We start from the raw sequence: 55,067 nt of genomic DNA, 5'->3' as shown, positions 1-55,067 counted from the left end.
ATCACGCCGAAGACTAGTCCAGCCTTGACGGCGTCCTTGACGGCGGGTCGATGCGACGCTCCGCGTCCGACGGCGGCTGCAAAGGCGTCCGTGGACATGCTGAGCGAGAGAATGGCGATGGCGCCTGGGGTCATGGGACAGCACTCGACCGGACGCGTGACAGCGGTCCTGCACCGGCCGGTCGCGGCGTCAGGACACGCTGGTCTCGCTAGGCGGTGGTTCCGCTGATCGCGCCACGCGCCGAAGCGCGAGTATGTTGACGCGATCCCGACGACGAACGCCGGAAGCTACTCCCCAACAGGAGGCGGCTCTCTACACGCCGCTTCCTGCGCTTGGCAACCTCACAGGTCGATCAGGTGCCCGACTTGGGCGCCATCGCGGCGGGCGCATCATCGCGCGCCAAGGTCGATGCGCCGGCCGGTTGGCGCTCGACCGTCAGGGCATAGGCGCCCATCTGATTGGGCCCGTAGGCGCGAGCGCGCACGACGTACCAGCCGTCATCCGGCGCGGTCCAATCCAGCTTGGCGTGCGCGTCGGACAGGCTGTCGTCATCGGTGGCCAGGCTGGTGAAATCGCCGTCCTCATCCTGCTTGCCCAGGTCGATGAAGGAGTCGAAGGCGTTCGACACCATCGTCAGACGCAGCTTCTCGTCCTTCTTGGCCTGGAAGCGGTAGGCGTCGAAAAAGGCGCCTTCGTCGCTGAGCGCGGCGCTGTTCGACAGGGTTCCGCGCACGGTCGACCCGATCAGCAGACTGCCGGGCTTGGGCTCTGGCCCGCGATCCAGCAGCTCCAGCGAATAGAGGCCCTTGCCTTCCGCATCCAGCGGCATGGCGCGGACCACATAGTTCCCGTCCGACGGCAGGGTGAAGTTCAGCCGCGAATCCGTGCCCTCGGCCAGGCCGTCGTCATCGCTGGCCAGGGCCTCGAACTCACCGTCGGCCTTGCCGATCTCCAGATAGGCGTCGAAGTCGCCGGACCGCAGGATCGCCTGGACGCGCTGTCCTTCCGTTCCGGCAAAGACATAGGCGTCATAGCGTTTGCCATCGTCGCCCTGGGGGTCCTCGTCGGTGATCTCGCCCTCCACGGTTTGACCCAAAGTCGCCGTGGTCGGCGGCGGCGGCGGCGCGGTTTCGGTCAGCTTCAGCGTATAGTCGCCCTCGGCCTCGTCGCTGAATCCCCGCGCCTCGATGATGTAGTCGCCGTCGGCGTCCAAGGTGCGCGCGATGCGGGCGTCGGTGCCCGAGCCGGCGCCATCATCGTCCTCCGCAAGGACAGTATCGTCCGAAGCACGGCGAAGCGTCAGATAGGCGTCGAAGTCGCTCGACTTCATCTCGATGGCGACGCGCTGGCCGTTCGTCCCGGTGAAGCGATAAGTCTCCGCGCGCTGGCCGCCGTCGTTCGTGGCGCTGTCCGAGCCCAGCTCACCCTTGATCTCGTCACCGATCGCGATGGGCTTTGACGGCGGCGCGGGCGGCGCCTCGGCCAGGCCCAGTTCGTAGCGGCCCAGCCCGTCTTCCAGCGACGTGGCCCGGATCACATATTCGCCGGCCGTCGGCGCCGTAAAGGTCAGGCGTGAATTCAGCCCGCCGCCGGGCGCATCGTCGTTCGAGCTGATCTCGATGAAATCGGGGCCGTTCATCCGCCCTACCCGCACCAGAGGATCGAAGGCCTCGGAGTCCAGCGTCACGACAAACCGATCGCCGGCATTGGCGCGGAAGGCGTAGGCGTCATAGCGGCCGCCGTCTTCCTGCTCAGGATCGCGGGCCGTAAGTTCGCCGCTCTGGGTCGCCCCAACGCGAATGCCGCCGGGCCGCGGCGCACGCGGCGGCGCCGGGCGTTCCTGCAACGACAGACGATAGTCGCCGCCGTCCAGTCCGCTCAACGTCCGGGCCCTCAGAACATAGGTCCCCGCCTGGTCAGGCGTGAACCGCAGCCGCGCATTGGTGCCGTCCCCCAACCCGTCGTCGTCGGACGCCAGCGGCTCGCCCGCTGCGCCGTCGTCGTAGACTTCCAGATAGGCGTCGAAAGCGTCCGATCTCAGCGTGGCTTCCAGCCGCTGCCCCGCCCGCGCCTCGAACCGATAGTCGTCGTAGCGATATTCGTCATCCGCCGCCTTGGCGTCGCCGTCCGTCAGGGCGCCGGTCACATTGGCGCCGATGCGCAGCGACTGCGCGTCCTGGGCCACGGCCGGCGCGACCGCCCACAACAGGGCCAGGGTGCTGACAGCGGCGGCGAGCGACGGACGGTTCATGAATTCCTCCAGCATGGACTGCGGATCATAGACGCCGAACCGTGACGGCTGTAAATCGCCGCCATCTTGATTTCCCGCCAGACGGAGCTGCCATGTCGGCCCAATCCACGCGTGCGACCCTGATCGACGGCAAGGCGTTCTCGGCCGCCCTGGTGGACCGCGTCGGCGCGGCCGTCGCCCGGCTGGAAGCCGCGCACGGCGTAAAACCCGGTCTGGCCGTCGTCATCGTCGGCGAGGATCCGGCCAGCCAGATTTACGTCCGCAACAAGGGTGAGACGACGCTGCGCGCCGGCATGCGCTCCGACACCCACCGCCTGGCCGATTCGACCCGCCAGGATGAACTGCTGGCCCTGATCGCCCAGTTGAATGCGGATGCCGGCATCCACGGCATCTTGGTCCAACTGCCCCTGCCCGCCCACATCGACGCGACGGTGGTTCTGGACGCCATTTCGCCGGACAAGGATGTGGACGGCTTTCACGTCGTGAACGCCGGTCGTCTGGCCGTCGGCCTGCCGGGTCTGGTCCCCTGCACCCCGCTGGGCTGTCTGATGCTGCTGAAGGATCAACTTGGCGATCTGTCGGGCCTGAACGCCGTCATCGTCGGCCGTTCCAACATCGTCGGCAAACCGATGGCGCAACTGCTGCTCGGCGAAAGCTGCACGGTCACCGTCGCCCATTCGCGCACGCGGGACCTGCCCGACGTCTGCCGCCGCGCCGACATTCTGGTCGCCGCTGTCGGTCGGCCCGAGATGATCAAGGGCGACTGGATCAAACCGGGCGCGACCGTCATCGACGTGGGCATCAACCGCGTCCCCTCGGCTGATCCCGTCAAGGCCGCCGAGGGCAAGACCCGCGTCGTCGGCGATGTCGCTTTCAAGGAGGCGGTCGAGGTCGCAGGTCACATCACCCCGGTGCCGGGCGGCGTCGGCCCCATGACCATCGCCTGTTTGTTGGCCAACACCTATTCGGCCGCCTGCCGCCTCAACAATATCCAACCGGAGCCATTGGACGCTTGATGCATTCATTGGGCCGGTGAATAGTCCCGCTCAACGGCGCTATCGCCGAACGGGAGATGTCATGGTCCGCTTAAATGCCCGCGCCGTCGCTCTGAGCGGCGCTCTGATGATCGTCCCCGCCGTGACGGGCTGCGGCTACAACACCATTCCGACCAAGCAGGAACGCGCCGAGGCGGCCTGGGCCGATGTGCAGAGCCAGTATCAGCGCCGCGCCGACCTGATCCCTAATCTGGTCGCGACGGTTCAAGGCGCCGCGATCCAGGAACGCACCACCCTGACGGACGTGATCAACGCCCGCGCCCGCGCCACCTCGGTCAACGTCTCGGCCGACGACCTCGATAATCCGCAGGCCTTCCAGCAGTATCAGGAAGCTCAGGGCCAGCTGTCCGGCGCCCTGTCGCGCCTGCTGGTGACGGTCGAGGCCTATCCGCAACTTCAGGCCAACCAGAACTTCCTGACCCTGCAGTCCCAACTGGAAGGCACCGAGAACCGCATTCAGATCGCGCGCCGCGACTACAATGAGGCCGTGCGCGACTACAACACGACCTTGCGCACCTTCCCGCAGGTGATCTGGGCCAAGACCCTGCACGGCGGTTCGCAGCCGATGCAGCTATTCACCGCCACCGCCGCCGCCCAGTCGGCGCCGCAAGTCAACTTCAACCTGAACGCCGCGCCCACCAACGCCTCGGCGCCCGGCGGCGGCGCACCGGCCGTAACGCCGGGCGCGACCCCGCCCGCCCAGTGACGACCCTTCAAGCGGCGGCGCGGCGTTCGCCGGGCGTCGCCGCCCTCCTCTTCTGCCTGTTTATCGCGCTGCTGCTCGTCCTTCCGGCGGCCGCGCAGAGCAAGATCGACTTTCCGCCGCTGACCGGCCGCGTGGTCGATCAGGCCAATCTGCTCGATCCGGCGACGGAACAGGCCCTGACCGAAAAGCTCGCGGCGCTGGAGGCCAGTTCCACCGACCAGTTGGTCGTCGTGACGGTCAACAGCCTCCAGGATCAGGAGATCGAGGACTACGGCTATCAGCTGGGTCGCGCCTGGGGCATCGGCCAGAAGGAAAACGACAACGGGGCCCTGCTGATCGTCGCGCCGAATGAACGCAAGGTCCGCGTCGAGGTCGGCTATGGGCTGGAGCCCATTCTGACTGACGCCTTCTCGTCTCAAGTCATTCGCAACGACATCCTGCCGTCGTTTCGAGACGGCGATTACCAGGCCGGGGTGATCAAGGGCGTGGATGCCCTCATCGCTCAGTTGTCGCTCGACCCGGCGGAGGCGCGGGCGCGAGCCCAGGCCGCCGCAGCCGAGCAAGCCGACACCAAAGGCGAATCCATCATTCCGCTGGTCATCATCGCCGGGCTTTTCCTGTTCATCTTCTTGATCGCCATGAGGTCCGGGCGCGGACGACGCAGCAATGTCAGCTCGGTCCTGCTGTGGGCGGCGTCCGAGGCGCTGCGGAACTCCGGCAGAGGCGGCGGCGGTTGGGGCGGCGGCGGATTTGGCGGCGGTGGCGGGTTCGGCGGCGGCGGCGGCAGTTTCGGCGGCGGCGGGGCCTCGGGGGGATGGTGATGCAGATCACGGACAACGACCGCACCCGCATCGCCGAGGCCATAGCGGCGGCCGAGCGTCAGACGTCGGGCGAAATCTTCTGCGTCGTCGCACGTCGGGTCTCGACCTATGTGGACGTCAGCCTGGCCTGGGCGGCGGCGATGGCGCTTTTGGCCCCGATCGTCTTCGTTCCGTTCGTGCTGGATCTTCGCTGGCGGGGCGATGGCTGGGAGGCGGCCCACCAGGCCGCGCAGGACGCCACGACGGCGCAGGCCCTGGGCCTCTACGCCCTGTCGCAGGCCGTCGTCTTCGTCGGCGTCTTTCTGCTGACCCGTATCCCAGCCGTGCGTCGTCTGGTGACGCCCGCCGGCATGAGGCGCGGCCGCGTCAGGGAGGCGGCCTTGCAGCAGTTCCTGGCCCAAGGCGTCCATGTCACGCAGGAGCGCACGGGCGTTCTGATCTTCGCGTCCATGGACGAACATCAGGTCGAACTGATCGCCGATGAGGGCATCTACGAAAAGGTCGATGAGGACGCATGGGCTCAGGCCGTCGCCGTCCTGACCCGCGAACTGCGCGCCGACCGCCCCGTCGATGGCTTCGCCGCCGCCGTCGGTCTGTGCGGCGAGGTTCTGGCCCGCCACTTTCCGCCGCGCGCCGACAATCGCAACGAGTTGCCCGATCATCTGATCCTGCTCTGATCGTCGCATCGGGGTCGCATTCGCGCGCCAGAAGGCCTAGCCCACGGTCAACGTTCAACCAGTCGCCAGTTCATGCCTCGCCTTCTCACCTACAACGTCCACCGCTGCGTCGGCACGGATCGTCGCCTGGATGTCGGCCGGATCGTCGCCGTCATCGCCGAGTTCGAGCCGGACATCGTCTGCCTGCAGGAACTGGATGTCGGCCGCGCGCGCACGGGCGGGGTCGATCAGGCCGAGGCGATCGCCGACGGTCTGGCCATGACCTCACGCTTTCACCCGGCGATGCGGGTCGAGGCTGAACAGTACGGCGACGCCATCCTGACCCCGCATCCCGAACGGCTGATCCGCGCCGGCGCCCTGCCGACGGTAAGCGGCATCCCGGGCCTGGAACCGCGCGGGGCGATCTGGTCGGAAATCGAGATCGACGGCACGGGCGTGAACGTCATGAACACCCACCTGGGCCTGGTCCCACGCGAGCAGCGGCTTCAGGCCGCCGCGTTGGCCGGATCCGGCTGGGTCGGCGGATGCGACGGACCGATCCTGCTGGCCGGCGATTTCAACGCCACTTCGATCACACGCCCCTATCAGACCCTATGCCGCAGCCTGCAGGACTGCCAGCGTCAGTTGGGCCAGAAGCCCAGCGTAAAGACCTTCCCGTCGGCCTTCCCCGCCATTCGCATCGACCACTGTTTCGTCAGCCCGCATATCCGCGTCCGCGCGGTGCGATCCGCCTTCTCGCCCCTGGCCCGGGTCGCATCGGATCACCTGCCGCTGATCGTCGATTTCGAGGTCGTTTAACCCGGCGCGTGACCGCCCTCGGACGCCGGTCGCGTGCGTTGCGAGCGGTTCAGACGCTTCCAAGGCCGCCAGGCGTCGCTGGACGACGTCGGGTCGCCCAGCTGCCATTCAGCGAACATCCGTTGAATTCGCGTCGGCGGCTCCGAGCCCAGCGGCTTCAGCCGATCGGTTTCGAAGTTGCAGATCGCCTGCCCCACCGAGCCGAAGACGCCCTCGACCGCCGCATAGTCCTCCGTTGCGACGCCTAGCCAATGGGCGATCGTCCGGTGACGGTGCGCCGTGATGAAGGCCCGACCGGCCGCATCGACAGGCTCGGCGGCGATGTCGCATTCTGTATCCAGGCCCATCGACCGGTTGTTCAGATTGGTGGACCCAATCCGCAGAAGCCGGTCATCGATGATGGTCACCTTGGCGTGGACGATGATCCGGTCGCCGTCGGCGGTCAGCGGGGCGAAGGCGAAAAAGCGGTTGTATTTGTCCGCCTGCTCCAGCCGGTGCAGCACCTCGGCCCGCGCCGTGTCCATGGTCATGCTGTCGAACCAACTCGGGCTCTTGGCGGTCGAGATGACGATGACCTGCGGTCCATCCACTTCGGCCAGTCGTTCGGCTAATGCGGCGGCGATGACCGGCGAGGTGAAATACTGGTTTTCGATATAGATCAACCGCTTGGCGCGCCTGATGGATTCCAGGTGCAAGGCCTCGCTCTCGCGCACCTCCTGACGCCCCGACCATTTCGGCTCTGTGCGGGCGATGCCGACGGGCACGTCGGTCATCTGCACCGGCACGCCGTCAGGCCAGGGATCGTCCTCGACCTCGTCCGCGATGGTGCGCTCCCACGTCGCCTTGAACCAGCGTTCGCGCGCCAGATCGCCCAGCGCACGCGCCGCAGGGCCGTCCATCACGCTCATCACCTCGTGACGCGCCTTGCAGATCAGACCGCTAGGCAGGGCGCGGCGCGGGTCGCCATCCAGATGTTCGTCCGAATCCCAGCGATCGGTCGAGATGTCGCCGCCGCCGCAGAAGGCCACCTTGTCGTCGATGACAACAACCTTCTGGTGATGACAGGCGCCGATAGGGCCAGGGGAATCGAGCCGGAACTCCACCATCCGCTTACGGAACCAGCGCTGCGCCTTGTGCGGATAGAAGCCTTGCGACGCGGCGATCAGCAGCGGCGATTTCCAGATGAGCAGTCGCACATCCAGGTCCGGCTTCTTCTTGACCAGCATCCGCAGCTGGCGACCGATCTCGGCCGATTTGTCGCCGGGCCGCGTCTCCGGGTCCAGATGGGTGCGCGGATCGAACTGCCATCCCAGCAGCACGATGGAGCGTTGCGCCTTGTGGATCGCAGACGACAGGGCGTCGAAATAGGCTTCGTTTTCCATCAGCACCGAAAAACGGTGCGCGACGGCGGACGTCCAAAGGGCGGGCCCCGGCTCCAGCAGACTGCCTTCGTAACTGTCGCCGGCTAAAGTCATGCGACCTATCTGTCTGATTCGCGTGACATGGTGTCGAAGCGCCTGCATCCTCCGTTCCACGCGCGTGTCCTTCGGTCAATCTTTCAGGGCGGGATTGTGACGTTCGCCGATTTGGCGCATAAGGAGCGTAGCCATACAGGCTGCGAGGGAGGGTAGAATGCAGGCGCTTGTCGAACTGATCGCTGGCTTCATCGCCCTGCTGGCCGCCGCCGTCCTGACGCAGTTCGGCGTCGACACTCACAACCCCAACCACGGCGACCGCGAAGTGCGCCGTGTGGTGGAGTGTCGGGACACCGGCTCCAACGCCACTCTGCTGTCCGACTCCAAGCGCGACTGCTGAACGCTGCGGCGCTTTGCGCGCTGCATGACGCGGTTCATCGACAGGTTGCGGGCTTGAGTCGGTTTCGTCCGCATCGATCATGCTCTAGGGTTTCCTCGGCGCTGTCGGACGCCCGCGTAGAGATCGAGTTTTTGAGCTTATGAAGTCTCCCAAACGGCCGCCGCTGAAGCTGACCGACGACGAGGCCGTCGCGCCGGTCGAGCTTTCGACCTCAGACGAAATGCCGGTCGATGAGGCGACACCGTCGCTCGACCCGATCCCCGAGCCTGATTTCGAAATCGTGCAGCCGACGTTCGAGCCGCCAATGTCCGAGCGCCGCCGCCGTCGCCTGGTGGAAGAGCAGCGGCAGGCCGAGGAACGCGCCCTTGCCGCCGAACGGGGCGCCGCCCCCGTCAATGCGAAACCGACGCCAGAGACTCCTGTCGATATGGCCGTCGCCGTCGGTCAGCCGCCCGCGCCGTTCGAGCTGTCCAAACCGCCCGCTGTGAAAACCGTTCAAGCCAAGGCCCAGGCCGAGCCGTCAGGACGCCACGCCTATGTGATCGCAGGCGTCGCCTCCGCCCTGTGGATCGGCGGCGTCGCATCCTGGGCTGCTTACGAGTTCGGCGCCGGCGGGGCGGAACTGGATCCGCTGCGGATCGCCATCTACGCCCTTATCGCCCTTGCCCCTGCGGGCTTGGCCATCATGCTGGCCCATGCCGTCCGACAGGGCGCCGGTCTGGCCGCAGAGACCCGTCGCGCCCGGCAACTGGCGGAGGCCTTGGTCGCCCCGACCGCCCTGGCCGCCCAGCAGACCGGCGAGGTGCTTCAGTCGCTGCGTTCCGACATCGATCACGCCACCCTGGCGGCGGAACGCGCACGCAACGACATGGCCCTGCTTCGAGAGGCGCTGGCCCAGGAGACAACGCGCCTGAACGAGGCGGCCGAGAACGCCGGCCGCACTGCGCGTCGTCTCACGGAAAACCTAGGCCGCGAGCGCGACCAGATGCAGACCCTGGGCATCCATCTGGATACGCAGGCGTCGGGCGTCATCGACGCCGTCGAGCGTCAGTCGCGAATGGTCGCTGACGCCTCTGATTTGGCTCAGGCGCAACTGCGTGAAGCCGAGGCCGCCCTCGCCGCGCGCGCCGCCGACCTCGCCGCCGCCGCTGGTGAAGCCCAAGACGCCGCCCGCGTGGCCTCCGACGATCTGGCGCGCCAGACCATTCGACTTGAGAACGCCGGTTCGGGCGTCGCCGAGCAGATCCAGTCCGTCGAAGAAGGCCTCAGCCAGCAGCGCGCCGCCCTGGTCACCGCCGCCTACGCCCTGCGCACCGATCAGGAGGACTTCTCCGCCCAGGTCGAAAGCCAGCGCGCTCAACTGATCGAACATCTTTCCGCCACGCGCAGCGCCGCGGGCGATCTGGATCGCACCACCCAGACCTCGGTCGAGTCCATGCGCGATCTGGTCGAGGCGGCTACCGACCAGTTCCGCGCTCTCGTCGACATGTCGCAACGCGAGGCCGACGGCTTCGATTCCGCCACCAAGCTCGCCCTGGATCGTTTCGAAGCCTTGGCGGCCGAGGCGCGCGACGCCCTTATGGAAGAGACGCGCCGCGCCCTGGAGCAGATGCGCGCCACGGCCGAGGATTCTCGCGCCGCCGCCGCCGACGCCGCCGAACAGGCGCGTCTGCGCACCGACCGCCTGGGCGAATCCTTGTTCGACGCGGCCCAAAAGGCCGACACCGCCGCCGACGCCCGCATCGCCGACGCCCGCCGCATCGTCACCGAAACGTCCGGCCTGGTCGAAGAGACCGGCGAGCGGATGGTCAGCCGCCTGGAAACCCTGGTCGCACGTCTCAACAACGCCTTGTCGGAAATCGACACCGCCGTCGCCGACATCGACGAACGCGCTGCGCGCCTGCCTCAGGAAGCTCGCGCCCGCGCCGACGCCGTGCGCGCCACGGTCGAGGAAGGCCTGGCCTCCCTTTCCGCCGCCTCGCGCAAGGCGGCCGAGGACACCGAGGCGCTGGATGTCGGCTTCCAGGATCGCGTGCGCCGAAACTACGACATGCTGACCGAGGCCGTGCGTCTGATGGGCGTGGTGTCGGGCGATACGACGCCGGCGCGTCGTCGCGAGCCGGCCGCAGAGATCGAAGCCCGGCCAGAACCTCGTCCCGAGCGCCGGACCGATCGCCCAACGCCTCCCGCCTCGCCGCCCGCCGAGGAGCGCAGGTTTGGTCTGCGCAGTCGCCTGCGGCTCGAGCCCGCAGAGACGCCCCCGCCGGCGACGGACAAGGGCCTGGATTGGAGCGATCTGATCGACGGCGACGACGACAACGAGGCGCCGCTGGAACTGGACACGCCCTCCCCTTCGCCTGCCGAGGCCGAGGCGCTGTCCGACCGGGTCGCCGCCGCCATCCGGCGCATGGGCGTCGATCCCAACGCCCTTCTGCCCCGCTCCCGCGTCGAAGAGGCCGCCCGCGCCTTCAGCAATGGCGACCCCGACGCCGCGCGTCAGATCGTGCGTCGCGTCGCGCCGGCCGCTGTCCGCAGCGTGTCTCGCCGTGTCCTCAGCGACGCCGAACTGCGCGCCGACGCCGAACGCTATGTCCGCAACTTCGCAGTCATGCTGAACGCTTCCGCCCGCGCTGGAGACAGCGCAGCGGTTCAGTCCAGCCTGGCGTCGGACAGCGGTCGCGCCTTCATGTTGCTGGATGCGGCGGTCGGCGACCTGGGCTAAGACTTTTGCGGACTTGACGGCGTCGGGAAGTTACAGCCTCTTGCACGTCACCGAACTGTCATGGATGGGGCTATGGCTGGCACGATGAACGAAATCGACAGTCGTGCCAGTGGTGATCGCCGCCCTGGCATCATCATCTGCGCCTATGATGGCGATGATGACGGATGGGACCTGGTCGAGGATCTGTCGGGCGAAATCTGGAGCCCCAGCGGGGCCCGCGCTGTGCCTATCGCCGCCGCCGATCCCGACGAACTCGCCTCGACCTTGGCCGCCCGTCTCGGCAGCGGGGAATGCCGGGCTGTCCTCTTGGTCGGACGCACGCAAAAGGGCGCAGGCTTCCGGGTCCAGATGCGCGCGGAAAACCGCACCCTCGACTACAAACACCGCCTGTCCAGCACCGGGCCGGGCGTGGCCCGCACCACGGCGCCCGTCGCCGACATGGTTCGCGCCCTGACCGCTGCCGGGCTGCAGGCCGACGCGTCGTCCGACATCGAAGAGGACGCCGGCTCCTACCTTCTTTACCGCGTGCTCTCGGACCTGCCGGATGGGCCGCTGACGCCGTCGATCGGCCTGCTGCGCGCGCCCGCCCCCGCCAATGAGGCGGCCGTGCGAAAGGGCGTCAAGGCCGCCGCCTCGGCCATGGCCAGCCACCTGACGCCGCTGCCGCGTGTCGGTTAACCTTCCTGCGTCGCAGACATCGACGACCTGGCGGTCTAGGGTTTTGAAATGACAGTGAGTCGCAACCTGATCGTCTTCGCCGCCCTGAATGGCGCCCTGGCCGTGGCGCTGGGCGCCTTCGCCGCGCATGGCGCCGGGCCGCAGATCAAGACCCTGCTGACCACCGGCGCCCAGTATCAGATCGTCCACGCCGTCTTCGCCTTCGCCTGCGCCCAATGGACAGGGGGCGGCGGGCTGGCGCGCCTTGCGGGCTGGCTCGGATCGATCGGCGGCCTGATCTTCTGCCTCGCCCTGGCGGCGATCGCCTTTCTTGGCGTGCCCGCGTTCGGCGCCGTGGCCCCGATCGGCGGCCTGTTGATGATCGCCGGCTGGCTCTGCCTGGCGTTTGCGGCCTTGCGTTCTCGCCCCTGATTTCCTCGTAGAAAGACCAAGCATCCATGGCCTTCCCCACGCCCGCCGAGCCGCGTCGTGTGCTCCACCCCGAGATCGAGGCCTATGCCTCGGGTTGGATGCCGACTGGAGGCGTGCATGAAATCTATTACGAGGAATCCGGCAATCCGCACGGCCTGCCGGTCCTGGTTCTGCACGGCGGGCCTGGCGGCGCGGTCAATCCGGGCATGCGCCGCTTCTTCGATCCGGCCGTCTATCGCATCATCATGTTCGACCAGCGCGGCTGCGGTCAGTCGCGGCCCCACGCCTCGCTGGAAGACAACACGACCTGGACCCTGATCGACGATATCGAGCGTCTGCGCGTCCTGTGCGGCGTCGACAAATGGGTCGTGTTCGGCGGGTCTTGGGGGTCGACCCTGTCGATGGCCTACGCCATCACCCATCCCGGACGGGTCATCGCGCTGCTGCTGCGTGGCATCTTCCTGCTGACGAAGAAGGAGTTGCACTGGTTCTATCAGGACGGCGCCTCGATGATCTTCCCGGACGCTTGGGAACGCTTCATCGCCCCCATCCCCGAGGCCGAGCGCGGCGACCTGATGGCCGCCTATTACAAGCGGCTGATCGGCGATGATGTCGCCGAGCGCGAACGCTGCGCCGTCGCCTGGTCCAGTTGGGAGGGCGAGACCGTCAGTGTCGAGGGCCCCAACGCCCGGCCGGACAAGTTCGCCGAGCCCGACTTCGCCGTCGCCTTCGCCCGGATCGAAAACTGGTTCTTCACCAACGCCGGCTTCTTCGAGGAGGACGGCTGGCTGCTGAAGAATGTGGACAGGATGCGGCATATCCCGTGCTGGATCGCGCAGGGCCGGTTCGACGTGGTGACGCCGATTTCAGGCGCCTGGGCGCTGCACCGCGCCTGGCCCGAGGCCCATCTGGACATCGTCGGCGACGCCGGCCACGCCTCGTCGGAACCCGGCATCGTCGACAGCCTGGTCCGCGCCGCCGATTGGGCCGCAAGCCTTCGGGCATGAAAAAGCCGCCGCGCAGGACAGCGCGGCGGCCTTTCCATTTCCACAAATCAGAACCGTTTTGCGGTTCGATTGTCGATGCTCCACGCGCCTGGGCCGGCGGTGAAGATGTACAGGAAGATAAAGCAGTACAGGATGGCCGCGTCGCCGCCGTTCACAGCCGGATACGGGCTGCTGGGGAAGTGGAACATCCAGTAGGCGACCGCCATCTGGCCCGAGGCGATGAAGGCGGCCGGACGCGTGAACAGGCCAAGGATCAGCAACAGGCCCGTGATCAGCTCGATCACCCCGCCGATGCCGAACAGCGATAGCAACTCCTGCTGACCGGGTTCGGCCCCGGCCGGAAAGCCGAAGACCTTGATGACGCCATGCGCCAGGAACAACAGACCGGCGACGATCCTGAGCGCCGCCAGGGCGCGGGAAGACCAGCCATTCGCTTGATTGAACATTCTCTTTCCTCGCCATTTTGATGCGGTTGTTCACGGTCGGATCGGGTCCGACCGTGAAGCTTGTTCCGAAAATCAGGCGGCGTCCACCAGCACGATCTCGGCGTCCGACAGCGCCTTGACCGTCACGACATCCTCCTGAGCGATGGCCGCGCCGTCACGGGCGTTCAGTCGGACGCCATTGACCTCGACCTCGCCCTTCGCCGGGACCAGATAGGCCCGCCGCGCGCCGCCTAGCGGATAGTCGGCGCTGTCGCCCGCCTTCAGCGTCGCCGCCACAATCCGCGCATCGGTGCGGATCGGCAGGGCGTCCCCACCGCTTTCAAGAGTATCGCCCTCAAAGCCCGACGCCAGGACCACGAACTGGCCTGACCGCTCGCCCTTGGGGAAGGGCTTGGTGCCCCAACTCGGCGCGTCGCCGCGGCGGGTCGGCTCGATCCAGATTTGGAAGATCCGGGTCAGGTCCGGCTCGGCGTTGTATTCGGCGTGCCGTATGCCGGTTCCGGCGCTCATCACCTGGACATCGCCCGCGACGGTGCGGCCCTTATTGCCCAGACTGTCCTCATGGGTGATGGCCCCGTCGCGGACATAGGTGATGATTTCCATGTCGGCGTGGGGATGCGGCGGGAAGCCGGTGCCGGCGGCGATCTCGTCGTCGTTCCACACCCGCAGATTGCCCCAGCTCATCCGCTTGGGATCATAGTAGTTGGCGAAGGAGAAATGGTGTTTGGCGTTCAGCCAGCCATGGTTGGCGCCGCCGAGGGATTCAAATGGTCTGCGCTCGATCATCGCACTCGTCCTTTCGCGTCGGAACCGTCCGACGCCTTTGCTTGACGCCAAGATAGAGATCGGCGACCGATCAGAAATAGAAACACCCGAAACTCATCGTTTCAGGACGCAAAGCCGCCCATGTCCCGCCTGCCCGATCTGGAAGCCCTGGCCATCTTCGCCAAGGTCGCCGACAGCCAATCCTTTTCCGCCGCAGCCGAGACGCTGGGCCTGTCCAAGGCGACCGTATCCAAGGCGGTCACACGCCTGGAACAGCAGCTGAAGACGACCCTGCTCCATAGGACCTCGCGCCGCTTCGCCCTGACCGATGCAGGGCGGACTCTGGCCGCCCGCGCCGCCCACATGCTCGCCGAGGCCGAGGGCGCGGTGTCGGAGGCGCTCGACATGTCGATCACGCCGCGCGGCGTAGTGCGACTGGCGGCGCCCATGTCGTTCGGCATGGCCTATGTGGCCCCGGCCCTGCCCGAGTTCCTCGCCACGCACCCGGACGTGTCGGTCGATCTGCACCTGTCGGACGAGGTCATCGATCTGGTCGGCGGCGGCTTCGATTGCGCGCTGAGGATCGCCGCCCTGGCCGATTCCTCGCTGACGGCGCGCAAACTGCGGCCTGTGGCCCGCGCCCTGGTGGCCTCGCCGTCCTATCTCGATCAGCGGGGTCGCCCAACCCATCCCGACGATCTGGCCCGTCACGCCTGCCTCGGTTACGCCTACATGCCCAGCCCGGACACCTGGCGGTTCAGCAATGAGGCGGGTGAAGAAGTGGTCGTGCATCCGCGCGGGCCGTTGCGCGCCAACAACTCCGACGCCCTGACGGCGTCGTTGTGTGCGGGTCTGGGGCTCTTTCCCCAGCCGGACTTCATCTACTGGAAGGACGTCGCCGATGGCCATCTCGAGACGGTGATGACCGACTGGCGGCTGCCGCCCATCGCCCTGCATCTGGTGGCGCCCAGCGGCGGACCGCGCCCGGCCAGGGTCACGGCCTTCATGGACTATCTGGCGGCGAAGTTCAGCGGACCGCTGTGGCCGGGCGATACGGTGGGGCGCTAACGCTCAACCGCACTTCACTTCGCGCACGATGTTGGTCGCCTCGTCATAGACGAAGTTCACCCGGTTCTCGCGATAGTCCATGGTCGCGGCGCAGGTGGTGCACAGCACGCGGAACGTCTGGCCGGCGGGCGCGGTCGGGATGGCCGAACGGTTGCGCCCCACGTAACTCTGATAATCTGAAACCTTACACGCCTTGAAGGCGGTGTCCGATCCGGGCGCAGGCTCGGCGGTGTGGACCGGCGCGCAGGCCGACACGGCGAAGGCGCCGGCGGCCAGCAGGGTGCTCACGATGATCTTCATGGTCGTCTCCTTGCGCCGGGCTCAGCCGCAGCGGACCTGTTCGATGATGCCGGTCTGTTCGTTGTAGAAGATGTTCAGACGATAGGCGGAGAAGTCCTGCGTCACCGGGCAGGTGGTGCAGGTCACTCGCCGGTTGACGACGTCCACGGGCACTGGGATTTCGGTCCGGGACTTGCCGACAAGATATTGCATCTCGCCGGCCTTGCACACGTCCTCCGTCTGGGCGGTCGGCATCCGGCTGCCGACGGGCGGATTCAACTGGGCCTGCTCGACCGCGCGCGGCGCAGGCGCCTCGGAGACCGGCGTGGAGCAACCGGCCAGCAGAACCAGTCCGATCAGGCCGCCTTTTCCCAGCGCCCTTCGTCCGTTTGACGCCAATAGGCCAGGTTCGCGCCCTGCCCCTTCAGCGCCTTCCAGCGTCCCCGCGCGTGTTGCAAAGCCGGCTCGTCGCGACCGTCGAAAATAATGAAGCATCGTTCGAACCCTTCCGTGCCGCCCAGTTCTGCGTCGTCGACTATGAACAGCGCCTGAGCGCCGTTCAGGTTCTCGCCCGTCTCGCTCAACAGCACAGGCTGACGCTCGGCATGGGGCTGATCCGCCCGGCCGTGGGGCAGGAAGCTGTCATCGCGAAACGTCCACAGCGTCTCGTCGACCTCATCCAGTCGATGCGAATGCGACGATTTGATCATGGCCCGCCAGCCCCGCTCGATCGTCTTTTCGAGCAGGGTTGGCAGCACCTGATCCAGCGATGAACGCTCCAGGTGATAGAACCAGATTTCGGGCTTGTCGCTCACCCGGCTCTACCTCCCGACCGATTAGCCTTCGTAGGAATCCGCGACCATCCGGTCCAGAGTCCGCACAGCAAAGCCGACGCCGCCTTCCGGCACGGTGGGGCTGGGGCTCTTGTTGGCCCAGGCCGTCGGGGCGATGTCCAGGTGCGCCCACGGCACGCCGTTGGTGAAGCGTTGCAGGAACAGGGCGGCGGTGATCGAGCCACCGGCGCGGCCGTTGCCGGTGTTCTTCACATCGGCGATCTTGGAATCGATGTGCTGCTCGTAGATGGACGGGATCGGCATACGCCAGAAGTTCTCGCCGACCTTCTTGGCCGCCGCCAGGATCGGATCGGCGACATCGTCGGAGTTCGAGAAGACGCCGGCGTAATCCAGGCCAAGGGCCACAATCATGGCGCCCGTCAGGGTGGCCAGGTCGATCATGAACTTCGGCTTGAAACGCTCCTGGGTATACCAGAGGGCGTCGGCCAGAACGAGGCGACCTTCGGCGTCGGTGTTGATGACCTCCACCGTCTGACCCGACATGGACACGACCACATCGCCCGGACGCTGGGCGTTGCCGTCCGGCATGTTCTCGACCAGACCCAGCACGCCGATGACATTGGCCTTGGCCTTGCGGTTGGCCAGGGCGATCATGGTTCCGGTCACGGCGGCTGCGCCGCCCATGTCCCACTTCATGTCTTCCATGCCGTCCGCCGGCTTGATCGAGATGCCGCCGGTGTCGAAGCAGACGCCCTTGCCGACGAAGGCCAGGGGCTGAGCGCCGGCTTCGCCGCCGTTCCACTTCATGATCGCAAGCTGGCTTTCGCGACGGCTGCCCTGGCCCACGCCCAACAGGGTGCGCATGCCCAGCTTCTCCATCTCGGCCTCGCCGAGGATTTCGACTTCAAGCCCCAGGCTCTCCAGCGCCTTCACCCGCTTGGCGAACTCGGCCGGATACAGGACGTTGGCGGGCTCGGACACCAGGTCGCGCGCGAAGATCACGCCGTCGGCCACCGCCGACAACGGCTCCAGCGCGGCTTCCGCGCCCCGCAGGTCGGTCGTGACCACGCGGATGGTGGTGATCGACGGAATCTGGTCGGCCTTCTGCGTCGTGCGATACTTGTCGAAGCGATAGGCGGCCAGACGCGCGGCGAAACCGACGCGGGCGGCCTGCTCAGGCGAAAGATCAGAAGCGTCGATCGTCAACACCTCGGCGCCCGACAGCTTGACCGCCGCATAGGCGTTGCCGCCGAAGGCCTCGACCGCCAGATCGTCCAGCTTGTCCTTGGCGCCGGCGCCGACCAGCAGCACAGCGTCCGCTTCGACACCCGCCGGCGCGGCGATGCTCAGGCTCTGGCCTGCCTTGCCGATGAAACGGCCCTTGCCCGCCGCCTTGGTCAGGGCGCCGTTGGCCTTGCCGTCCAGCGCGGTCCCAGCGGCGGTGAAGGTGCGATCTTCAAAAACCGGAACGGCCAGAATCTCGGCGGCGTCCACGGCGGCGACGAATTCGATCTTCATTCAATCAACTCCAGCCAGGCCCCACCCGGCGTCTGCAAACAGCAAAATGACAACGGCGCGTCTGCTTGTCGCGGACGCGCCCTGATGTGCTACTAGATGCGCCTCAATGTCGCCGCCTGCAACCGGGCGAAGTCCATCCGCCCATGACCCTGATTCAAAGATACCTTTTTCGCCAGATCCTGTTCCCTGTGATCGCCGCGTGCGCAGCGTTGGCGGGAATCGGGATTCTTAGCCAAAGCCTTGACCAACTCCAGGTCATCGTGGAGCGGGGTCAGAGCGTGTGGATCATGGTCAAGCTGACCCTGCTCGCTCTGCCGCAACTGCTGTCGGTGATTCTGCCGATCGGCCTTTTCGTCGGCGCCCTGATCGCCCTGACCCGTCTGCAACGCGAGCAGGAGCTGACGGCGGCCTTCGCCGGGGGCATGACCCGGTGGCAGGTCATATCCCCCGCCGCCCGTATCGCCGTGCTGGTCGCCCTGGTCACTCTGCTGGTCAATGTTTTCATTCTGCCTTGGGCGCAGCAGGAGGCGCGGCGACAGGCGTTCGACATCCGCACGGACCTCGCCGCCCTACTGGTCGAGGAAGGCCAGTTCGTTCAGGGGCCTGACGGCCTGACCGTCTATGTGCAGCAGATTGAGCAGAACGGCCTGTTGAAGAACCTGTTCGTCTATCTAGACGACAAAGACAAGGTCACGACTTGGAACGCGTCGGAGGCGCGCTTCAGCCGCGACGCCGGCGGCATTCCGATCCTGACCATGATCGACGGCTCGGCCCAGCGCTATTCGTCGGGTGGCGTACTGGAGACGCTGTCGTTCGGGCGATACGATTTCTCTCTCGCGCCCTTCGTGGGGGTGACCGACACTATTCGCTACAAGCCGACCGACCTCTATCTGCGCCAGCTGCTAAACCCGACGGCCAAGGTGCTCGAGGTCGCCGGCTCGCGTGGCGAACTGCTAGCCGAGGCGCATTCTCGGCTGGCCTCGCCGCTCTACGCCATGGTCGCCATGGCCCTGGCGCTTTCGGCCATTCTGGGCGGCGCCTTCAGCCGCACCGGCTATACGTTGCGCATCGCCAAGGCGGCGGGCCTGTTCCTGGTCCTGCGCGTCGTTGGCTATGGCCTTGTCGCCGCCAGCGCCTGGAACGGCTGGATGAATGTGCTCCAATACGTCGTGCCGATCGTGGCCATTGTCGTCGCCCTGCGAGTTCTGTTCCGCGCGCTGAAGCCGCGTCGCAGCCGGACAACCGCCGCCCTGCGCGATTTGAAGGCCAAGTTCGCATGACCGCCGTCGTCGCCTCCGCCCGTCGTTCGCCGGATATCCCCCGTCTGGGTGGGATCGAACGCTATGTGCTGGTCCAGCAGCTGAAATCGCTGGGCGTGGCCCTGGCCGTGATCTCGGCCCTCGTCATGCTGATCGACTTTGTCGAGGTCTCGCGCGGCGTCGGCTCGGCGCAGGATTTGTCGGCCGTGCGCATTTTCGGCCTGGTGCTGCTGAAGTCGCCCTCGGTCATCGTGCAGTTGATGCCGTTCGTCTTCCTGTTCGGCACCCTGTCGGCCTTCATCAGCCTGAACCGACGCAGCGAACTGATCGCCATGCGCGCGGCGGGCGTCTCCGCCTGGCGTTTCGTGCTGCCGGCGGCCGGCATGGCCTTCGTCCTGGGTGTGCTGACCGTCACGGTCTTGGGTCCGATGGCCTCGGCCGGCGACGGTCTGTGGCAACGCGAGCGCGCGCGGATTTCCGGTACAGCGCCCGGCGGCGACCCCAAGGAGGCGATCTGGCTGCGCGAGGGCGACGATCAGCGTCAGATGATCATCCGCGCCGGCCAGCAGGACCGCGCCAACGCCCGACTGTTGAACGTCAGCTTCTTCATCTACACGACCGCGCCCGGCGGCGGCCGCACCTTTTCCGAGCGGATCGACGCCAAGTCGGCTTCGCTGAACGCCGGCAGCTGGCGCCTGACGGACGCCGTCGGCGCCCAGATCGGCCAGCGCGCCGTCACCTATTCCAGCCTGACCCTGGTTTCCAGCCTGGCGGACGACGAGGCCTTTGATCGTTTCGCTCGACCGCAGGCCACGCCCTTCTGGTCGCTGCCCAACCAGATCAGCCGAATCGAGAACGCCGGCTTCACCTCGACCGCCTATCGCCTGCGCTTCCAGCAACTTCTGGCCACGCCGCTCGTGTTCGCCGCCATGTCCATCCTGGCCGCCGCCTTCTCGCTGCGGCTGATGCGATTGGGCGACCTGGCGCGCATGAGCGTGGCGGCTGTCGTGCTGGGCTTCGCCTTCTTCTTCCTGAACCAGTTCTCGTCGGCGATGGGATCTGCCGAGGTCGTGGCGCCCTTCGTCGCCGCCTGGCTGCCGCCTGTTCTTACCGCGCTCGCAGCCTTGACCTTGCTGTTCTATACCGAAGACGGCTAATCGGGCGCTCGCTCCTCAGACTACGGATGGCCTATGCAGGGTGATCGGCGCTTCGACGCTTTCAAAGCAAGGCTTCTCGCCGGTGCGGCCCTGGTCGCCTGCGCGCCCTTGGCGACGCCCGCATGGGCGCAAACGACCCCTCCGGCCGCCGCCGCGCCTTCCGATGGCCTGCCGCCCGAAGCGGTCTATGTCGATGCCGACAATGCGCGTCGCGAAGGCGACAACATCATCGTCAGCGGCACGCCCGAGAACCGAGCCTATGTCCGCACGCGCGGTCATGTGCTGCGCGGGGAGAACCTGTCCTATGATCTGAACGCCGGTTCGGCGACGGCCGAGGGCCGCGTCGAGGCCATCGCGCCCGACGGCACCGTGGTCTACGCCAGCCGTCTCGAGCTGGACGAAAACCTGGAGACCGGCGTCGCCGTGGATTTCGCCACGCGTCTGGCCAACGGCGCCAGCCTGATGGCCGCAACGGCTGTGCGTCGCAGCGAGAACGTCAGCGAACTGAACTACGCCCGCTTCACACCCTGCCCGATCTGCGACGATGGCGGTCCCAAGACGCCGACCATCTCGATCCAGGCGGAAAAGGTGACGCAGGACGAGCAGTTGCGCGCGATCCTGTATCGCAACGCCGTCTTCTATATCGGGCCGGTGCCGGTCTTCTACACGCCCTTCTTCGCCCACCCCGATCCCTCGGTGGAGCGGGCCTCGGGCTTCCTGGTGCCGATCGTCAACTATGACGAGGGTCGCGGCGTCTCCGTCGAGGTGCCCTATCTGCACGTCGTATCGCCGTCCGAGGACTGGCTGATCAGCCCGCAGATCAACACCAGGGTCGCGCCGCTGCTGAACTTGCAATGGCGGCGACGGTTCGCCAACGGCATGATCGTGGCCCGCGGCGGCTACACCTACGAGCGCGAGTTCGGCGACTTCGATCGAGACGGCGACGGCGATTTCGAAAGCAACGTCAAGTTCGGCGATCGCGAACACCGCAGCTATCTGTTGTCGCACGGCGAGTTCGATCCGGATGGCCCATGGCGGTTCGGCTTCACGGCCGAGCGCACCTCGGACAAGACGCTGTTCGATCGCTACGACGTGCGCTCTCCGTATCAGGACAACGGCCTCTATTACGGCGACCGCCGTCGTCTGATCAGCCAGATCTATGCGGAACATCAGACCGATCGGTCTTACGTTTCGGTCGCGGCGTTCTCGATCCAGAGCCTGCGTCTGAACCCAGCCTTCGCCGCGACGGACTTCCGCGACGCCAATGGCTTCAAGGTGTTCGAGGACGACGACACCCTGCCCTTGGTCGCCCCGCTGATCGATGCCCGCTGGGAGCCGCGCGAACTGGTCTTCGGCGGCCGGCTGCGCGTGAAGGGTTCAGCCGTCTCTCTCTACCGCGACGCTTTCGTCGGTGCGCCGATCTTGAATCCGGAGATCGTCCCGCCCGTCACGACAGGTCTGGCCGGCGTCGACAGCCGCCGCATCACGGGCCAGGTGGAATGGCGACGGGCGATCATCCTGCCGGTCGGCATGCGGGTGGAGCCGTTCGTTGATACGCGCGTCGATCTCTATTCCATGTCCGACCTGCCGCCGATGATGGGTGTCGATAGCGACGAGACGGTGAGTCGATCCAGGTTCAGCGCGGGCGTGGACGTCGCCTATCCCCTGATCAAACGCATCGCCGACGCCGACATCATCCTGGAGCCGGTGGGTCAGTTCTCGGTCTCCAACAAGGTCAGCCTGGACCGCCGCATTCCCATCGAGGACTCCCAGGTTCTGGAGTTGGACGAATCGTCGCTGTTCCGCATGGATCGCTTCTCCGGCTACGATCTGCTGGAAGGCGGCGCGCGCGTGACGGCAGGCGGTCGCGCCACCATCCGCTGGGCTGAAGGTCGCAAGGCCAGCCTGTTCGTGGGACGCAGCTATCGCTTCGATCAGCAGGACGACTTCAAAACGTCGATTCCCGACGATCCCGCGCGTCTCTATGACCCGACGGGTCTGGCGTCCGAGACCTCCGACTGGGTGGTCCAGGGCGACTTCTCGCCGTCGGATCGCATACGCAGCTGGTTCCACGCCACGGTGGATGGTTCGGGCGAGGTGCGCCGCGCCGAGGCGGCGCTGGACGGTCGCTGGGGTCAGCGCAATCTGGCCACCGTCAGCTACATTCTGGATCAGTCGAACCCAGTCGACGGGCCCCTGAACCGCAACTATGAATTCGTCCAGCTGGCGGGCCAGCAGTTCGTCTTCCAGAACTGGGGCTTCACCGTCGCCGGCATCGCCGATCTGGACCAGAACGAGATCACGCGATCCGAAGTCGGCGTGCTGTTCGACGACGACTGCTTGCGGTTCGAGCTGGGTTATCGGCGCGACAACACCCGCGCACGGCCCGGCGGCCCGTCGGAAGGCATCTATGTGCGCCTAAACCTCGCCACTTTCGGAGGTTCAGGTTATGGACAGGGCGATATGCGTTGAGCATGCCGCTTTACGGGGCGCGACCGCCTGCCGGCCTGGCTGGCGGACCGCTGTGAGGAATCAGGACGACCAATGGGTTTGATGCGTTATTCGACGGGGGCTGCGCTCGCGGCAGTCCTCCTCGCCGGTTCGGCCTATGCCCAGACGGCGCCGGCTCCGGCACAGACCCCCACGCCCGCGCAAGGTCCTGCGGCCGGCGCGCCGAATCCTGCGGCTGAAGAGGCGCCGACGACGGCGCGCGCCGAGCCTCAGTTCGAAATGGCCGACGGCATCGTCGCGACGGTCAACGACAAGATCATCACCGGCTATGACCTGCGTCAGCGCATGCTGATGTTGATCGCCTCGTCCCAGGTCCAGCCGACCGAGCAGAACCTGCCCGCCATTCAGCAGGCCGCCCTGAACGCCCTGATCGAGGATCGCCTCAAAGATCAGGAGATGGCCAAGTTCGAGAGCCTGAAGGTCACGGACGAGGAAATCGACGGCGAGATCGCCGAAATGGCCCGCGCCGCAGGCACGACGCCGCAGGCCTACATGCAGTTCCTGCAACAGGGCGGCATCCAGCCCGCCGCCTTCCGCGACAATCTGCGCACCCAGATCGGCTGGAGCCAGCTGATCCCGGGCCGCTTCAACAGCCGCGCCCGCGCCAGCACCCTTCAGGTCGATCAGGAAGTCCGTCGGCTGAACGACGCGGCCTCCAAGCCCCAGTTCCTGCTCGGGGAAATCTACATCGACGCCGCCCGCGTCGGCGGCGCGCAGGCAGCCTTGAACGGCGCCCGCCAGCTGGTGCAACAGATCATCCAGGGCGCGCCGTTCCAGGCCGTCGCCCAGCAGTTTTCCGCCGCCCCCTCGGCCAGCGCCCGCGTCCCAGGCGATGCGGGCTGGGTCGTAAAGGACTCGCTCCAGCCGGCTGTGCAGTCAGTGCTGGAACAGCTCCAGCCGGGCCAGCTGTCCAACCCCATCGTCGTCGATGGCGGCGTCTACATCCTCTACCTCCGCGACAAGCGTGACGGCGCCTCGACCAGCCTGGTTTCGCTGAAACAGGTCATGGTCGAACTGCCTGAAACCGCATCGGAGGCCGATGTCGCGGCCGCGACCGCCAAGCTGGAAGGTCTGCGCAACGGCCTGACGTGCGACAACATCATCTCCCAGGCCCGCGCGACCCAGGGCGTCCTTGGCGCTGACCTCGGCGAATCCGATGTCGCCAACCTGGCGCCCCAGTTCCAGCAGTTCGCGCGCACCGGCGAAATCGGCTCGGTCTCGACGCCGATCCGCACCCCGCTGGGCCTGCACCTGGTCGCCGTCTGCGGTCGTCGCGTCGGCGGGCCGGAAGCGCCGAACCGTCAGCAGGTCGAAAACCGTCTGCGCGCCCAGAACCTGGCCGTGCTGGAGCGCCGCTATCTGCGCGACCTGCGCAGCGACGCCCTGATCGAGTTCAAATGAGCCCAGCGGTCGCGCCTCTGGTTCTGACGCTGGGCGAACCCGCCGGCGTCGGGCCGGAGATCGTGGCCGCCGCCTGGAAAGCGTTGCGCGCCGACCAGACGCCCTTCGCCGTCATTGGCGATGCGGCGCTATTGCGCTTGCAAGGCGTTGCTGTGGCCGAGGTCGGGGCTCCCGGCGACGCTAGTGGCCTGTTCGGGTCCGCGCTTCCCGTCATCCATCGCCCCCTCCCCGCGCCGGTCTTGGTCGGATCGCCCGATCCGGCCAATGCCTCGGCCGTGGCGGACGGCATCGAGGAGGCGGTCAGCTTTGCCCTGTCCGGCGAGGCGTCCGGCGTTGTCACCGCCCCGATCGCCAAGGCGCCGATGTACGCCTCGGGCTTTCGCTTTCCCGGCCATACCGAGTTCATCGCCGAACTCACCGCCGATGCGCCCTACGCCGGCACGCGCGGTCCGGTGATGATGCTGACGGCCCAAAACCTGCGTGCCTGCCTCGTCACCATTCACGTCGCCCTGGACCAGGTGCCGGAACTGGTCACGGCCGAGCGTGTCGCCCGCACCGCCCGCGTCGTCCACGAAAGCCTGAAACGCGACTTCGCCATCGCCCGCCCGCGCCTGGCCATGGCAGCCCTGAATCCCCACGCGGGCGAAGGCGGCGCCTTGGGCCTGCAGGAACTCGACATCCTGATCCCTGTCGCCGAACAGCTCCGCGCCGAGGGGATCGACATAACCGACCCCAGACCCGCCGACACGATGTTCCATGACGAGGCGCGCGCCACCTATGACGCCGCCATCTGCATGTACCACGACCAGGCCCTGATCCCGGTCAAGACGCTGGACTTCTGGGGCGGGGTCAATGTCTCCCTCGGCCTGCCAATTATCCGCACCTCGCCCGATCACGGCACCGGCTTCGACATCGCCGGTAAGGGCGTCGCGCGTCCGGACAGTCTGATCGCCGCCATTCGCCTGGCATCGGAGATGGCGGCCGCCCGCGCCGCGCGCTAACAGGGCGTGTGACCGACCTTCCCTCCCTCCGCGAAACCCTCGACGCCCACGGCCTTTCGGCCAAGAAGAGCTTTGGCCAGCATTTCCTGCTGGACCTGAACGTCACTCGCAAGATCGTGCGTCTGGCCGGTCCGTTTGAGGGCCGCGCTGTGATCGAGGTCGGCCCCGGTCCCGGCGGCCTGACCCGCGCCCTGCTGGAATCCGACGCCGGCCCCGTGGTCCTGGTGGAAAAGGATCCGCGCTTCATTCCCTTGCTCACCGAACTGGACGACGGCTCCGGCCGCCTGACCATCGTCGAAGCCGATGCGCTGAAGGTGAAGGAGGCGGATTTGGTCTCCGGCCCGACCCATCTGGTGTCCAACCTACCCTACAATGTCGGGACGCCCCTGCTGATCAAATGGCTGACCGGCCCGTGGCTGCCGCACAGCCTGACCCTGATGTTTCAGAAGGAAGTGGCCGAGCGCGTCGCCGCGGGGCCAGGCGAGGACCCCTACGGCCGTCTGGCGGTTATCGCCCAGGCCGTCTGCACCGCCCGCATCGTCATGCATCTGCCCGCCGCCGCCTTCACGCCACCGCCCAAGGTGGCCTCGGCCGTGGTCCACCTGGTTCCGCTGGATGAGCGCCCGTCGCCGGAACGTCTGAAGAAGTTGGAACGCGTCACCGCCGCCGCCTTCGGCCAGCGCCGCAAGATGCTGCGCTCCAGCCTGAAACAACTGGGCGGCGCCGCCCTTTGCGAGGCAGCTGGCATTGAGCCCGACGCCCGCGCCGAAACCATCGACGTCGCGGGCTTCCTGCGACTGGCGGACGCCCTTCAATGACCGTCGAACCGTTCCGCGCCATCTCCGTCAGCCGCCTGGCGCATCAGCTCAAGAGCGAAGGCCGCTCGATCATCCATATGGAGTTCGGCCAACCCTCCACAGGCGCGCCCGCCGCCGCTATCGCGCGAGCGCATCAGGTGCTGGACGCCGATGCGATGGGCTATTGGGAAAGTCCCGATCTGCGCGCGCGCATCGCGCGCCTGTACGACGAGCGTTACGGTGTCGCCGTCGATCCCAACCGCATTCTGCTGACCAGCGGCGCCTCTCCTGCGCTGGTGCTGGCGCTCAGCACTCTGTTCAAACCCGGCGACCGGATCGCCCTGGCCCGGCCCGGTTACGTCGCCTATCGCAACACGCTGCGCGCCCTTCATCTTGAGCCCGTGGAGATCGCCTGCGGTCCCGACACCCGCTTCCAGCTGACCGCCGCCCAACTCCAGGCGCTGGATCCAGCCCCTGCCGGCGTCATCATCGCCAGCCCCGCCAATCCGACCGGCACCATCATCCCGGACGCCGAGCTGGCCGCCATCGCCGAGGTCTGCCGCGCGCGAAACATCGCCATCGTCTCGGACGAGATCTATCACGGTCTCAGCTACGTCGGCCCGACGCCTTCAATGCTGCAGTTCGCGCCGGACGCCGTGGTCATCAACAGCTTTTCCAAATACTGGAGCATGGCGGGCTGGCGCCTGGGTTGGCTGCTGGTCCCAGAGGACCGGATCGACGCCACCCGCGCCTATATCGGCAACATGTTCCTGACGCCCCCCAGCCTCAGCCAGCACGCCGGTCTTGTCGCCTTGGACGCGATCAATGAGCTGGAAGGCCATATCCAGACCTACGCCCGCAACCGCCAGCTGATGCTAGACGCTCTGCCCGCGCTGGGTCTGCGCAAGATCGCGCCCCCCGACGGCGCCTTCTACATCTGGGCGGACATCGGCCATCTGACGAACGACAGCGTGGCCTTCTGCGAGCAATTGCTGCGCGACACCGGCGTCGCCACCGCGCCCGGCGTCGACTTCGACCCTGTCGAAGGCCACCATTTCATCCGTTTCAGCTTCGCCGTCTCGACGCCGGAGATCGAGGACGCCTTGACCCGCCTGCGTCCCTGGTTCGCAGCTTTGGGTTAAGCCGCCTTCGGCTGAACTGCAGCCGATGTCGCCCGGTGCAAGGCGTCGTAGAGCTTCTTCGGCTCCAGCGGCTTGGCCAGCCAGTCCGTCATGCCGGCCGCATAGCAGGCCTGCACCTGTTCGGCTTCCGTGCCCGCGCTGAACCCGATCACAGGGGCGTCCGCATTGGGCCCGTCCGATGCCCGCAAGCGGCGTGTCGTCTCGTTGCCGTCGATGCCCGGCATATTCACATCCATCAGCACCACATCGAACGCCTTCTCCGACAGCAGCGCCAGCGCCAGATGGCCGTCCGAGGCCGTGGTCAGATCGACATCCAGCGGTTGAAGCACGAGCGAGATCGTGCGGCGGTTGATCTCGTGATCGTCCACGGCCAGGACGCGAAGCCGCCGGGCCAGAACGGGCGCCGCCGTCTCCTGCCCGTCCAAAGCCTGCGTCGGCTGACCCGCTGGCAGATCGACACATAGGGTGAAGGCCGCGCCCTGCCCCGGCGTGCTCTCGACCGTCAGGTCGCCGCCCATCAACCGCGCCAGCTCACGACTGACGGTCAGGCCCAAGCCCGTCCCGCCATAGGTGCGCGCCACCTCGGCCGACCCCTGTGCGAAGGGTGTGAACAGCCGGTTCATCGCGTCTGGCGCAATGCCGGCGCCCTGGTCGATGACGGTCAGGGTCAGACAGTGCTTCCGGTCGCCACGCGGCGCCGACGCTTCAAGACGGATCGCGCCCGACGGTGTGAACTTGATCGCGTTGGACACAAGGTTGTTGATGATCTGGCGCAGACGATAGGGGTCTCCGCGCAGCCACACCGCCTCGCTGTCCACGCCCGACATGTCCAGCGTCAGTCCCTTGTCCGCCGCCGGCGCCGCCCAGAACCGCACCGTATCGCGCATCAAATCGCCCAGCTCGAAGTCGCGGCTTTCCATTGCCATCGCCCCGGCCTCCATCTTGGAGTGGTCCAGCAGATCGTTCAGCATGCCGGTCATCAATCGTCCGGCGTCGATGATCAGGTCGGCCGTCTCCTGGCGGTGCTCTGGCGACTTGCCATCACGAATGACATGGGCGCCGGCCAGGATGGCGCTGACAGGCGTACGCAGCTCATGGCTGACGATCGCCGCCATCGCCGCACGATCGGCCATGGCCGCCTGCGCCTGTTCCAGCCGTGTTTCCGCCTCCGCCCGCGATCTCACCTCGGCTTCGCGCGATCCGTGCACCCGCCAGTAGATGTTCAACACCATGCCGACGAACAGGATGGCGGACAGGGTCATGACCACGACCCCACGGGTGTCGCCTTGGATCACCTTGATCGCCGGCATCAAGGCCAGCGCCGCTAGATAGGGACTGCCGCCGATGAAGAAAATCGTTCGTGAAGCGATGCCCGATGCGACGTTAGTCAACAGACCGCCCGCCATCGTCAGGGCGGCGAGCGTGACAAGCGCTGGGTGATTGGTGGACCAGATCACCAAGGCGATGACGGCATAGGTCGTCGCCATCACGGTGGTGGACGCCAGGGCGACAAACACGGACAGCAGGCTCTGCGACGCATCGGCGCGTCTGAACGGCGCCATGGCCCACAGTTCGAACGCCTGAACCAGAACCGCGACCGCCAGCCACAGCGGGACCCATCGCAGCATTCCAGCTTCGTTCATGGCCCAACCGACCAAGGCGGCCAGCAAAAGCCTGACCGGGACCTGCCTGACCCTCTCCTTGGCGCTGCTGGCCAGGAGAGGCGCGATCGAATGAAGAAAGCCCATGATACCCCCGTTCACCGCCTGACGTTAGGTCAAGAGGGCGAACAGGACGTAAACCTGAGCCGTTGGGCGGCTACGGGACATTCCCTATGGCCGCGTTTACCGTCCGAAATCTTCTGGGCGGCAAAACAGCGTCAGTAGCGTAGCGTTGAGTACCCCACAGCGCCGCAGGTCCCCACGGCCTGTGGCGCTGTTTTTTTTCAGACGGCTTCGTTCAGAAGGGCGGCCTTGTAGTCGCCGACCCACAGGTTCCTGAACCGACGCGAACGCTCGGCGTGATAGATGTGGGCCAGTTCAGCGTAGGACCGGTCGAAATCCTCGTTCACCAGCACATAGTCGAAGGCGTCGCAGTGTTCGATCTCGCCCTTGGCGTTGGCCACGCGGCGCTCGATCACGTCGTCGGCATCCTGTGAGCGGGTGACGAGACGACGACGCAGCTCTTCCAGGCTGGGCGGCAGGATGAAGACGCGCACGGCGTCCTCGGGACATTTCTCGGCCACGTCGCGCGCGCCCTGCCAGTCGATGTCGAACAGCACGTCGCGCCCCTCGGCCAGCGCCTTGTCCACCGGCCCGCGCGGGCTGCCGTAGCGATTGCCGTGGACGTCCGCCCATTCCAGGAAGGCGTCCTCGTCGATCAGGCGCTGAAACTCGTCATGGCCGACGAAGTTGTAGTCGCGGCCATCCACCTCGCCAGGCCGGATGCCGCGCGTGGTCATGGAGACGGACAGCTCCAGCCCGCCATGATCGGCCATCAGCCGCCGGCAAAGCGAGGTCTTGCCGGCGCCCGAGGGACTGGCGACGATCAGGAGGACGCCCCGGCGGGGGCTGCGTTCATTCGACATTCTGGACCTGCTCACGCAACTGTTCGATGACGGCCTTGAGCTCCAGGCCGATTCCGGTGAGCGCGGTCGTAGCGGATTTCGAGCACAGCGTGTTGGCCTCACGCATGAATTCTTGCATCAGGAAGTCGAGTTTCCTGCCGGCGGGCGCCGAGGCCACAAGCTGACGCGCCGAGGCGACATGGGCGGTCAGCCGATCCAGCTCCTCGCGCACGTCGGCCTTGGTCGCAAGGGCGGCCGCTTCCAGGAAGATTCGGTCCTCAAGCCCCGGCGCATCGGGCGCCAGTTCGGAGATTCGACGGGTGAAGCGATCGCGGATAGCCTCGACCTGCGCCGCCGCCTCGCCTTCCGCCTGGGCGACCAGCCCCTCGATCCGAGCGATGAATTCGTCCAGCACCGGCGTCAGTTGCGCGCCCTCGTTCTGGCGTGACGCCTTCAGCGCATCCAGCGCCTCTTCGACCGTGCGGGTCATGGCCGCCTCGACCGCCGCCCGCGCCTCGGGATCGTCCGCCTCCTCGGGCGCCTCGATCACACCGCGCAGGGCCAGCAGGCCGTCAGCCGACGGCGGCGTTGCGCCGTCTTCAGCCAGTTCGTTCGCCAGCGTCAAATAGCGCGCCAGCACGGCGGCGTTGATTGTGACCGCCGCCTCGCCCGCTTCGGTTCGCTTGGCCTGAACGCCGATGGTGACCTGGCCCCGCGCGAACCGCGCCTGGCCGGCCGCCTTTGCTGCGCGCTCCAGCCCGTCGAAACCGTTCGGTCCCCGGAAGCGGACCTCCAGATTGCGTCCGTTGACCGAGCGCGCCTCGACCGACCAGGTCCAGCCTTCGCCGGCCCCGTCGGCCCGGCCAAAGCCGGTCATGCCAGATAGCGTGCTCATCGAAGCCCCTGCGTCGCGCCGGCTGGAAGGGTGATCGTCGCCTGACCATTCTCAATCGACGCGGCGGCCGGCTCGGTCGTCATCGGCGCCGCACTGGTTCCCGGCGTTGCGGGCGGCGTGGCCTCCGGCGGCAAGCCCGCCTTTTGGCGCTCGATCTGACGCCACCGCGCGACGTTTTGCAGATGCTCGTCATAGGTCAGGGCGAAGGCGTGTCCGCCGGAGCCATCCGCCACGAAGAAAAGAGCTGGATCGGCCGGCGGGCTCAAAACAGCCTTGACGGCTTCCTTGCCCGGATTGGCGATCGGCGTCGGCGGCAGCCCGTTGATCTGGTAGGTGTTCCAGGGCGTCTGCGCCAGCAACTCCGAGCGCCGGATGCCCCGACCCAGCGGCCGACCCTTCGTCACGCCGTAGACGATGGTCGGATCGCTCTCCAGCCGCATCCCCGCCCGCAGACGGTTCGTGAACACCGCCGCGACACGCGGTCGTTCCGCCGCCAGCGCGGTTTCCTTCTCCACGATGGAGGCCAGAATCACAGCCTCTTCCGGCGTGCGCGCCACGGTCGCGGGCGACCTCTGGCTCCACAGCAGACGCAGGTTCTCGGTCGCCGCGCGCTGCATCCGGTCGATAACCGACTGGCGCGTGTCGCCGCGCGAAACTTCATAGGTGTCGGGCCACAGGCTCCCTTCCTCGGGCGTTTCGGCGACCGTCCCGGTCAGCACCGCCTCCTTGTTTAGGATGTCCACCGCCTGCAACGACGACCAACCCTCAGGCAGGGTCACGAAATGGCGCACCACCCGCCCCTCGACCAGCAGGTTCAGCACCCCGGCCAGGGACGTGCCGGAAGGCACCTCGTATTCGCCGGCTCTAAGCCGCCGATCCGCGCCGGTCAGGGTCGCCGCCGCGCGGAACAGGTCCGTCGATCGGATCACTCCCGCCGCCTTCATCCGCGCGGCGATGGCCGAGACGCCCGACCCGCTGGGCAGGGTGACGACTGTCGTCTGGCCCTGCCGCGCGGATGGTCCCGGCGCATAATAGACCGCCCAGACGGCGATCAGAGCCACCAGCAGGAACAGGCCGAAGGTCGCGGACGCGGTCAGCAGCGAGACCGTAAAACCCGACCGCCCGCTGGATTTCTCGACCCGCCCGCGCCCGAACATCTCAGTCGACCTTCTTGAAGATCACCGAGGCGTTTGTGCCTCCGAAGCCGAAGCTGTTGGACATGGCCACATCGATCTTCATCGGCTTGGCCTTGTTGGGGACCAGGTCGATGGGCGTCTCCATCTCGGGATCGTCCAGATTGATCGTCGGCGGCGCGATCTGATCGCGGATCGCCAGCACGCAGAAGGCCGCCTCGATGGCGCCCGCCGCGCCCAGCAGGTGTCCGGTCATCGACTTGGTCGAAGAGACGGTCAGGTTCTGCGCATGATCCCCGACCAGCCCCTCTATCCCCTTCAGCTCGATCCAGTCAGCCATGGTCGAGGTGCCGTGGGCGTTGACGTAATCCAGGTCTGACGGTTGAAGACCGGCCCGCTTCAGCGCCGCCTTCATGGCCCGCACCCCGCCTTCGCCGTCCTCGGACGGGGCGGTGATGTGATAGGCGTCGCCGCTCATGCCGTAGCCCACGACCTCGGCATAGATCTTGGCTCCGCGCGCCTTGGCGTGTTCGTATTCTTCCAGGACCAGGATGCCGGCGCCTTCGCCCATGACGAAGCCCGCATGGCCACGGTCATAGGGACGCGACGCCTTCTCGGGCGTGTCGTTATAGGCGGTGCACAGCGCCTTGCAGGCCAGAAAGCCCGCGATGCCGATCGGCACGATCGAGCTTTCGGCCCCGCCCGCCACCATTACGTCAGCGTCATCCAGCGCGATCATCCGCGCCGCATCGCCGATGGCGTGGGCGCCGGTGGCGCAGGCGGTCACCGCCGCATGGTTCGGCCCCTTCAGGCCATGGCGGATCGAGATCTGGCCGCCGGCGAGGTTGATCAGGGCGCTGGGGATGAAGAAGGGGCTGACGCGACGCACGCCCTGTTCCTTCAGCACGATGGCCGTGTCGGCGATGGGCCCCAGGCCGCCGATGCCGGAGCCGACCATCACGCCGGTGCGCTCCTTGTCCTCGTCCGTCTCAGGCTTCCAGTTCGCATCCGCAAGGGCTTCGTCCGCCGCCGCGATGGCGTACAAGATAAAGTCGTCGACGCGCTTCCTGTCCTTGGCGGACATGATCTTCTCGGGATCGAAGTCGCCTTCGCCGCCGCCGCCGCGTCCATCTACGCTCGGCACTTCGCCGGCGATGGTGCAGCCATAACCCGTAGTGTCGAACGACGTGATCGGGCCGATGCCCGAGCGTCCCTCGACGATGCCTTTCCAGCTCTTCTCGACGCCCCAACCCAGGGGGGTCAGCAGACCGATGCCCGTAACGACGACGCGGCGCATGGTGCGTGCTCCCTTATCTCCAGCCCGACCCTTCGGAATCATTGCGGATTCGCGCGGGTCAGAAACAGTAAAGGCCGCCGGGCGTCTCCGCTAGGAGCGCCGGGCGGCCCTGTGAACCGTCAGCCTGTTCGGCCGATATCGGCGACTGAGATCAGCCGGCCGACTTTTCGTCGATGAACTTGACCGCATCGCCGACCGTCTGGATGTGCTCAGCGGCGTCATCCGGGATCTCGATGTCGAATTCTTCTTCGAAGGCCATCACCAGCTCGACGTTGTCGAGCGAGTCGGCGCCCAGGTCGTCGATGAAGCTGGCCTTTTCGGTGACCTTGTCCGGATCGGCGTCCAGATGGTCGATGACGATCTTGCGAACGCGCTCGAGGGTGTCGGACATGAGTGTCTCTCTGCCTGTTTGAAATCGCCGTAGAGGCGGGGGTAGCTCAGAAATCGCCGTCTCACGGCAGCGATGGCGACGCAAGCCCGAAAGCCCGAACCGCCGACGCATTCAACCCTTTAGCACAGGCTTTCGGGCTGGAAATAGTCTGTTGCGCGACGTGATAAGGGCCGCAGCCCTTAAATCATCGCCATGCCGCCGTTCACATGCAGGGTCTGGCCCGTCACATAGGCGGCTTCGTCGGACGACAGATAGACGGCGGCGGCGGCGATCTCGTCGCCCGAACCCAGTCGGCCTGCCGGAATCCGGCCCAGAATGGTCTCGCGCTGCTGATCGTTCAGCACGTCGGTCATCGGCGAAGCGATAAAGCCCGGCGCGATGCAGTTGACCGTAATGCCGCGCGAGCCGACCTCCTGCGCCAGCGACTTGGAAAAGCCGATCATCCCGGCCTTGGACGCCGAATAGTTGGTCTGGCCCGGATTGCCGGTCACGCCGACCACCGAGGTGACGCCGATGATTCGCCCTGAACGGCGTTTCATCATCCCCTTCACCGCCGCGCGGGTCAGGCGGAAATAGCTTTCCAGGTTGACGGTCAGGACCGACTGGAAATCCTCGTCCTTCATCCGCATCAGCAGGCCGTCCTTGGTGATGCCCGCATTGGCCACCAGGATGTCCAGGGCTGAGCCCGCCGCCGTTTCGGCTGCGTTGACCAGATTATCGACCGACTCGGGATCCGACAGGTTCGCCGTGGCGAAATGCGCCCGCTCCCCCAGTTCCTTGGCCAGATCCGCCAGCACGGCCTCGCGCGTGCCCGATAGCACCACGGTCGCGCCCTGGGCGTGCAGCGCCCGCGCCACCGCCCCGCCGATCCCGCCCGTCGCGCCGGTCACCAGCGCGGTCTTGCCTGCAAGATTGAACATCTGTTCCCTCTATTCCTTCCGTCATCCTCGGGCTTGACCCGAGGATCAGGCGCCGTGCGGCGCCAATGTCGATAATGGCGCTCAGACGCCGAAGTGCGGACGGTCCGATCCTCGGGTCAAGCCCGAGGATGGTGACCTACGTGGCTCACAACGCCTTGGCGAACGCTTCCAACTCTTCGGGCGTATTCAGCGGCAAGGCCTCGGCGTCCGGCGCGATCCGCTTGGCCATGCCGGTCAGCACCTTGCCCGAGCCGATCTCGACAAAGCGCGTCACGCCGCCTTCGGTCGCCATCCATTCCATGCTCTCGCGCCAGCGCACCCGGCCGGTGACCTGTTCGACCAGCAGGCGGCGGATGACTTCCGGATCGCTCTCGGGCCGCGCCAGGACGTTGGCGACGACAGGCACGACCGGCGCGACAATCTTCGCCTCGGCCAGGGCGGCGGCCATCTCGTCGGCCGCCGGCTGCATCAGCGGGCAGTGGAAGGGCGCCGAGACGTTCAGAGGGATCGCCCGCGCGCCCAGTTCCTTGGCCTTTTCTATGGCTCGGTCCACGGCGCCCTTTTCGCCCGAGATGACGATATTGCCGTTGTTGTTGTCATTCGCCACGACGCAGACGCCGACCTCCGATCCGGCCGCAGCGGCGGCCTCGGCCAATGCCAGATCCGTCTTGGGCCCGATCAACGAGGCCATCGCCCCCTGCCCCACCGGCACGGCGCGCTGCATCGCCTGGCCGCGCAGTTTCAGCAGCCGCGCCGTATCCGGCAGCGAGATCGCGCCCGCCGCCGCTAGCGCCGAATATTCGCCCAGCGAGTGACCGGCGACATAGGCCGCCGTCGTCACGTCGAAAGCGAACTCGACCTTCAGCGCCCGGATCGCCGCCACCGACACCGCCATCAAGGCGGGCTGGGCGTTCTCGGTCAGGGTCAACTGGTCTTCAGGCCCCTCGCGCATCAGCACGGACAGCTTCTGCCCCAGCGCCTCGTCCACCTCGGCGAAGACATCACGCGCGGACTGGAAGGCGTCGACCAACTGCGCGCCCATGCCGACGGCTTGGCTGCCCTGTCCCGGAAACAGAAGTGCGAGGGTCATCGACCGCTCCCTGAATCATTGATCAAGAGCGCGGACCCGTAAGCCCAGACTTACCCGAGGGCAAGCGGAGGCGATGCGTGCTTTTGCGTCCGACCGTTTCCACGATCGCAGGGATGTCGCCTCAAGAGCGCCTAGCGGCGCCCGGATTTTGTGAGCAGGCGATCGCGCGCGGCGTTGACGCGCGTCGCCAGCCCCGCCGTTCCGCCCTGGTCGGGGTGGGCGCGGGCCATGGCGCGTTTCCAGGCGGCTCGTATCTCCGCCTCAGTCGCGGCTGGTCCGACGCCTAGTACGGCGCGGGCGTCCACTTCGCTGATGGGTTCGGATCGGATGATTGGTCGCTGGCGGGACGACCAGGCCAGATAGAGACCAGCCCCGGCCAGCGCCGCCGCCGTCAGCCATGATCCCCGAAACGCCGCCAGCGCGCCGCCGGCCAGCAGAACTGCGCCCAGCAGGGTCGCGGTCACCCGCCAGTGGGCGCGTCCACGTCGCTCGGTCTGCCGGCCCAACCGCACCAGCGCCCAGACGGCGATCGCCGCCAGGGCCAGCCAGATCAACCCCATCAGGCGATCAGGCCGCCACGTCCAAAGGGCTGAGAACCTGCTCCAGACCCATGGCCATCATCAGATTGCGCATCTCCTGACGCGCAGCGACGTGGGCCAGGGACACCGCGACAGGCCGGATGTCATTCGACAGGTCGGCCACCGTCAGGCCGAACGGGAACAGTTCGCGATAGATGACCCGGTCGCGCAGGCCCGGACCGACGCGGAAGCCGACCCGCTTGGCCAGCTTGGTCATCCGTTCTTCCAGACGCTTGCGGTTGCGGGCCTCCGCTACGGCGAGGCGATTGGTGACCACCAGCCAATCGATCGTGGCGTGACGGCCCTGGGCGATGGCGCGCTGCTTACGCGCCTCCCAGACGCTCTCGGAATAGATGGAGGGTTTCAGCAGGTCCAGGGTGACCGGATCGACGTCGCCCAGCAGGTCGAAGTCGACGAAGCTGTCGTTCATCGGCGTCACGATCTGATCGGCGCGGGCGTGAGCGGCGTTCGACACCGCCGTGTCGCCGCCGGGCGTGTCGATCAGGATGCAATCGACGCCCCGCGCCGCCGCCTCATCGAAAGCGCGCTCGAAGGTGGCGATCTGTTCGGCGACGTCCGACTTGGCCAGGGCCTTGCCGTCGCCCATGTCGGGAATGAACGGCTGGGGCAGATCGTGCCCGTTAGCCGCCAGCCAGGCCAGACGATTGTGGAAGAAGCGCTGCATCGAGCGCTGGCGCAGGTCCAGATCGATGATCGCCACCGAGCGCCCGGCGTGCAGCAGGCCGGTCACGATGTGGATGGCCAGGGTGGACTTGCCCGCCCCGCCCTTTTCGTTGCCGAGGACGATCACATGCGGCTGCGTCATTCGAGGGAATCCTCTGTGCCGACCGCGCGACTCAGACTGCGCGGTCCTAGGTCCAGCGAGAGTCGGCCTCAACGGGCCAAACGTCAACGGAACCTTAACGCAGACCTGTGGACGGCGAACCGGGGTCGGTCAGCTGTTGCGTGCGCACCAGGCGTCGGCGACAGCGGCGGAGCGGCATACTGCAGCGGCGGTTTCGGTGGAGACCGGCCCGACCTTCAGCCGCGTCAGCCGACGGCCGTCCACCTCGACCTCCTGATAGATCGGCGACAATCCCGACAGGTCTGACGTGGCCTTCATCCGATCCCAGGCCTGACGCGCGCCGGCCGCACTGGAATAGGCGCCCAGTTGGATCGTCCGCCCGGTTTCCGGCGCCGTCGTGAGGCTGGCGGGACGCAGCACCGGCGCCTGAACCCGCGAGATCGCCTCATCCGCAACGGCTTTCACGACCGCCGGCGAGGCGGCCCGTACAACCGCGTCGCGCAGCCCGGTATCCTCACCGACGGGGCGAAGGCCCGCCTGAACGTCTCGGGCGTCCCACATGGCGTGGGGATCCATGACGGCCACCTTGACCGGCGTGAAGCGCACAGGCCGAAGTCCGGCATTTTCAGCCACGGCATGCCGGGTTTCGCGATCACCGGCCGAGAGCGGAATGTCGATCGACGCCACGTTATCGGCCATCGCGCTGAATCGATGAGGATCGCTGTCCACCGCGCCGCAGCCGGCGACGGCAAGGCTGCTGGCGAAGGCCAGGGCGATCAGAACTGGACGGGTCGCTTCTGCGGGCGTCATAAGCACGACCCTAGAGCCCAGACTTTGCGGTCTGGTGCATCAACAGGCTTAAGCGGAGAGGTTAATCGCTTCATCATGATAGACGCCGCCCCCCCGTTGGCCCCTTTGGCCGTCGTCCGCACCGTCGCCGACCTGCGGGCGATCGTCCGGGACTGGAAACGTCAAGGCCTGAGCGTCGGCATGGTTCCGACGATGGGCGCCCTGCATGAAGGCCACCTGACGCTGGTGCGCGAAGCCGCACGCCGCGCCGACCGCGTCGTCGCCTCCAACTTCGTCAATCCGACCCAGTTCGCGGCGCATGAGGATCTGGGCAAATATCCCCGCCAGCAGGAGGAAGACGCCCTTCTGCTGGCCGGCGCCGGCTGCCACCTGATGTTCGCGCCCTCAGCCGACGAGATGTATCCGGAAGGCTTTGCAACCAGCGTCGCCGTCGCCGGCCCGGCGCTGGGTCTGGAAGGCGACTTCCGGCCGCAGATGTTCGGCGGGGTCGCCCTGGTCGTCACCAAGCTGTTCAACCAGGTCCAGCCCGATGTCGCGGTCTTCGGCGAGAAGGACTACCAACAGCTGATGGTCGTTCGTCGGTTCGTGCGCGACCTGGACCTGCCGGTCGAGATCGTCGGCGCGCCGACGGAGCGGGATGGCTGGGGCTTGGCCCTATCCTCGCGCAACGCCTACCTGTCGGAGACCGAGCTTGAGACCGCGCGCCGGCTGAACGGCATTCTGGCGGAGGCCGGCGTCCATGCTTCGAGCGGCCGCCCCCTGCCCGGCGTCGAGCGTGAAGCCTATGCCGCGCTCCTGAAAGCCGGGTTTGATCGGGTCGATTACGTCGCCATCCGCCACGCCGAGGACCTGACGCCGTTCCGCAACGACATCGTCGACGCCCCCGCGCGCATCCTGGCCGCCGCCTGGCTGGGCAAGACGCGACTGATCGACAATATGGCGGTCTGAAACGACAAGGGCCGCATCCGTTCGCCGGATGCGGCCGTGTCAGATCAGCCGATCGCGCCAACGCAGCCCTCGGCGTCGCCGGGCGCCAGATCGGCGTCCGTCAGGGCGATGGTCCAGCCGTGATGGGTGTTCAGGCCCCAGCGCCGGGCGCCGCCGCCGTCGCCGGCGTCCCCACCCGCTGTGACCACCACGCGTCGGCCCTTGGGCAGAGCCGGCGGATCGATCTTCCCAACCGCCAGAGACGTCGGCGTCTCGCCGCCGTAGCCGTCGAACACGCTCAACATCGACCATTCGCGGCGCAGGCCCATCCACCAAGCGTCCTCAGTATTGATCGCCAGCACGGCGATCCCGTGGCCCTCGGCGGCGAATGCCAGGGCCTTTTGCGGATCGCGCACCATCTTGATGTCGGCGGCGGCGCCGAAACGCAGGCGCGCGCCGTCATAGGCGCGGGTCGGTTCGATCGGGGCCCAGACCTGCACCTGAAGGCGGCCCTGACGCGCCAGGCCCCAGCCCACGATCTCGCGCCACAGATGTTCGACTGCCTCGGCGTTCTCAGGCTTGGCCTGCTTCAGCATACGCGAGAGGACCGTCTGCTCTCGGTCGGGACGCAGTTTCGTGTGCGGTCCCGTGGGCGCATCCTTGGCGCGGCCTACGGTGGCTGCGATGGCGAGACGTTGCTCAAACAGCGCCAGGATCTGGTCGTCAATGCCGTCGATCGCGGCGCGCAGGGCGGCCAGAGCCTGTTGTTCAGGGGTCAGGTCGGCCATGTCAGGCCAGACTTGCTGAAGGTTGGAATGGGGCATGGAAAAGGGCTTTCGGCATTCTGAGATTCGATATGTGCAGGGGCGAACAGCCGCTCCGGTGCAGAGCGGTCGCCGGTGAAGCAGTCAGGGACGGAGTGCGCCCGACGCCTCAGCCGGCGTATCGAAAGCCGTAAAAGCCGTAGCCGAAATAGAGGCCGGAAACCGCGCGCGAACGGTCGGAGGAAACAGAAAGAGCGCGCAGGCGGGACATGGTCCGGTTCCGGTTTATGCGGATCGTGTTGCGACCCGTGGGTGTCTTAAGGACGCAAAGACCGTGCGCCGTCAAGCCTCAGGAAAGCTCAACAGGACAAAACGCGTCTGATTATCGCCGGAATCCTGCAAGTCGTTGCGCAGAATCGACAGACCATACACCTCGGCGGCGCCGACCGGAGCGATGGCCGCTCGTGTGGGATCGCCCGCTTCGGCGACATCGCGCGCCGCGCCTGCGGTATCGAAATGCTCGACGACCTCGACATTCAAACCGGCCAGCGTGTCCTTGCACTGGGCCAGGGCGATAGGGTGGCTCTCGACCGTGCGGATGTCGGACAGACGCGCGCCGTCGATCGCCATCAGAGCATGACGGATCGGCCGCCAGACCTGGGCGACCGGCTCCACGCCAAGCGCACCGACCAACGTCGCAGCCGGCTCGACCACGCCGATGGTGGAGTTCTCGACCGGGATCAGGGCGCAACCGCAGTCGCCGGCGCGCAGCGCATCCAGGGCCTGGGCGAAGGTTTCGAACGCCACAGCCTCGTCCCAAGGACGCAGGGCCAGACAGGCCTCATGGCTGAACGATCCAGGCGCGCCCTGATAGGCGACCCGGCCGGGCTTTTCGTCAGTTGGAGCCGTTACTTGCATCGATCACTCCCTCGGTCTCGGATCGATCTGGCGCTGCCTCGGTGGCGTCACCATGACCGGATCCGCCCGCATTTGGGCGCTGACGACGGCTAGGCCGCCGCCGACTGCGCCACCCGCCCGGCCTTCAGCCGCTCCGCGACCAGGAAGGCCAGTTCCAGCGCCTGGTCGGCGTTCAGGCGCGGGTCGCAGTGAGTATGATAGCGATTGGATAGATCGTCTTCTGTGACCGCCTGGGCGCCGCCGATGCATTCGGTGACGTTCTGACCGGTCATTTCCAGGTGGACGCCGCCGGGATGAACCCCTTCCGCCTCGGCCACGTCGATGAAGGTCCGCACCTCGCCCATAATCCGGTCGAACGGCCGGGTCTTGTAGCCATTGCCGGCCTTCAACGTGTTGCCGTGCATCGGGTCGATGGACCAGATCACCTTGCGGCCCGAGGCCTTCACCTCGCGCATCAGCTTGGGCAGGCGCTCGCCGACCTTGTCGTGACCGAAGCGTCCGATCAGCGTCAGGCGTCCCGAGACATTGTCCGGGTTCAGGGCGTCGATCAGCGGCAGCAGATCGTCGGCCGTCATGGTCGGCCCGCACTTCACGCCGATGGGATTCTTGATCCCCTTCATGAACTCGACGTGGGCGCCGTCCAACTGACGGGTGCGCTCGCCGATCCAAAGCATGTGCGCCGAGGTGTCGAACCATTCGCCCGAACCGCCATCCAGACGCGTCAGGGCGCTTTCGACGTTCAGCAGCAGGGCCTCGTGGCTGGTGAAGACCTCGACCCGGCTCAGATCCGGATGCGTCTCGGGCGTAACGCCGACCGCCTCCATGAAGGCCAGGGCCTCGGTAATCTTGTCGGCCAGCTCACGGTACTGGGCGCCGGCGGCGTTGTCTCCGGCGAAGCCCAGAGTCCAGCGATGGATGTTGTATAGGTCGGCGTAGCCGCCGCCGGCGAAGGCGCGCAGCAGGTTCAGCGTCGAGGCCGACTGGTTATAGGCGCGGATCAGACGTTGCGGATCGGGCGCGCGCTCCTCCGGCGTGAACCCCATGCCGTTGATGATGTCGCCGCGATAGCTGGGCAGTTCGACGCCGTCAATCTCCTCCAGCGGCGACGAGCGGGGCTTGGCGAACTGGCCCGCGATCCGCCCCACCTTCACAACCGGCTTGCGTCCGGCGAAGGTCAGGACGACCGCCATCTGAAGGATCAGACGGAAGGTGTCGCGGATATTGTCGGTCGAGAACTCCTTGAAGCTTTCCGCGCAGTCGCCGCCCTGAAGCAGGAAGGCGTCACCCCGCTCGACCTGCGCCAGCTTCGACGTCAGGCGCCGCGCTTCGCCGGCGAAGACCAGCGGCGGCAAGGCGCGCAGCTCGTCTTCCACCCGCGCGAGGGCGGCAGGATCCGGATAGTCCGCCGGCATATGCAGGGCGGTCTTGGTTCTCCAGCTTTCGGGGGTCCAGCGTGTCATCGCGCAAGAATAGGACTTCGCACCTATTCAAACAACGAAAAGCCAGGAGGATTTTGCCGCGAAATGTCAGTCTTCCGAAGAAGGCGACTTTTCCGCCGCAGCTTCAGCCTTGCGTTCGGCCTTCGCCGCCGCCTTCTCGGCCGCCTTCAGCGCTGCGGCGCGCTCACGTTCCTGACGCTCAAAGCTATAGTTGGGTTTGCGAGCCATCGGCGTCCTCGTCTCAAATCTTGATCTTGCGGTGAAGGTGGCGATGCATGGGGCCGGACGCAATCGCCAAATCCAGCACCATGCAAAAGCAGCTCACAGCAGTCTCTCCTTGCGCGTCAAAATCTTGGCTGCGGCGTCGAAGGCGATGAACAGGCGAGCTAAAAGGGTCATGGGCTCTGAACGCTTGGCCTTATTCGATGTTCAGTCCCGCAAACCTTCGTCGCACCCGAAAGGCAGGCGCCCATGTCGACCCAACCCACCCTCCTTGGCGGTGTCGAAGCCGGCGGCACCAAGTTCATCTGCGGCGTCGCCGCCGCCGACGGCGTGATTGTCGACCAGATTCGTATACCCACGACGTCGCCCGACGAGACGCTCGATGCGGTTGCAGCCTTCTTCGTCGACGCCCAGTCGAGGCACGGCCAGCTTTCTGCTCTGGCGATCGTCAGTTTCGGCCCTTTGTCCCTGAAATCCGACGCGCCGGACTTCGGCGCCATCACCAGCACGCCCAAGCCCGGCTGGAGCGACGTCAACCTGTTGGCCCGTCTGCGCCGCCGCCTCGATGTTCCAATGACGCTGGACACCGATGTGAACGGCGCGGCCGTTGGCGAACGCCTCTTCGGCAGCGGGCAAGGACTGGAGAGCTTTTGCTACGTCACGGTTGGCACGGGCGTGGGGGTCGGGGTGATGATTGACGGCGCGCCGCATGGCGGGGCGAACCATCCCGAAGCCGGTCATATCCGGATGCCCCGCGCCAAGGGCGACGAGACATTCTCGGGCGTTTGTCCCTTCCACGGTGACTGTCTGGAAGGCTTGGCGAGCGGGCCGGCGCTGCAAGCGCGCTGGGGTGCGGCGGCCGAGACTTTTTATCACGATCATCCGGCCTGGCCGATGGCGGCGGAGTATATCGCCGGTCTATGCACAAACCTGACCTACACGCTGCGGCCGGAGCGAATCATCATCGGCGGCGGCGTGATGCAGCCGCACATGTACGATCTGGTCAGACAGGCGCTGGTGAGACAGCTCGGCGGCTACGACGCCAGCCTGCGGGGTCTGGATATGAAGACCTACATCGCGGCGCCGACCGCGGGCGTGTCCGCCGGCCTGATCGGCGCATTGGCCCTCGCCTACCGTTCTGTCACGGGCGAGTGGCCCAAAGACTGGGCGACGCAAGGCCAGGATCAAATTGGATTGGAGATGGTGGACGCGACAGGGATTGAACCTGTGACCCCCTCGGTGTGAACGAGGTGCTCTCCCGCTGAGCTACGCGTCCTTGCCTTGCGGAGGCGGCGACATAGCCCGGTCGCCCGCCACGCGCAAGCGTCCGTTTCAGATTCCGGCGGCGCGGACGCCTTCGGGCGTATCGGCTTCCGGGTCGCCCGGCAGCCAGGCGACGTGACCGTTGTATATGTCCTGGTTGAGGATGCCCTCTTCCTTGGCGACCAGCACCGGCACCAGCATCTGTCCGGTGACGTTGGTCGCGGTGCGCATCATGTCGATAATCCGGTCGATGGCCACGATATAGCCGATGCCTTCCAGCGGCAGGCCGGCGGTCGACAAGGTCAGGGTCAGCATGACGATGCTGGTCCCAGGCACGCCGGCCGTCCCCAGCGAGCCGAGCACCGCCGTCAGGCCGATGAGGACGTATTGGGTCAGCGTCAGATCGATCTTGAAATACTGGGCGATGAAGATGGAGGCGATGGCCGGATAGATCGCCCCGCACCCGTCCATCTTCACATTGGCCCCCAGGGGCACGGCGAAGGCGGCGTAGGCCTGCGGCACGCCCAAACGTTCGACAGTCTGGCGAAGGGTGATCGGCAACGTCCCCAGCGAGGATGAGGTCGCAAATGCGGTCTGCTGGGCCGCGAAGGCGCCGCGGAAGAAGCTGGTCACCTTCAGCCCATGCACCTTCAGCAGGCCCGAATAGACGATCAGGATGTGGAACAGGCAGGCGGCGTAGATGGCCAGGATGAACTTCACCAAGGGCAGCAGCGCCTCCCAGCCGTAGCCGCCGACGACCGATCCGATCAGGCCGAACACGCCGATGGGCGTCAGCTGGATCACCCAGCGGGTGATGCGGAAGATGACGGCCGCGCCTTCGTCCACCAGACGCCGCACCCCCTGCGCCCGGTCGCCCAGCGCCACCAGCGCCATCCCGACCAGGGCCGAGAAGAAGATGATCTGCAGCACCTTGCCCTCGGCCAGGGCGGCGAACGGATTGGTCGGCACGACGCCGATCAAGACTTCCAGCGGAGTCGGGATCACCCGTTCCTTGACCTCGCCCAGCGGCAGGTTGGACAGACCGACGCCCGGATTGATGATGTGGCCGAACGCAAACCCGACCAACACCGCCAGCAATGACGTGATTGCGAACCAGACGATGGTCCGCACCCCCAGCCGCACGGCCCCCGCCCCCTCGCCCAGCTTGGCGATCGAGCTGGCGATGGTGAACAGCACCAGCGGCGCCACCACCATGCGGATCAGGTTCAGATAGACGTCGCCGATCGGCTGAAGCCAGGTCTCGGCCCGCTCGCGCAGGATCAGCCCGGCGATGATGCCGAGGATGAAGCCGGCGGCGGTCCGCTGCCACAGCGGGATCTTGAAAAAGCGAGCGAGCATGACGGCACTTTCAACAGGGGTGCGCCAATCTGTCCATCGCCATGCCGATCCGCAACCGCAGCAGCGATCATTCAGCCGACAGATTTCCTGTCGGCTGGTATCAGAATTTCAGCGCCCGCCTGACGTAGAAGTCGGAGAGAATGCCGTCGATCGCCTCTTCCACGTCCTCGAAAGCATCGATCAGCACGTCCCCGCCCAGGTCTTCGACGGGCGTCGGCGTAAAGCCGAAGGTCGTCAGAATGCAGGGCATGCCGGCGTCTTTAGCGGCATCCGCGTCCGGCGCGGCGTCTCCCACCATGATGGCCCGTTCGGGATCGCCGCCTGCGATCACGACGGCCTCCTTCAGATGGGCGCCCGAGGGCTTGCGCGCGCTGACCCGATCCGGGCCGACGATGGCGGCGAAATGTCGGGTCAGGTCCAGCTTGCCCAACAACAGCTCCGACAGGTCCGAACGCTTGTTGGTGGCCACGACCAGGATAGCGCCCCGCTCACTGAGCCGCTCCAGTGTCTCGACCACGCCCTCGAAGGGCTGCGAGCCGTCGGCGATATGGGCGGCGTAATCGACCAGGAACCGCTCGAACAGTTCGTCGGACTTGGCCCGCTCGACCGGCGCACCAGCGGCTTCGAAGCCGTGCACCAGCAGCGCCCGCGCGCCCGATCCGATAAGGGTCGAGGCGGACTCCGTCGGCACGGGCGGCAGCCCCTCCTCGACCAGCATCCGGTTCAGCGTGCCGATCAGGTCCGGCGCGGAATCGACCAGCGTGCCGTCGAGGTCGAAGGCGATGGTCCAGCCTTCCAGGTCGCGATCGCTCATCCACATCTCCCGCTGGCCCGCATGATGGGCTAGATCGCAGGACGACTAGACTGCGAGACGATTCATGACCAGCCAGACGCGCGCCCGCGCCGCCATCATTCTCGCCGCCGGCCAGGGCACGCGGATGAAGTCGCCTCTGCCCAAGGTGCTGCACCCCGTCGCCCACCGCGCCATGCTGGACCACGCCATCGATGCGGCGGAAGGCCTGGGGTGCGAACGCATCGTCGTCGTGGTCGGCAATCACTCGCCGGAGGTCCGGGCCCATGTGGTCAAACGGCTGGGCGAGGCCGCCATTGCGGTCCAGGACCCGCCGCTCGGCACCGGCCACGCCGTGCGCGCCGCCGAACAGGCCCTGGCCGGTTTCGACGGCGAGGTGGTCGTCACCTATGGCGACGTCCCTTTGCTGAAAGCCGCCGACATCGAGCCGGTTTTCAACGCGGATGGCGTCACCGTCATCGGGTTCGAGGCGCGCGATCCCGGCGCCTATGGCCGTCTGATCGTCGAAGGCGACACCCTGACCGCCATCACCGAGGCCAAGGAGGCGTCGCCAGACGTTCTCGCCATCACCGCCTGCAACTCCGGCGTCATGGCCGCGCCTGCGGCCCTGCTCTTCTCGCTGCTGGCCGAGGTGAAGAACGAAAACGCCAAGGGCGAATACTATCTGACGGATGTCGTCGCTCTGGCGCGGAAGGGCGGCCACCCGACCCGCGCCGTCTTCGCCGCAGAGGACGCCGTGATGGGCGTCAACTCCCAGCCCGAACTGGCTCAGGCCGAGGCCCTGTTTCAGAGCGTGCAGCGCGACACCTTCCTGGCGGCCGGCGTGACGATGGCGGCGCCCGACACCGTCCATTTCGCCTGGGACACCCAGATCGGCGCCGGAACCGTAATCGAGCCGTTCGTCGTCTTCGGTCCCGGCGCGGTCATCGAGAGCGGCGCGCGCATTCGCAGCTTCAGCCATATCGAGGGCGCGCGGGTCGCGGCCGCGGCCGAAGTCGGTCCTTACGCGCGCCTGCGTCCCGGCGCGGACCTGGCGACCGGGGTCAAGGTCGGCAACTTCGTCGAGGTCAAGAACGTAAGGATGGCGGAAGGCGCCAAGGCCAATCACCTGGCCTATCTCGGCGACGGCTCGGTCGGCGCGGGGGCCAACGTCGGCGCAGGCACGATCTTCTGCAACTACGACGGCTTCAATAAGGCGCAGACCCGGGTCGGCGCCGGCGCCTTCGTCGGATCGAACTCCAGCCTGGTGGCCCCCGTGGTCATCGGCGACGGCGCCCTGATCGCCTCCGGCTCTGTCATCACCGAGGACGTGCCCGCCGAGGCCATGGCCTTCGGCCGCGCGCGCCAGACTGTCAAACCTGAAGCGGCCGCGGCTTTCCGTGTCGAAGCCAAGGCGAAGAAGGCTGCGAAATCCAAATGAGCGACCTCCAGAAGAAGAACGCCGGCGAGGCCGCCGCCGCCCACGTGGAGGCGGACATGATCGTCGGTCTGGGCACGGGCTCGACGGCCGCCTGGTTCGTCAAGGCGTTGGCGGCGCGCAACCTGCCCGGCCTGCGCTGCGTGCCGACATCGGAGAAGACTGCAGATCTCGCGCGCGAACTTGGGCTGACGTTGTCGACGCTGGAGGACACGCCACGCATTGACCTGACCGTGGACGGCGCCGACGAGATCGGGCCGGGCTTGGCGCTGATCAAGGGCGGCGGCGCGGCCCTGCTGCGCGAGAAGCTGGTGTGGGAGGCCTCGGCCCGCTGCATCGTCATCGCCGACGCGGCCAAGGTGGTGCCTGTGCTCGGGACCTTCCCCCTGCCGATCGAGGTCGTCGCCTTCGGTCACAAGACGACGGCCAACCGCATCGCCGATGTGCTGATCGACCACGACATCAACCAGCCGGCGCGCGTGCGTCAGGCGGATCGCGGCCTGATCCGCACCGACGGCGGCAATCTGATCTATGACGCGGGCTGCAAGGCGATCCACGATCCGGTCCGTCTGGCCGACGATCTGAAACTGATCACCGGTGTCGTGGAGCACGGCCTGTTCCTGGATCTCGCGGACCTCGCCATCATCGGCACGGACGAGGGCGTTGAGGAGCGTCTTCCCTAGGACACGCCCCGTCGGCTCAGCACCGCCGGGATCGTGCGCGCCAGGATCGCCAGATAGACGCCGATGGTGCGGTTTCTGACCAACCAGACATCCATCGCCACACGGCGCGGATAGGGCACGGCATTGCGCCCCGAGACCTGCCACAGGCCCGTCAGGCCCGGGCGCACCGCGCAGTAGTCGGCCAGTCGCCGTCCGTATCGCGCCGCCTCGTCGATCACGATCGGTCGGGGGCCGACCAGAGACATCTCCCCCCTCAACACATTGATCAGCTGAGGCAGCTCATCAAAACTGGACCGTCGCAACACGCGGCCCAGCGACGTGACGCGCGGATCGTGCGTCAGCTTTCGCTTCGCCTGCCATTCCGGATCAGAGGCTGACGGCAAGGCTTGCTCAGCCCCCATCGTCATGGAGCGAAACTTGAGACAGTCGAATAGTCGGCCGTCGCGCCCGATCCGCTGCTGGCGAAAGATCGCGGCCCCTCCGTCCTGCGCTTTGACGCCCAGGGCAATGAAAACGAAGAGCGGCCAGGTCAAAAGCAGGCCTATCAGGGCGAAGACGACATCCATGGCGCGGGTCGAGTCGAGACGAACGCGGCGTCGAGACGCAATGGCGCCGCGTGTCGACGTCACATCGCACCCGGCCAGTTCCGATATCGACATTCAGCGCCCCCAAGCGTCACCATGACTTGGGATTGCGTGGTTGGCAATCTTTGCGCGTCGTCAGCACAGACTGCTCAGATCAGTCGCCGCCCCACCGACTCAACGTGAAGGGCGTGCGACGGCCGTTAACCGAAATCGTCCCGGTAACGACAGGCGTCTGATCGCCGAGATTCCGGCGCGCCGTCGCCAAAGCGCCCTGATCAATCCGCGCCGACAACTCCACCGGGCCCAAGCCGGGCGCGGAGCCGCGCATCTGCACCCGATCATCGGTGACGACGTAGGCGTCCGGCAAGACCCTGGCCTCGCCTTGCGGCCCGGTCAGCGACAGGATCAGCGGCGGCGAAGCGCGGGAGCCGCCTTCCCAGGCGGCGAAGGCCTCATCCTGTCCGATGAACAGCGATGCCACGGGCTGAATGGATGCCTCACCTGTCGGGCGATAGTCGCCCGAGATATCGCCGCTCAGACGATGCTGAAACGTCGCTTCCGGCGTCGACGTCGGTGTCGCAGCGTCGCGCCGCTCGCATGCCGCCAAGCTCAGCACGCCCATGAGGGCGACGGCCGCCCATGAGGACTTCATCGATCTAGCGCCTGATCCAAGGCGCGGAACCCGGCGATGGCGATTTCGGTCGCACTGGTGAAGACCGACGGCGTGATCCGGTCGAAGGTGTCGCTTGGTCGGTGATAATCGGGATGATAGTCGACGCCCATGTACAGGAAGGGCACGCCCGCCTCGTGGAAGGCGCCATGATCAGAGGCGTCGACCCAGTTGTTCTCGCCCGTATCCTGCGGGGTGTCCTTGCCGAAGGCGAAGGACACCGCTCCGTTCGGCACAACGGCCTCCAGCACGGGGCGCAGATTGGGGTGCTGATAGGTCCCGGTGACCCATAGATGGCCATCCGTTTCCGCCCGCGCCGTCATGTCGAAGTTCAGGTTCAGGCTGAGTGACGACAGGGGCACCGGAGGCGCCTTGACGAACTCGCGAGCGCCCAGCAGCCCCCGCTCCTCGCCGTCCAGCGCCACGATCAGCACGCTGTGTTCCGGCGGTTGGACCTTCAGTCGGGCCGCCAGCTCCAGCATCGTCGCCACGCCCGAGGCATTATCGTCGGCGCCGTGGAAGATCTGGCCGTCATTGACGCCGACATGGTCGTAGTGGGCCGTCACGACGATATAGCGGTCGGCGACGCGGGTTCCGGGGATCAGGCCGACGATGTTGACGCCGCTGAAGGTCTTCACGCCCTCGCGCGTGCGGCCCGGTGTCTCGAACCGCTGCAAACGCCCGAACGGCGGCGGCTGAACGCCCATGGCCTCCAATCGCGAGACGATGTAGGCGCGCGCCCGTTCGCCGCCTTCAGAGCCCGTATCGCGGCCCTGCATGTCGTCGGCCGACAGGATGCGAATGTCCTCCAGCAGTTGGCTGAAAACCGGCGCGACGGCGCTCGGCGCACTCGGAGATGTCGCGGGAACGGCGGTGCAGCCGCTGACGATCAGGGCGGCGCCAGCGACGACAAGGCAGAGGGTCGAACGAGTCATACAGGCTCCAAAAGGGACGCGCGAACCTAGCGAAGAGCGGACGGCGCGTCAGCCTACGGTTCTGTCATCATCGGCTTTGCGCGATGCACGGGCGACGCGTCAGATGATATGACGGCGGCCATGGCCAATGCGATTCCTCTTGAAGTCCCCGTCGAAGACCTCACCGCCGAGACGGCTGCCGAGGCCCTGGCCTGGCTGGCCGCCGAAATGGCCCGCCACGACGCGCTGTACAACGAGGCGACGCCCGAGATTTCCGACGCGGAATACGACGCCCTGCGTGCGCGCAACGTGGCGATCGAAACCGCCTTCCCCGATTTGGTCCGCCCTGACTCTCCGTCGAACAAGGTCGGCGCCGCCGCCTCAACCCAGTTCGCCGAGGTGCGCCACGGCGTCCCCATGCTGTCGCTGGACAACGCCTTCGACGAGGGCGAGGTGCGAGATTTCGTCGCCCGGATCACACGCTTCCTCAAACTGCCCGCCGACGAACCGATCGCCTTTGTCGCCGAGCCCAAGATCGACGGCCTCTCCGCCAATCTTCTCTATGTCGACGGCAAACTGACGATCGGCGCCACGCGCGGCGATGGACGCGCGGGCGAGGACGTCACCGCCAATCTGAACACCATCGCGGATGTACAGCAGACCCTGGCCGGCGACGGCTGGCCCGACCGGATCGAGATCCGGGGCGAGGTCTATGCCCCTAATGACGCCTTCGCCGCCTTCAACGCCGCCGCCGAGGCCGAGGGCCGCCGCACCTACGCCAACCCCCGCAATTTCGCCGCCGGCTCCCTTCGCCAGAAGGATGCCCGGATCACCGCCAAACGCCCGCTGAACTTCTTCGCCTACGCCTGGGGCGAACATTCCAGCGACTTCGCCGAGACCCAGTGGGAAGCCCTGCAAAAGCTCAAAGCCTGGGGATTCCGCGTCAACGCCCGCTCGCGCCGTGTCGAGGGCGCCGAGGGCCTGATCGCCGTCTATCGCGAACTGGAACGCGACCGCGCGACCCTAGGCTATGACATCGACGGCGTGGTCTACAAGGTGGATCGCATCGACTGGCAACGCCGCTTGGGCTTCGTCGCGCGCAGCCCCCGCTGGGCCATCGCCCACAAATTCCCGGCGCAGCAGGCGACCACGGTGCTGGAAGGCATCGACATCCAGGTCGGCCGCACCGGCTCCCTGACCCCCGTCGCCCGGCTCCACCCCGTCACCGTCGGCGGCGTCGTGGTCCGCAACGCCACCCTGCACAATGAAGACGAGATCGAACGTCTGGATGTCCGCATCGGCGACACGGTCCGCCTGCAGCGCGCCGGCGACGTCATCCCGCAGATCCTGGGCGTGGTCCCGGAGTTACGTCCGGCCGACGCCGTCCCCTATGTCTTCCCGGAACACTGCCCCGTCTGCGGCTCGGAAGCCGTGCGCGAGGGCGACGAGGTCAAGCGCCGCTGCACCGGCGGCCTGATCTGCGACGCCCAGATCGTCGAACGGCTGAAGCATTTCGTCGGTCGCCGCGCCTTCGACATCGAGGGGCTGGGCGAGAAGCAGTTGGTCGCCTTCCATGCGCGGGGCTGGATCAAAGAGCCGGCCGACATCTTCAGACTGGCGCGCGACGAGGCGCGGCTGAAGGCGCTGGAGCGTGACGATGGTTATGGCGAGACCAGCATCCGCAACCTGGTCGCCGGCATCGACGCCCGCCGCGTCATTTCGCTGGACCGGTTCCTGTTCGGTCTGGGAATCCGCGATATCGGCGAACAAACATCCATCGTCCTGGCCCGCGCCTTCGAGAGCTGGTCCGCGGTGAAGGCCGCCTGCCTCCAGGCCGCCTCGGGCGTGCCGTCCGACGCCTGGACCGGGCTGGCCGCCGCCCACGCCATATCGCCCCGCGTCCTGGCCCTGATGGCCGAGGCTAAGCCCCCCGCCGTCGATCCCTGGCCCGAGGCCACGATAGACATGAAGATCAGCCAGGCCTTTCCCGGCATGGCCGCACCCGCCCGCCGGTCGTTGGCGACGATGGTTCAGGACTGGTCCGGCCTTGTCGAACTGGCCCGAGTCGCGCGCGAGGACGGCCCGTCCGAAATCCTGAACCAGATCGCCGGCGTCACCGGCGTTGGCCCCGTCGCGGCCGAGGCCTTAGCCCACTTCTTCCACGAGCCACATAATCTGCAGGTCGTCGCCGCGCTCGAGGCCGAACTGACCGAAATCCTCGATGCCGAACGCCCCAAGTCCGACACGGCGGTCGCCGGCAAGACCGTCGTCTTCACCGGCGCTCTGGAACGCTTCACCCGCGACGAGGCCAAGGCCCGCGCCGAAAGCCTGGGCGCGAAGGTCTCGGGTTCGGTGTCGAAAAAAACCGACTACCTCGTCGCTGGCCCCGGCGCCGGCTCTAAGCTCAAGGACGCCGAAAAACATGGCGTCCAGGTGCTGACCGAGGACGAATGGCTGGCCCTGATCGGCGGCTGAAGTTGACCTAACGTTCGGTTTTCGTTGGTGATCGCTGGGGTTTTGGCCTTGTTTTCAACCGAAACCGCGATCAACGTCCGCTCCAACGGGCGGTGCGACCGACCCGACGAAAGGGAACGACTATGAAGATCAAGATCATGCTGGCCGCAGCGACCCTGGCGGGCGCCCTGGCCTCTCCGGCTCTGGCGGGCGACCCGACGGGCCTGTGGCAGACGCCGACCAATGGCGGTCAGGTGCGGATCGCGCGTTGCGGCCAAGCGCTGTGCGGCACGCTGGTGACTTCGGACCACATTCGCGCCGACGCGAATGCGCGCGACGCCAACAATCGCGACGCCTCGCTGCGGAACCGCACCCTGCGCAATCTGCCCATGCTGACCGGCTTCACCGGCGGTCCGACGGAATGGCGCAACGGCTCGGTCTATAACCCGGCCGACGGCGGCACCTATCGCGGCACCATCACCATGACAAACGACAACAGCCTGCGTCTGCGCGGCTGCATCGTGGCTCCGCTCTGCAAGACCCAAACCTGGACCCGCATCCAGTAGGATCAGGACCCCCACATACAAAAGGCCCGGCCGGAGCGATCCGACCGGGCCTTTTTCATTTGGCTTGTAGCTCAGCGATTCAGCGCCGCCCGCGCCGCCTCGGCGTAGCGATGCCCCGTCGCCGCGCCCTTGGGGAAGACGGCCTCGATCTGGGCGATGTCCTCAGCAGTCAGCACGACGTCCACGGCCGCCGCATTCTGCTCAAGAGTCGCGATCCGACGTGTGCCGGGGATCGGGATCAGATCCTCGCCCTGCGCCAGCACCCAGGCCAGCGCCAGTTGAGCGGCGGTTATGCCCTTGTCCGACGCAATGGCCTTCACGGCCTCCACCAGATCCAGGTTCTTCTGGAAGTTCTCGCCCATGAAGCGCGGATTGGTGCGGCGGAAGTCGTCCGCGTCCAGGTCATCGATCGAGGTGATGTCGCCCGACAGGAAGCCGCGGCCCAGCGGGCTGTAGGGCACGAAGCCGATGCCCAGTTCGCGCACGACTGCGAACAGTTCGTCTTCGGGCTCGCGGCTCCACAGCGAATATTCCGTTTGCAGGGCCGTGATCGGATGGGTCGCATGCGCCTTGCGCAGGGTGTCGGGCGCGGCCTCGGACAGCCCCAGAAAGCGGACCTTGCCCTCCTTGACCAATTCCGCCATCGCCCCGACCGTGTCCTCGATCGGCGTGTCCGGATCGACGCGGTGCAGATAGTAGAGATCGACGTGATCGACGCCCAAGCGTTGCAGGCTGCCCTCGATGGCGCGCCGCACATTGGCCGGGTTGCCGTCGGTCATCAGTTTTGTGCGGTCGGCGTTATAATTTATGCCGAATTTGGTGGCGATGAAGGCCTGGTCGCGCCGGTCCTTCAGCGCCTTGCCGACCAGCACCTCGTTGGTGTGGGGGCCGTACATCTCTGCGGTGTCGAACAGGGTGATGCCCAGATCGAGCGCGCGATGAATGACGGAGATGGACTGGGCCTCGTCAGCGCCGCCGTAGAAGGCGCTCATGCCCATGCAGCCCAGGCCAATGGCCGAAACCTCGGGGCCGTTCGCACCCAGCTTGCGCGTCTTCATGGGGGCCTTCTCCTGTCGATGTGGGGATCGGCCTAAAAACGGATAGGACGGCCGACGATCAGGAGATGGTCGCGGCGACGGCAGGCTGCAAGGCCGGCCGCGCTTTGCGATGGTACCGCCTCTCAGGCTTGAACTGAGGACCTCCGGTTCCACAAACCGGCGCTCTAACCAACTGAGCTAAGGCGGCCCGCGCATCGCGAGGCGCGTTCTCTACCGGGCCTGCGGCAGGCGATCAAGCGCCTTCCTCATATTTCGTCAGGAGATTTCGTAGGTGACAGCCCAAACAAAAACGCCCCGGAGATTGGTCTCCGAGGCGTCTTGTCTGTTGCCGTGACGATCACCCGAGGGTGAAGGGCACCCGGACGCGGAAGGTCGCGTCTTGAGCGGCGCCATCGACGGTCCGCGGAGACAGTTGTCCACGCTGAACCACCCGAATGGCGGCGCGGCCGAAGCCCATGCCTGCAGGCTCTTCGGACACCACGCGGCAGTTCGCCGGAGATCCGTTGGAGCGCGCCGTGCACTCGACCGTAGCCGAACCGCTGATTTCACGCTCCAGCGCACGCGCCGGGAAGTCATCAGCTGTCGGGCGCGGTTGGCGCGACCACTGAACGTTCGTGATCGTCGACGGACGCGGCGGAGCCGGGGGTGCGGGCGGAGGCGGAGGTCCAGGAATATTGACGGGCGGACCCGTGTATTCAACCCGATCTTCCTTCTTCGTCGGCGTGATGTTGACCGGCGGAGGGGGGACGATGTTCGGGACCGGAGCCGGCACGCGCACCTGAAGCTTCGGCGGCGGAGGCGTATCCGTCGGCGGAGGCGGCGGGGGTGGAGGCGGCGGAGGCGGCGGAACCGGCTCGACCAACTCGACCTCGACGGACTCGTCGACGTAGTTGAACTCCTTCAGCTTGAACTTGGACTGCTGAACAAAGAAGATCAGCAACGCAAACAAGATGCTGACCACCATCAGGCAGACGATCAGCACGGGGTAGGACACCCCCATGAAGCCCTTCTTCTTGGGTACGTCGTAGCGACTGCGATGATATTCGACGTCTGTCATACTATCTCCGCATCCTAACTCGTCGCCTGGTCTTCGCCGACCAGCGCAACGCTATAGAAGCCGTTATCCTGCAGCGCATTCATGACCTGCATAAAGTCGCCGTAACGGGTGTTCTGGTCGCCCCGAATGAAGATCCGCTCATCGGCCGGGTTCCGGGATCCGATCTGTTTTTTCAGATCTTCACCCAGGGCTCCGACGTCGGTCCGAAAATCGCCCACATAGACGTCGCCGTCATTCTGGATCGAAATATAGACCGGCTTGGGCGGGTTCGGGGCCGCCTTGGCGACGGCGATTGGCAACTCAACAGGCACCGACACGGAGGCTAGCGGAGCCGCCACCATGAAGATGATGAGCAGAACCAGCATGATATCAACGAAAGGCGTAACGTTGATATCAC

Annotated in this window: 56 protein-coding genes, 2 tRNA genes and 1 riboswitch (2 of these 59 running past the window's edge); of the genes, 24 read left to right on the top strand and 34 right to left on the bottom strand. The window is 66.6% G+C overall.

The window, feature by feature from the left end; all coding sequences use genetic code 11:
• Together ASF81_RS11575 and ASF81_RS11570 are read right to left on the bottom strand one after the other, a co-directional pair.
• Positions 1-134 carry the beginning of a manganese efflux pump MntP family protein gene (locus tag ASF81_RS11575; protein WP_055808701.1) on the bottom strand. 439 nt of this gene lie to the left of the window's left edge, so 134 of the gene's 573 nt are visible here — the first part of the coding sequence; its start codon is at positions 132-134; its stop codon lies beyond the left edge, outside the window.
• 27 nt (positions 135-161) lie between these two features.
• Positions 162-305: riboswitch (yybP-ykoY riboswitch) on the bottom strand.
• Between the two features lie 47 nt (positions 306-352).
• Positions 353-2,251 carry a PPC domain-containing protein gene (locus ASF81_RS11570; protein ID WP_082503552.1) on the bottom strand — a complete coding sequence of 633 codons (1,899 nt, stop codon included), beginning with the start codon at positions 2,249-2,251 and terminating at the stop codon, positions 353-355.
• A gap of 92 nt (positions 2,252-2,343) precedes the next feature.
• Between ASF81_RS11570 and ASF81_RS11565 the strand changes: the two genes are divergently transcribed.
• The 5 genes from ASF81_RS11565 to ASF81_RS11545 all read left to right on the top strand — a co-directional run bounded on the left by ASF81_RS11565 (position 2,344) and on the right by ASF81_RS11545 (position 6,308).
• Positions 2,344-3,267 (top strand): bifunctional methylenetetrahydrofolate dehydrogenase/methenyltetrahydrofolate cyclohydrolase, encoded by a 924-nt coding sequence (locus ASF81_RS11565; RefSeq protein ID WP_055808699.1) that lies wholly within the window; start codon positions 2,344-2,346, stop codon positions 3,265-3,267.
• Between the two features lie 61 nt (positions 3,268-3,328).
• Positions 3,329-4,012, top strand: a complete 684-nt coding sequence (locus tag ASF81_RS11560; RefSeq protein WP_055808697.1) for a LemA family protein — start codon at positions 3,329-3,331, stop codon at positions 4,010-4,012.
• Complete coding sequence (locus ASF81_RS11555) at positions 4,009-4,833, top strand: YgcG family protein (RefSeq protein ID WP_055808695.1); 825 nt, start codon at positions 4,009-4,011, stop codon at positions 4,831-4,833. The genes ASF81_RS11560 and ASF81_RS11555 overlap by 4 nt, the downstream gene beginning before the upstream one ends.
• Positions 4,833-5,510: a TPM domain-containing protein gene (locus ASF81_RS11550; protein WP_235559345.1), complete on the top strand. Its 678-nt coding sequence runs from the start codon at positions 4,833-4,835 to the stop codon at positions 5,508-5,510. Before ASF81_RS11555 ends, ASF81_RS11550 begins: the two co-directional genes overlap by 1 nt.
• A 72-nt stretch (positions 5,511-5,582) precedes the next feature.
• Positions 5,583-6,308 carry an endonuclease/exonuclease/phosphatase family protein gene (locus ASF81_RS11545; protein ID WP_055808690.1) on the top strand — a complete coding sequence of 242 codons (726 nt, stop codon included), beginning with the start codon at positions 5,583-5,585 and terminating at the stop codon, positions 6,306-6,308.
• Here the strand turns inward: ASF81_RS11545 and ASF81_RS11540 are convergent.
• Positions 6,305-7,783: a phospholipase D-like domain-containing protein gene (locus ASF81_RS11540; protein ID WP_055808688.1), complete on the bottom strand. Its 1,479-nt coding sequence runs from the start codon at positions 7,781-7,783 to the stop codon at positions 6,305-6,307. The genes ASF81_RS11545 and ASF81_RS11540 overlap by 4 nt on opposite strands.
• A gap of 157 nt (positions 7,784-7,940) precedes the next feature.
• On the opposite strand from ASF81_RS11540, the gene ASF81_RS11535 reads away from it, so the two are divergent.
• The 5 genes from ASF81_RS11535 to pip all read left to right on the top strand — a co-directional run bounded on the left by ASF81_RS11535 (position 7,941) and on the right by pip (position 12,941).
• Complete coding sequence (locus tag ASF81_RS11535) at positions 7,941-8,123, top strand: hypothetical protein (RefSeq protein WP_055808686.1); 183 nt, start codon at positions 7,941-7,943, stop codon at positions 8,121-8,123.
• Positions 8,124-8,262: 139 nt separating this feature from the next.
• Positions 8,263-10,845, top strand: coding sequence for a hypothetical protein (locus tag ASF81_RS11530; RefSeq protein ID WP_055808684.1), 2,583 nt, complete (start codon positions 8,263-8,265; stop codon positions 10,843-10,845).
• A gap of 72 nt (positions 10,846-10,917) precedes the next feature.
• Positions 10,918-11,523: a hypothetical protein gene (locus tag ASF81_RS11525; RefSeq protein WP_082503548.1), complete on the top strand. Its 606-nt coding sequence runs from the start codon at positions 10,918-10,920 to the stop codon at positions 11,521-11,523.
• Positions 11,524-11,571: 48 nt separating this feature from the next.
• Positions 11,572-11,934 carry a DUF423 domain-containing protein gene (locus ASF81_RS11520; protein ID WP_039247990.1) on the top strand — a complete coding sequence of 121 codons (363 nt, stop codon included), beginning with the start codon at positions 11,572-11,574 and terminating at the stop codon, positions 11,932-11,934.
• Between the two features lie 26 nt (positions 11,935-11,960).
• Positions 11,961-12,941 (top strand): prolyl aminopeptidase, encoded by a 981-nt coding sequence (gene pip / locus ASF81_RS11515; RefSeq protein ID WP_055808682.1) that lies wholly within the window; start codon positions 11,961-11,963, stop codon positions 12,939-12,941.
• 47 nt (positions 12,942-12,988) lie between these two features.
• Here the strand turns inward: pip and ASF81_RS11510 are convergent, their stop codons facing one another.
• Positions 12,989-13,387 (bottom strand): DoxX family protein, encoded by a 399-nt coding sequence (locus ASF81_RS11510; protein ID WP_039247985.1) that lies wholly within the window; start codon positions 13,385-13,387, stop codon positions 12,989-12,991.
• A gap of 72 nt (positions 13,388-13,459) precedes the next feature.
• Positions 13,460-14,173 carry a pirin family protein gene (locus ASF81_RS11505; protein WP_055808681.1) on the bottom strand — a complete coding sequence of 238 codons (714 nt, stop codon included), beginning with the start codon at positions 14,171-14,173 and terminating at the stop codon, positions 13,460-13,462.
• Positions 14,174-14,293: 120 nt separating this feature from the next.
• Here ASF81_RS11505 and ASF81_RS11500 point away from each other — a divergent pair, with 120 nt between their 5' ends.
• Complete coding sequence (locus ASF81_RS11500) at positions 14,294-15,220, top strand: LysR family transcriptional regulator (RefSeq protein WP_055808679.1); 927 nt, start codon at positions 14,294-14,296, stop codon at positions 15,218-15,220.
• A gap of 3 nt (positions 15,221-15,223) precedes the next feature.
• Here ASF81_RS11500 and ASF81_RS11495 read toward each other — a convergent pair whose 3' ends face one another.
• Genes ASF81_RS11495 through ASF81_RS11480 form a run of 4 tightly spaced genes read right to left on the bottom strand, consistent with a single transcriptional unit; the run spans position 15,224 to position 17,811 of the window.
• Complete coding sequence (locus ASF81_RS11495; RefSeq protein WP_055808677.1) at positions 15,224-15,520, bottom strand: hemolysin; 297 nt, start codon at positions 15,518-15,520, stop codon at positions 15,224-15,226.
• Between the two features lie 21 nt (positions 15,521-15,541).
• Positions 15,542-15,898, bottom strand: coding sequence for a hypothetical protein (locus ASF81_RS15470; RefSeq protein WP_174085785.1), 357 nt, complete (start codon positions 15,896-15,898; stop codon positions 15,542-15,544).
• A complete protein-coding gene (locus ASF81_RS11485; protein ID WP_055755192.1) occupies positions 15,856-16,314 on the bottom strand; it encodes a DNA polymerase III subunit chi in 459 nt (152 codons plus the stop codon). Before ASF81_RS11485 ends, ASF81_RS15470 begins: the two co-directional genes overlap by 43 nt.
• A gap of 21 nt (positions 16,315-16,335) precedes the next feature.
• Positions 16,336-17,811 carry a leucyl aminopeptidase gene (locus tag ASF81_RS11480; RefSeq protein WP_055808675.1) on the bottom strand — a complete coding sequence of 492 codons (1,476 nt, stop codon included), beginning with the start codon at positions 17,809-17,811 and terminating at the stop codon, positions 16,336-16,338.
• Between the two features lie 143 nt (positions 17,812-17,954).
• Between ASF81_RS11480 and ASF81_RS11475 the strand changes: the two genes are divergently transcribed.
• The 7 genes from ASF81_RS11475 to ASF81_RS11445 all read left to right on the top strand — a co-directional run bounded on the left by ASF81_RS11475 (position 17,955) and on the right by ASF81_RS11445 (position 27,079).
• Entirely contained in the window at positions 17,955-19,091 is a 1,137-nt protein-coding gene (locus ASF81_RS11475) for an LptF/LptG family permease (RefSeq protein ID WP_055808672.1), read from the top strand.
• Entirely contained in the window at positions 19,088-20,227 is a 1,140-nt protein-coding gene (lptG, locus tag ASF81_RS11470) for an LPS export ABC transporter permease LptG (RefSeq protein ID WP_055808670.1), read from the top strand. Before ASF81_RS11475 ends, lptG begins: the two co-directional genes overlap by 4 nt.
• A 33-nt stretch (positions 20,228-20,260) precedes the next feature.
• The gene (locus tag ASF81_RS11465) at positions 20,261-22,699 is read left to right on the top strand and encodes an LPS-assembly protein LptD (RefSeq protein ID WP_055808668.1); all 2,439 of its coding nucleotides are present in this window, start codon (positions 20,261-20,263) and stop codon (positions 22,697-22,699) included.
• 72 nt (positions 22,700-22,771) lie between these two features.
• Positions 22,772-24,139 (top strand): peptidylprolyl isomerase, encoded by a 1,368-nt coding sequence (locus ASF81_RS11460; RefSeq protein WP_235559344.1) that lies wholly within the window; start codon positions 22,772-22,774, stop codon positions 24,137-24,139.
• On the top strand, positions 24,136-25,140 hold the full coding sequence (gene pdxA / locus ASF81_RS11455; protein ID WP_055808666.1) for a 4-hydroxythreonine-4-phosphate dehydrogenase PdxA: 1,005 nt from the start codon (positions 24,136-24,138) through the stop codon (positions 25,138-25,140). The genes ASF81_RS11460 and pdxA overlap by 4 nt, the downstream gene beginning before the upstream one ends.
• Before the next feature lie 8 nt (positions 25,141-25,148).
• Positions 25,149-25,958: a 16S rRNA (adenine(1518)-N(6)/adenine(1519)-N(6))-dimethyltransferase RsmA gene (rsmA, locus tag ASF81_RS11450; protein WP_055808664.1), complete on the top strand. Its 810-nt coding sequence runs from the start codon at positions 25,149-25,151 to the stop codon at positions 25,956-25,958.
• The gene (locus tag ASF81_RS11445; protein WP_055808661.1) at positions 25,955-27,079 is read left to right on the top strand and encodes a pyridoxal phosphate-dependent aminotransferase; all 1,125 of its coding nucleotides are present in this window, start codon (positions 25,955-25,957) and stop codon (positions 27,077-27,079) included. The genes rsmA and ASF81_RS11445 overlap by 4 nt, the downstream gene beginning before the upstream one ends.
• Here the strand turns inward: ASF81_RS11445 and ASF81_RS11440 are convergent.
• The 11 genes from ASF81_RS11440 to ASF81_RS11390 all read right to left on the bottom strand — a co-directional run bounded on the left by ASF81_RS11440 (position 27,076) and on the right by ASF81_RS11390 (position 37,564).
• A complete protein-coding gene (locus ASF81_RS11440; RefSeq protein WP_235559342.1) occupies positions 27,076-28,707 on the bottom strand; it encodes an ATP-binding protein in 1,632 nt (543 codons plus the stop codon). The two genes, ASF81_RS11445 and ASF81_RS11440, sit on opposite strands and share 4 nt — an antisense overlap.
• 317 nt (positions 28,708-29,024) lie before the next feature.
• Entirely contained in the window at positions 29,025-29,666 is a 642-nt protein-coding gene (gene gmk / locus ASF81_RS11435) for a guanylate kinase (protein WP_055808657.1), read from the bottom strand.
• A complete protein-coding gene (locus tag ASF81_RS11430) occupies positions 29,656-30,540 on the bottom strand; it encodes a YicC/YloC family endoribonuclease (RefSeq protein ID WP_055808655.1) in 885 nt (294 codons plus the stop codon). Before ASF81_RS11430 ends, gmk begins: the two co-directional genes overlap by 11 nt.
• A complete protein-coding gene (gene mltG, locus ASF81_RS11425) occupies positions 30,537-31,697 on the bottom strand; it encodes an endolytic transglycosylase MltG (protein WP_055808653.1) in 1,161 nt (386 codons plus the stop codon). The genes ASF81_RS11430 and mltG overlap by 4 nt, the downstream gene beginning before the upstream one ends.
• Before the next feature lies 1 nt (position 31,698).
• On the bottom strand, positions 31,699-32,970 hold the full coding sequence (gene fabF / locus ASF81_RS11420; protein ID WP_055808651.1) for a beta-ketoacyl-ACP synthase II: 1,272 nt from the start codon (positions 32,968-32,970) through the stop codon (positions 31,699-31,701).
• 151 nt (positions 32,971-33,121) lie between these two features.
• Positions 33,122-33,361 (bottom strand): acyl carrier protein, encoded by a 240-nt coding sequence (locus ASF81_RS11415; RefSeq protein WP_008264317.1) that lies wholly within the window; start codon positions 33,359-33,361, stop codon positions 33,122-33,124.
• 179 nt (positions 33,362-33,540) lie between these two features.
• The gene (gene fabG, locus ASF81_RS11410) at positions 33,541-34,281 is read right to left on the bottom strand and encodes a 3-oxoacyl-[acyl-carrier-protein] reductase (protein WP_055808649.1); all 741 of its coding nucleotides are present in this window, start codon (positions 34,279-34,281) and stop codon (positions 33,541-33,543) included.
• 145 nt (positions 34,282-34,426) lie between these two features.
• Positions 34,427-35,371 carry an ACP S-malonyltransferase gene (gene fabD / locus ASF81_RS11405; RefSeq protein WP_055808647.1) on the bottom strand — a complete coding sequence of 315 codons (945 nt, stop codon included), beginning with the start codon at positions 35,369-35,371 and terminating at the stop codon, positions 34,427-34,429.
• Between the two features lie 131 nt (positions 35,372-35,502).
• Positions 35,503-35,931: a molecular chaperone DnaJ gene (locus ASF81_RS11400; RefSeq protein WP_055808645.1), complete on the bottom strand. Its 429-nt coding sequence runs from the start codon at positions 35,929-35,931 to the stop codon at positions 35,503-35,505.
• A 7-nt stretch (positions 35,932-35,938) separates the two neighbouring features.
• Positions 35,939-36,775, bottom strand: coding sequence for a division plane positioning ATPase MipZ (locus ASF81_RS11395; protein ID WP_055808642.1), 837 nt, complete (start codon positions 36,773-36,775; stop codon positions 35,939-35,941).
• 129 nt (positions 36,776-36,904) lie between these two features.
• The gene (locus tag ASF81_RS11390; RefSeq protein ID WP_055808640.1) at positions 36,905-37,564 is read right to left on the bottom strand and encodes an SPOR domain-containing protein; all 660 of its coding nucleotides are present in this window, start codon (positions 37,562-37,564) and stop codon (positions 36,905-36,907) included.
• Between the two features lie 75 nt (positions 37,565-37,639).
• Between ASF81_RS11390 and panC the strand changes: the two genes are divergently transcribed.
• The gene (gene panC / locus ASF81_RS11385) at positions 37,640-38,512 is read left to right on the top strand and encodes a pantoate--beta-alanine ligase (protein WP_055808638.1); all 873 of its coding nucleotides are present in this window, start codon (positions 37,640-37,642) and stop codon (positions 38,510-38,512) included.
• Between the two features lie 44 nt (positions 38,513-38,556).
• On the opposite strand, the gene ASF81_RS11380 is transcribed toward panC, so the two are convergent.
• The 4 genes from ASF81_RS11380 to ASF81_RS15285 form a co-directional block, all read right to left on the bottom strand.
• Positions 38,557-39,315 carry a chorismate mutase gene (locus ASF81_RS11380; RefSeq protein WP_055808636.1) on the bottom strand — a complete coding sequence of 253 codons (759 nt, stop codon included), beginning with the start codon at positions 39,313-39,315 and terminating at the stop codon, positions 38,557-38,559.
• Between the two features lie 282 nt (positions 39,316-39,597).
• Positions 39,598-40,173 (bottom strand): prephenate dehydratase domain-containing protein, encoded by a 576-nt coding sequence (locus ASF81_RS11375; RefSeq protein ID WP_055808634.1) that lies wholly within the window; start codon positions 40,171-40,173, stop codon positions 39,598-39,600.
• 89 nt (positions 40,174-40,262) lie between these two features.
• Complete coding sequence (locus ASF81_RS11370; RefSeq protein WP_055808632.1) at positions 40,263-41,633, bottom strand: class II 3-deoxy-7-phosphoheptulonate synthase; 1,371 nt, start codon at positions 41,631-41,633, stop codon at positions 40,263-40,265.
• 66 nt (positions 41,634-41,699) lie between these two features.
• The gene (locus ASF81_RS15285; RefSeq protein WP_165116349.1) at positions 41,700-41,840 is read right to left on the bottom strand and encodes a hypothetical protein; all 141 of its coding nucleotides are present in this window, start codon (positions 41,838-41,840) and stop codon (positions 41,700-41,702) included.
• 243 nt (positions 41,841-42,083) lie between these two features.
• On the opposite strand from ASF81_RS15285, the gene ASF81_RS11365 reads away from it, so the two are divergent.
• Positions 42,084-43,079: an ROK family protein gene (locus tag ASF81_RS11365; protein ID WP_082503551.1), complete on the top strand. Its 996-nt coding sequence runs from the start codon at positions 42,084-42,086 to the stop codon at positions 43,077-43,079.
• On the opposite strand, the gene ASF81_RS11360 is transcribed toward ASF81_RS11365, so the two are convergent.
• The 3 genes from ASF81_RS11360 to ASF81_RS11350 form a co-directional block, all read right to left on the bottom strand.
• A tRNA-Val gene (locus tag ASF81_RS11360) sits at positions 43,036-43,110 on the bottom strand. The genes ASF81_RS11365 and ASF81_RS11360 overlap by 44 nt on opposite strands.
• Positions 43,111-43,166: 56 nt before the next feature.
• On the bottom strand, positions 43,167-44,456 hold the full coding sequence (locus ASF81_RS11355) for a dicarboxylate/amino acid:cation symporter (protein ID WP_055808630.1): 1,290 nt from the start codon (positions 44,454-44,456) through the stop codon (positions 43,167-43,169).
• Positions 44,457-44,556: 100 nt separating this feature from the next.
• On the bottom strand, positions 44,557-45,270 hold the full coding sequence (locus ASF81_RS11350) for an HAD-IA family hydrolase (RefSeq protein ID WP_055808752.1): 714 nt from the start codon (positions 45,268-45,270) through the stop codon (positions 44,557-44,559).
• Between the two features lie 64 nt (positions 45,271-45,334).
• Between ASF81_RS11350 and glmU the strand changes: the two genes are divergently transcribed.
• A complete protein-coding gene (glmU, locus tag ASF81_RS11345) occupies positions 45,335-46,687 on the top strand; it encodes a bifunctional UDP-N-acetylglucosamine diphosphorylase/glucosamine-1-phosphate N-acetyltransferase GlmU (RefSeq protein WP_055808628.1) in 1,353 nt (450 codons plus the stop codon).
• Positions 46,684-47,367, top strand: a complete 684-nt coding sequence (rpiA, locus tag ASF81_RS11340; protein ID WP_055808626.1) for a ribose-5-phosphate isomerase RpiA — start codon at positions 46,684-46,686, stop codon at positions 47,365-47,367. Before glmU ends, rpiA begins: the two co-directional genes overlap by 4 nt.
• Here rpiA and ASF81_RS11335 read toward each other — a convergent pair.
• From ASF81_RS11335 to ASF81_RS11325, 3 genes are all read right to left on the bottom strand, one after another.
• Entirely contained in the window at positions 47,364-48,026 is a 663-nt protein-coding gene (locus ASF81_RS11335) for a sugar transferase (protein WP_200932950.1), read from the bottom strand. The genes rpiA and ASF81_RS11335 overlap by 4 nt on opposite strands.
• A 79-nt stretch (positions 48,027-48,105) precedes the next feature.
• Positions 48,106-48,603 (bottom strand): hypothetical protein, encoded by a 498-nt coding sequence (locus ASF81_RS11330; protein WP_055808622.1) that lies wholly within the window; start codon positions 48,601-48,603, stop codon positions 48,106-48,108.
• The gene (locus ASF81_RS11325) at positions 48,600-49,556 is read right to left on the bottom strand and encodes a M28 family peptidase (protein ID WP_055808620.1); all 957 of its coding nucleotides are present in this window, start codon (positions 49,554-49,556) and stop codon (positions 48,600-48,602) included. The genes ASF81_RS11330 and ASF81_RS11325 overlap by 4 nt, the downstream gene beginning before the upstream one ends.
• Before the next feature lie 120 nt (positions 49,557-49,676).
• Between ASF81_RS11325 and ligA the strand changes: the two genes are divergently transcribed.
• Entirely contained in the window at positions 49,677-52,010 is a 2,334-nt protein-coding gene (gene ligA, locus ASF81_RS11320) for an NAD-dependent DNA ligase LigA (protein ID WP_055808750.1), read from the top strand.
• Between the two features lie 122 nt (positions 52,011-52,132).
• Positions 52,133-52,555 (top strand): DUF2147 domain-containing protein, encoded by a 423-nt coding sequence (locus ASF81_RS11315; protein WP_055808618.1) that lies wholly within the window; start codon positions 52,133-52,135, stop codon positions 52,553-52,555.
• 71 nt (positions 52,556-52,626) lie between these two features.
• Here ASF81_RS11315 and ASF81_RS11310 read toward each other — a convergent pair whose 3' ends face one another.
• The 4 genes from ASF81_RS11310 to ASF81_RS11295 all read right to left on the bottom strand — a co-directional run.
• A complete protein-coding gene (locus tag ASF81_RS11310; protein ID WP_055808616.1) occupies positions 52,627-53,613 on the bottom strand; it encodes an aldo/keto reductase in 987 nt (328 codons plus the stop codon).
• 110 nt (positions 53,614-53,723) lie between these two features.
• A tRNA-His gene (locus ASF81_RS11305) sits at positions 53,724-53,800 on the bottom strand.
• Positions 53,801-53,950: 150 nt separating this feature from the next.
• Positions 53,951-54,670, bottom strand: coding sequence for an energy transducer TonB (locus ASF81_RS15590; RefSeq protein WP_017505195.1), 720 nt, complete (start codon positions 54,668-54,670; stop codon positions 53,951-53,953).
• A 14-nt stretch (positions 54,671-54,684) separates the two neighbouring features.
• A protein-coding gene (locus ASF81_RS11295; protein ID WP_017505196.1) for a biopolymer transporter ExbD crosses the window boundary here: on the bottom strand, positions 54,685-55,067 show its 3' portion. 52 nt of this gene lie beyond the right edge of the window; the window shows 383 of its 435 coding nt (coding positions 53-435); its start codon lies beyond the right edge, outside the window — the gene reads right to left on this strand; its stop codon occupies positions 54,685-54,687.

The organism is Brevundimonas sp. Leaf168 (genome assembly GCF_001423685.1).
Taxonomy (GTDB): domain Bacteria; phylum Pseudomonadota; class Alphaproteobacteria; order Caulobacterales; family Caulobacteraceae; genus Brevundimonas; species Brevundimonas vesicularis_C.
The sequence above is the reverse complement of the archived record's forward strand: the minus strand, read 5'-3'. Positions and strand labels throughout refer to the sequence as shown.

Bases quoted from the DNA above. Each gene is read 5' to 3' on its own strand.
- panC (WP_055808638.1), top strand. From the start codon at position 37,640: ATGATAGACGCCGCCCCCCCGTTGGCCCCTTTGGCCGTCGTCCGCACC.
- ASF81_RS11315 (WP_055808618.1), top strand. From the start codon at position 52,133: ATGAAGATCAAGATCATGCTGGCCGCAGCGACCCTGGCGGGCGCCCTG.
- ligA (WP_055808750.1), top strand. From the start codon at position 49,677: ATGGCCAATGCGATTCCTCTTGAAGTCCCCGTCGAAGACCTCACCGCC.
- rpiA (WP_055808626.1), top strand. From the start codon at position 46,684: ATGAGCGACCTCCAGAAGAAGAACGCCGGCGAGGCCGCCGCCGCCCAC.
- ASF81_RS11355 (WP_055808630.1), bottom strand. From the start codon at position 44,456: ATGCTCGCTCGCTTTTTCAAGATCCCGCTGTGGCAGCGGACCGCCGCC.
- ASF81_RS11565 (WP_055808699.1), top strand. From the start codon at position 2,344: ATGTCGGCCCAATCCACGCGTGCGACCCTGATCGACGGCAAGGCGTTC.
- ASF81_RS11480 (WP_055808675.1), bottom strand. From the start codon at position 17,811: ATGAAGATCGAATTCGTCGCCGCCGTGGACGCCGCCGAGATTCTGGCC.
- ASF81_RS15590 (WP_017505195.1), bottom strand. From the start codon at position 54,670: ATGACAGACGTCGAATATCATCGCAGTCGCTACGACGTACCCAAGAAG.
- ASF81_RS11525 (WP_082503548.1), top strand. From the start codon at position 10,918: ATGGCTGGCACGATGAACGAAATCGACAGTCGTGCCAGTGGTGATCGC.
- ASF81_RS11535 (WP_055808686.1), top strand. From the start codon at position 7,941: ATGCAGGCGCTTGTCGAACTGATCGCTGGCTTCATCGCCCTGCTGGCC.
- ASF81_RS11380 (WP_055808636.1), bottom strand. From the start codon at position 39,315: ATGCCCCATTCCAACCTTCAGCAAGTCTGGCCTGACATGGCCGACCTG.
- ASF81_RS11460 (WP_235559344.1), top strand. From the start codon at position 22,772: ATGGGTTTGATGCGTTATTCGACGGGGGCTGCGCTCGCGGCAGTCCTC.
- fabG (WP_055808649.1), bottom strand. From the start codon at position 34,281: ATGTTCAATCTTGCAGGCAAGACCGCGCTGGTGACCGGCGCGACGGGC.
- ASF81_RS11540 (WP_055808688.1), bottom strand. From the start codon at position 7,783: ATGACTTTAGCCGGCGACAGTTACGAAGGCAGTCTGCTGGAGCCGGGG.
- ASF81_RS11530 (WP_055808684.1), top strand. From the start codon at position 8,263: ATGAAGTCTCCCAAACGGCCGCCGCTGAAGCTGACCGACGACGAGGCC.
- ASF81_RS11560 (WP_055808697.1), top strand. From the start codon at position 3,329: ATGGTCCGCTTAAATGCCCGCGCCGTCGCTCTGAGCGGCGCTCTGATG.
- ASF81_RS11415 (WP_008264317.1), bottom strand. From the start codon at position 33,361: ATGTCCGACACCCTCGAGCGCGTTCGCAAGATCGTCATCGACCATCTG.
- ASF81_RS15285 (WP_165116349.1), bottom strand. From the start codon at position 41,840: ATGGCTCGCAAACCCAACTATAGCTTTGAGCGTCAGGAACGTGAGCGC.
- ASF81_RS11310 (WP_055808616.1), bottom strand. From the start codon at position 53,613: ATGAAGACGCGCAAGCTGGGTGCGAACGGCCCCGAGGTTTCGGCCATT.
- ASF81_RS11430 (WP_055808655.1), bottom strand. From the start codon at position 30,540: ATGAGCACGCTATCTGGCATGACCGGCTTTGGCCGGGCCGACGGGGCC.
- ASF81_RS11375 (WP_055808634.1), bottom strand. From the start codon at position 40,173: ATGCAAGTAACGGCTCCAACTGACGAAAAGCCCGGCCGGGTCGCCTAT.
- ASF81_RS11325 (WP_055808620.1), bottom strand. From the start codon at position 49,556: ATGACTCGTTCGACCCTCTGCCTTGTCGTCGCTGGCGCCGCCCTGATC.
- ASF81_RS11500 (WP_055808679.1), top strand. From the start codon at position 14,294: ATGTCCCGCCTGCCCGATCTGGAAGCCCTGGCCATCTTCGCCAAGGTC.
- ASF81_RS11400 (WP_055808645.1), bottom strand. From the start codon at position 35,931: ATGGGGTTGATCTGGCTGGCCCTGGCGGCGATCGCCGTCTGGGCGCTG.
- ASF81_RS11570 (WP_082503552.1), bottom strand. From the start codon at position 2,251: ATGAACCGTCCGTCGCTCGCCGCCGCTGTCAGCACCCTGGCCCTGTTG.
- ASF81_RS11350 (WP_055808752.1), bottom strand. From the start codon at position 45,270: ATGAGCGATCGCGACCTGGAAGGCTGGACCATCGCCTTCGACCTCGAC.
- ASF81_RS11365 (WP_082503551.1), top strand. From the start codon at position 42,084: ATGTCGACCCAACCCACCCTCCTTGGCGGTGTCGAAGCCGGCGGCACC.
- ASF81_RS11510 (WP_039247985.1), bottom strand. From the start codon at position 13,387: ATGTTCAATCAAGCGAATGGCTGGTCTTCCCGCGCCCTGGCGGCGCTC.
- lptG (WP_055808670.1), top strand. From the start codon at position 19,088: ATGACCGCCGTCGTCGCCTCCGCCCGTCGTTCGCCGGATATCCCCCGT.
- ASF81_RS11395 (WP_055808642.1), bottom strand. From the start codon at position 36,775: ATGACGCAGCCGCATGTGATCGTCCTCGGCAACGAAAAGGGCGGGGCG.
- ASF81_RS11475 (WP_055808672.1), top strand. From the start codon at position 17,955: ATGACCCTGATTCAAAGATACCTTTTTCGCCAGATCCTGTTCCCTGTG.
- ASF81_RS11465 (WP_055808668.1), top strand. From the start codon at position 20,261: ATGCAGGGTGATCGGCGCTTCGACGCTTTCAAAGCAAGGCTTCTCGCC.
- ASF81_RS11550 (WP_235559345.1), top strand. From the start codon at position 4,833: ATGCAGATCACGGACAACGACCGCACCCGCATCGCCGAGGCCATAGCG.
- ASF81_RS11520 (WP_039247990.1), top strand. From the start codon at position 11,572: ATGACAGTGAGTCGCAACCTGATCGTCTTCGCCGCCCTGAATGGCGCC.
- ASF81_RS11505 (WP_055808681.1), bottom strand. From the start codon at position 14,173: ATGATCGAGCGCAGACCATTTGAATCCCTCGGCGGCGCCAACCATGGC.
- ASF81_RS11370 (WP_055808632.1), bottom strand. From the start codon at position 41,633: ATGACACGCTGGACCCCCGAAAGCTGGAGAACCAAGACCGCCCTGCAT.
- ASF81_RS11445 (WP_055808661.1), top strand. From the start codon at position 25,955: ATGACCGTCGAACCGTTCCGCGCCATCTCCGTCAGCCGCCTGGCGCAT.
- fabD (WP_055808647.1), bottom strand. From the start codon at position 35,371: ATGACCCTCGCACTTCTGTTTCCGGGACAGGGCAGCCAAGCCGTCGGC.
- ASF81_RS11545 (WP_055808690.1), top strand. From the start codon at position 5,583: ATGCCTCGCCTTCTCACCTACAACGTCCACCGCTGCGTCGGCACGGAT.
- pip (WP_055808682.1), top strand. From the start codon at position 11,961: ATGGCCTTCCCCACGCCCGCCGAGCCGCGTCGTGTGCTCCACCCCGAG.
- ASF81_RS11440 (WP_235559342.1), bottom strand. From the start codon at position 28,707: ATGCTGCGATGGGTCCCGCTGTGGCTGGCGGTCGCGGTTCTGGTTCAG.
- pdxA (WP_055808666.1), top strand. From the start codon at position 24,136: ATGAGCCCAGCGGTCGCGCCTCTGGTTCTGACGCTGGGCGAACCCGCC.
- ASF81_RS11330 (WP_055808622.1), bottom strand. From the start codon at position 48,603: ATGAAGTCCTCATGGGCGGCCGTCGCCCTCATGGGCGTGCTGAGCTTG.
- mltG (WP_055808653.1), bottom strand. From the start codon at position 31,697: ATGTTCGGGCGCGGGCGGGTCGAGAAATCCAGCGGGCGGTCGGGTTTT.
- ASF81_RS11495 (WP_055808677.1), bottom strand. From the start codon at position 15,520: ATGAAGATCATCGTGAGCACCCTGCTGGCCGCCGGCGCCTTCGCCGTG.
- glmU (WP_055808628.1), top strand. From the start codon at position 45,335: ATGACCAGCCAGACGCGCGCCCGCGCCGCCATCATTCTCGCCGCCGGC.
- ASF81_RS11390 (WP_055808640.1), bottom strand. From the start codon at position 37,564: ATGACGCCCGCAGAAGCGACCCGTCCAGTTCTGATCGCCCTGGCCTTC.
- fabF (WP_055808651.1), bottom strand. From the start codon at position 32,970: ATGCGCCGCGTCGTCGTTACGGGCATCGGTCTGCTGACCCCCCTGGGT.
- gmk (WP_055808657.1), bottom strand. From the start codon at position 29,666: ATGTCGAATGAACGCAGCCCCCGCCGGGGCGTCCTCCTGATCGTCGCC.
- ASF81_RS11335 (WP_200932950.1), bottom strand. From the start codon at position 48,026: ATGTCGATATCGGAACTGGCCGGGTGCGATGTGACGTCGACACGCGGC.